General features: G+C 72.6%; 48 protein-coding genes and 1 pseudogene (1 of these 49 running past the window's edge). 19 read left to right on the top strand and 30 right to left on the bottom strand.

Annotated features, from left to right (window positions below; translation table 11 throughout):
* The 6 genes in view from QP089_RS39575 to QP089_RS39550 are tightly spaced (at most 13 nt apart) and all read right to left on the bottom strand, a layout consistent with a single transcriptional unit that may run on beyond the window.
* Positions 1-75, bottom strand: partial view of a hypothetical protein gene (locus tag QP089_RS39575; protein WP_285919150.1) — the beginning only. It extends 699 nt beyond the left edge of the window; 75 of the gene's 774 nt are visible here — the first part of the coding sequence; it begins with the start codon at positions 73-75; its stop codon lies beyond the left edge, outside the window.
* The gene (locus QP089_RS39570) at positions 72-1196 is read right to left on the bottom strand and encodes a glycosyltransferase family 4 protein (protein ID WP_285919149.1); all 1125 of its coding nucleotides are present in this window, start codon (positions 1194-1196) and stop codon (positions 72-74) included. The genes QP089_RS39575 and QP089_RS39570 overlap by 4 nt, the downstream gene beginning before the upstream one ends.
* Positions 1196-1549: a hypothetical protein gene (locus QP089_RS39565; RefSeq protein ID WP_285919147.1), complete on the bottom strand. Its 354-nt coding sequence runs from the start codon at positions 1547-1549 to the stop codon at positions 1196-1198. The genes QP089_RS39570 and QP089_RS39565 overlap by 1 nt, the downstream gene beginning before the upstream one ends.
* Positions 1546-2271 carry a hypothetical protein gene (locus tag QP089_RS39560; RefSeq protein ID WP_285919145.1) on the bottom strand — a complete coding sequence of 242 codons (726 nt, stop codon included), beginning with the start codon at positions 2269-2271 and terminating at the stop codon, positions 1546-1548. Before QP089_RS39560 ends, QP089_RS39565 begins: the two co-directional genes overlap by 4 nt.
* A 13-nt stretch (positions 2272-2284) precedes the next feature.
* The gene (locus tag QP089_RS39555; protein WP_285919144.1) at positions 2285-3448 is read right to left on the bottom strand and encodes a glycosyltransferase family 4 protein; all 1164 of its coding nucleotides are present in this window, start codon (positions 3446-3448) and stop codon (positions 2285-2287) included.
* Positions 3445-4416 (bottom strand): NAD-dependent epimerase/dehydratase family protein, encoded by a 972-nt coding sequence (locus QP089_RS39550; RefSeq protein ID WP_285919143.1) that lies wholly within the window; start codon positions 4414-4416, stop codon positions 3445-3447. The genes QP089_RS39555 and QP089_RS39550 overlap by 4 nt, the downstream gene beginning before the upstream one ends.
* 138 nt (positions 4417-4554) lie before the next feature.
* Here QP089_RS39550 and QP089_RS39545 point away from each other — a divergent pair, with 138 nt between their 5' ends.
* Together QP089_RS39545 and QP089_RS39540 are read left to right on the top strand one after the other, a co-directional pair.
* The gene (locus QP089_RS39545) at positions 4555-5115 is read left to right on the top strand and encodes an RNA polymerase sigma factor (protein WP_285919141.1); all 561 of its coding nucleotides are present in this window, start codon (positions 4555-4557) and stop codon (positions 5113-5115) included.
* Entirely contained in the window at positions 5112-6065 is a 954-nt protein-coding gene (locus tag QP089_RS39540; protein WP_285919139.1) for a CU044_5270 family protein, read from the top strand. Before QP089_RS39545 ends, QP089_RS39540 begins: the two co-directional genes overlap by 4 nt.
* A 92-nt stretch (positions 6066-6157) precedes the next feature.
* On the opposite strand, the gene QP089_RS39535 is transcribed toward QP089_RS39540, so the two are convergent.
* Both QP089_RS39535 and QP089_RS39530 read right to left on the bottom strand, forming a co-directional pair.
* Positions 6158-7801, bottom strand: coding sequence for an ABC-F family ATP-binding cassette domain-containing protein (locus tag QP089_RS39535; RefSeq protein ID WP_285919137.1), 1644 nt, complete (start codon positions 7799-7801; stop codon positions 6158-6160).
* 78 nt (positions 7802-7879) lie between these two features.
* The gene (locus QP089_RS39530; RefSeq protein ID WP_285919136.1) at positions 7880-9577 is read right to left on the bottom strand and encodes a proline--tRNA ligase; all 1698 of its coding nucleotides are present in this window, start codon (positions 9575-9577) and stop codon (positions 7880-7882) included.
* Between the two features lie 58 nt (positions 9578-9635).
* Between QP089_RS39530 and proS the strand changes: the two genes are divergently transcribed.
* A complete protein-coding gene (proS, locus tag QP089_RS39525; RefSeq protein ID WP_285919134.1) occupies positions 9636-11084 on the top strand; it encodes a proline--tRNA ligase in 1449 nt (482 codons plus the stop codon).
* 43 nt (positions 11085-11127) lie between these two features.
* Here proS and QP089_RS39520 read toward each other — a convergent pair whose 3' ends face one another.
* The 7 genes from QP089_RS39520 to QP089_RS39490 form a co-directional block, all read right to left on the bottom strand.
* Entirely contained in the window at positions 11128-11634 is a 507-nt protein-coding gene (locus QP089_RS39520) for a DUF6328 family protein (RefSeq protein ID WP_285919133.1), read from the bottom strand.
* 84 nt (positions 11635-11718) lie between these two features.
* Entirely contained in the window at positions 11719-13839 is a 2121-nt protein-coding gene (locus tag QP089_RS39515; protein WP_353070672.1) for a SpoIIE family protein phosphatase, read from the bottom strand.
* A 131-nt stretch (positions 13840-13970) separates the two neighbouring features.
* On the bottom strand, positions 13971-14864 hold the full coding sequence (locus QP089_RS39510) for an ANTAR domain-containing response regulator (RefSeq protein ID WP_285919131.1): 894 nt from the start codon (positions 14862-14864) through the stop codon (positions 13971-13973).
* A gap of 138 nt (positions 14865-15002) precedes the next feature.
* Positions 15003-15428: a CBS domain-containing protein gene (locus QP089_RS39505; RefSeq protein ID WP_285919129.1), complete on the bottom strand. Its 426-nt coding sequence runs from the start codon at positions 15426-15428 to the stop codon at positions 15003-15005.
* Positions 15429-15537: 109 nt separating this feature from the next.
* Positions 15538-15918 (bottom strand): SSI family serine proteinase inhibitor, encoded by a 381-nt coding sequence (locus tag QP089_RS39500; protein ID WP_285919127.1) that lies wholly within the window; start codon positions 15916-15918, stop codon positions 15538-15540.
* A 150-nt stretch (positions 15919-16068) separates the two neighbouring features.
* Positions 16069-16704 carry a sigma-70 family RNA polymerase sigma factor gene (locus QP089_RS39495; RefSeq protein WP_285919125.1) on the bottom strand — a complete coding sequence of 212 codons (636 nt, stop codon included), beginning with the start codon at positions 16702-16704 and terminating at the stop codon, positions 16069-16071.
* A 488-nt stretch (positions 16705-17192) separates the two neighbouring features.
* Positions 17193-17930, bottom strand: coding sequence for a TetR/AcrR family transcriptional regulator (locus QP089_RS39490; protein WP_285919123.1), 738 nt, complete (start codon positions 17928-17930; stop codon positions 17193-17195).
* 175 nt (positions 17931-18105) lie between these two features.
* On the opposite strand from QP089_RS39490, the gene QP089_RS39485 reads away from it, so the two are divergent.
* From QP089_RS39485 to QP089_RS39475, 3 genes are all read left to right on the top strand, one after another.
* Entirely contained in the window at positions 18106-20598 is a 2493-nt protein-coding gene (locus QP089_RS39485; protein WP_285919120.1) for a SpoIIE family protein phosphatase, read from the top strand.
* Positions 20599-20728: 130 nt separating this feature from the next.
* Positions 20729-21613: a hypothetical protein gene (locus QP089_RS39480; protein ID WP_285919119.1), complete on the top strand. Its 885-nt coding sequence runs from the start codon at positions 20729-20731 to the stop codon at positions 21611-21613.
* 1138 nt (positions 21614-22751) lie between these two features.
* Entirely contained in the window at positions 22752-23858 is a 1107-nt protein-coding gene (locus tag QP089_RS39475) for a hypothetical protein (protein ID WP_285919117.1), read from the top strand.
* Here QP089_RS39475 and QP089_RS39470 read toward each other — a convergent pair whose 3' ends face one another.
* Both QP089_RS39470 and QP089_RS39465 read right to left on the bottom strand, forming a co-directional pair.
* Entirely contained in the window at positions 23859-24737 is an 879-nt protein-coding gene (locus QP089_RS39470; protein WP_285919115.1) for a hypothetical protein, read from the bottom strand.
* A gap of 302 nt (positions 24738-25039) precedes the next feature.
* Complete coding sequence (locus QP089_RS39465) at positions 25040-25282, bottom strand: hypothetical protein (RefSeq protein WP_285919113.1); 243 nt, start codon at positions 25280-25282, stop codon at positions 25040-25042.
* Between the two features lie 1188 nt (positions 25283-26470).
* On the opposite strand from QP089_RS39465, the gene QP089_RS39460 reads away from it, so the two are divergent.
* Positions 26471-26743 carry a hypothetical protein gene (locus QP089_RS39460; RefSeq protein ID WP_285919111.1) on the top strand — a complete coding sequence of 91 codons (273 nt, stop codon included), beginning with the start codon at positions 26471-26473 and terminating at the stop codon, positions 26741-26743.
* On the opposite strand, the pseudogene QP089_RS48945 reads toward QP089_RS39460, so the two are convergent.
* From QP089_RS48945 to QP089_RS39440, 5 genes and pseudogenes are all read right to left on the bottom strand, one after another.
* Positions 26663-27208 (bottom strand): annotated as a pseudogene (locus QP089_RS48945) (sporulation protein); the annotation flags it as partial. The gene QP089_RS39460 and the pseudogene QP089_RS48945 sit on opposite strands and share 81 nt — an antisense overlap.
* A 669-nt stretch (positions 27209-27877) precedes the next feature.
* The gene (locus QP089_RS39455; RefSeq protein WP_285919110.1) at positions 27878-29272 is read right to left on the bottom strand and encodes a M16 family metallopeptidase; all 1395 of its coding nucleotides are present in this window, start codon (positions 29270-29272) and stop codon (positions 27878-27880) included.
* Positions 29269-30528, bottom strand: coding sequence for a M16 family metallopeptidase (locus QP089_RS39450; protein ID WP_285919108.1), 1260 nt, complete (start codon positions 30526-30528; stop codon positions 29269-29271). Before QP089_RS39450 ends, QP089_RS39455 begins: the two co-directional genes overlap by 4 nt.
* 233 nt (positions 30529-30761) lie before the next feature.
* Positions 30762-31115 (bottom strand): STAS domain-containing protein, encoded by a 354-nt coding sequence (locus QP089_RS39445; RefSeq protein ID WP_285919106.1) that lies wholly within the window; start codon positions 31113-31115, stop codon positions 30762-30764.
* Between the two features lie 113 nt (positions 31116-31228).
* The gene (locus QP089_RS39440; protein ID WP_285919104.1) at positions 31229-31765 is read right to left on the bottom strand and encodes an ATP-binding protein; all 537 of its coding nucleotides are present in this window, start codon (positions 31763-31765) and stop codon (positions 31229-31231) included.
* Positions 31766-32070: 305 nt separating this feature from the next.
* Between QP089_RS39440 and QP089_RS39435 the strand changes: the two genes are divergently transcribed.
* Both QP089_RS39435 and QP089_RS39430 read left to right on the top strand, forming a co-directional pair.
* Complete coding sequence (locus QP089_RS39435) at positions 32071-32937, top strand: Sco1979 family transcriptional regulator (protein WP_285919102.1); 867 nt, start codon at positions 32071-32073, stop codon at positions 32935-32937.
* Positions 32934-33188: a DUF397 domain-containing protein gene (locus QP089_RS39430; protein WP_375040175.1), complete on the top strand. Its 255-nt coding sequence runs from the start codon at positions 32934-32936 to the stop codon at positions 33186-33188. The genes QP089_RS39435 and QP089_RS39430 overlap by 4 nt, the downstream gene beginning before the upstream one ends.
* A 219-nt stretch (positions 33189-33407) precedes the next feature.
* Here QP089_RS39430 and QP089_RS39425 read toward each other — a convergent pair whose 3' ends face one another.
* On the bottom strand, positions 33408-35210 hold the full coding sequence (locus QP089_RS39425; protein ID WP_285919101.1) for a serine/threonine protein kinase: 1803 nt from the start codon (positions 35208-35210) through the stop codon (positions 33408-33410).
* A gap of 170 nt (positions 35211-35380) precedes the next feature.
* The gene (locus QP089_RS39420) at positions 35381-35566 is read right to left on the bottom strand and encodes a hypothetical protein (protein WP_285919100.1); all 186 of its coding nucleotides are present in this window, start codon (positions 35564-35566) and stop codon (positions 35381-35383) included.
* Positions 35567-35789: 223 nt separating this feature from the next.
* Here QP089_RS39420 and QP089_RS39415 point away from each other — a divergent pair, with 223 nt between their 5' ends.
* The 4 genes from QP089_RS39415 to QP089_RS39400 all read left to right on the top strand — a co-directional run bounded on the left by QP089_RS39415 (position 35790) and on the right by QP089_RS39400 (position 39110).
* Positions 35790-36530 (top strand): CPBP family intramembrane glutamic endopeptidase, encoded by a 741-nt coding sequence (locus tag QP089_RS39415; RefSeq protein WP_285919098.1) that lies wholly within the window; start codon positions 35790-35792, stop codon positions 36528-36530.
* A 44-nt stretch (positions 36531-36574) separates the two neighbouring features.
* Positions 36575-36913, top strand: a complete 339-nt coding sequence (locus tag QP089_RS39410; protein WP_285919288.1) for a PadR family transcriptional regulator — start codon at positions 36575-36577, stop codon at positions 36911-36913.
* Positions 36910-37635: a hypothetical protein gene (locus QP089_RS39405; protein WP_285919096.1), complete on the top strand. Its 726-nt coding sequence runs from the start codon at positions 36910-36912 to the stop codon at positions 37633-37635. Before QP089_RS39410 ends, QP089_RS39405 begins: the two co-directional genes overlap by 4 nt.
* A gap of 86 nt (positions 37636-37721) precedes the next feature.
* A complete protein-coding gene (locus QP089_RS39400) occupies positions 37722-39110 on the top strand; it encodes a S8 family serine peptidase (RefSeq protein WP_285919095.1) in 1389 nt (462 codons plus the stop codon).
* Positions 39111-39139: 29 nt separating this feature from the next.
* Here the strand turns inward: QP089_RS39400 and eccCa are convergent, their stop codons facing one another.
* On the bottom strand, positions 39140-43126 hold the full coding sequence (gene eccCa, locus QP089_RS39395) for a type VII secretion protein EccCa (protein ID WP_285919093.1): 3987 nt from the start codon (positions 43124-43126) through the stop codon (positions 39140-39142).
* A 158-nt stretch (positions 43127-43284) separates the two neighbouring features.
* On the opposite strand from eccCa, the gene eccD reads away from it, so the two are divergent.
* The 6 genes from eccD (at position 43285) to QP089_RS39365 (ending at position 48644) form a co-directional block, all read left to right on the top strand.
* Positions 43285-44676, top strand: coding sequence for a type VII secretion integral membrane protein EccD (gene eccD / locus QP089_RS39390; protein ID WP_285919091.1), 1392 nt, complete (start codon positions 43285-43287; stop codon positions 44674-44676).
* On the top strand, positions 44676-46037 hold the full coding sequence (gene eccB / locus QP089_RS39385) for a type VII secretion protein EccB (RefSeq protein WP_285919089.1): 1362 nt from the start codon (positions 44676-44678) through the stop codon (positions 46035-46037). Before eccD ends, eccB begins: the two co-directional genes overlap by 1 nt.
* A 182-nt stretch (positions 46038-46219) precedes the next feature.
* A complete protein-coding gene (locus QP089_RS39380; RefSeq protein ID WP_285919087.1) occupies positions 46220-46534 on the top strand; it encodes a WXG100 family type VII secretion target in 315 nt (104 codons plus the stop codon).
* Between the two features lie 38 nt (positions 46535-46572).
* Complete coding sequence (locus QP089_RS39375; protein WP_285914666.1) at positions 46573-46869, top strand: WXG100 family type VII secretion target; 297 nt, start codon at positions 46573-46575, stop codon at positions 46867-46869.
* Positions 46870-47585: 716 nt separating this feature from the next.
* Positions 47586-48050, top strand: coding sequence for a hypothetical protein (locus QP089_RS39370; protein WP_285919086.1), 465 nt, complete (start codon positions 47586-47588; stop codon positions 48048-48050).
* 237 nt (positions 48051-48287) lie between these two features.
* Complete coding sequence (locus QP089_RS39365) at positions 48288-48644, top strand: hypothetical protein (RefSeq protein WP_285919084.1); 357 nt, start codon at positions 48288-48290, stop codon at positions 48642-48644.
* A gap of 5 nt (positions 48645-48649) precedes the next feature.
* On the opposite strand, the gene QP089_RS39360 is transcribed toward QP089_RS39365, so the two are convergent.
* The 5 genes from QP089_RS39360 to QP089_RS39340 form a co-directional block, all read right to left on the bottom strand.
* A complete protein-coding gene (locus QP089_RS39360) occupies positions 48650-49600 on the bottom strand; it encodes a DUF6177 family protein (RefSeq protein WP_285919083.1) in 951 nt (316 codons plus the stop codon).
* Positions 49597-49899 (bottom strand): hypothetical protein, encoded by a 303-nt coding sequence (locus tag QP089_RS39355; RefSeq protein WP_285919082.1) that lies wholly within the window; start codon positions 49897-49899, stop codon positions 49597-49599. Before QP089_RS39355 ends, QP089_RS39360 begins: the two co-directional genes overlap by 4 nt.
* The gene (locus QP089_RS39350) at positions 49896-50708 is read right to left on the bottom strand and encodes a MinD/ParA family ATP-binding protein (protein ID WP_285919080.1); all 813 of its coding nucleotides are present in this window, start codon (positions 50706-50708) and stop codon (positions 49896-49898) included. The genes QP089_RS39355 and QP089_RS39350 overlap by 4 nt, the downstream gene beginning before the upstream one ends.
* A gap of 2048 nt (positions 50709-52756) precedes the next feature.
* Positions 52757-56227, bottom strand: a complete 3471-nt coding sequence (locus QP089_RS39345) for an AAA family ATPase (protein ID WP_285919078.1) — start codon at positions 56225-56227, stop codon at positions 52757-52759.
* A gap of 124 nt (positions 56228-56351) precedes the next feature.
* On the bottom strand, positions 56352-57545 hold the full coding sequence (locus QP089_RS39340; protein WP_285919076.1) for an MFS transporter: 1194 nt from the start codon (positions 57543-57545) through the stop codon (positions 56352-56354).
* Positions 57546-57671: the final 126 nt, after the last annotated feature.

The following is a 57671-nucleotide window of genomic DNA, read 5'->3' as shown; positions in this document are numbered from 1 at the left end:
GGCCAGGGTGTGCAGGAACGCGCGGAGCCGCGTCAGGTGCCCGAGCCCGCCGCCGCGCGCGTAGCAGGCGATCAACGTACCTCGTCGAGGACGGCGAGGTACCCGGCGGTCTCGGCGGCCGGGGTGAAGTCGCCGGCGATCCGCTCCGCACCCGCCGCGCCCAGCGCCGCCAGCTCCTCGTCGCTCGCGCGGGCCGCCCGGTCGATCGCGGCGCGGCAGGCGTGCGCGTCGCCGGCCGGGAAGGTGAAGCCGATCGCCTCGTCCGCCACGTCCGCGAGGCCGCCCGCGTCCGAGCAGATCAGCGGGACGCCGAGTGCCGCCGCCTCCAGCGCCACGTTCGGCATCCCGTCGTAGAACGACGGCAGCGCGGCCAGGTCGCAGCTCGCGTACACGGCGGGCAGGTCGTAGCGCTCCAGGAACGGCAGGAACGAGTGCGGCACCGAGTCCTTGCGCTCGGCGAGCCAGGCCGTCACGGTCTCCTCGACCTCGCCGACGAGCACCAGGTGGAACCGGTCGGCATGGCCGGAGGCGGCGAGCGCGTCCAGGAAGAACCCGACGCCCTTCTTGTTCTTGAGCTGGCCGATGATCCCGATCGTCCGGCCTCCCGGCTCCACGTTGTCCGCCCGCCAAGCGTGCCCGCGCTCGCGTTCGGACGGCAGGATCCGCCACTGCGCGGTGTCGACGCTGTTCGCCACGAACGTCACCGCCGCGTCCGGGGCCAGTGCCCGCACCAGCGGCGTGTGGTTGCGCGCCACGACACAGACCCGCGCCGACGCGCGCAGCGCGTCCGTCAGGACACCGCGCCGCCGCATCGAGAACACGCCGACGTCGATGTCGTTGCCGCGCAGCAGCGTGATCAGCGGCGCGTCCAGGAGCTGCGCCAGGACGGGTGCGGCCAGCATCGAGTACGTGCCGCCGAATGCGACGACGTGCGTGTACGCGCCGGTGAGGTCCTCGGCGGTCAGCGTCGTCCACAGCCGGCGCAGCGCGTGCTCGGGATCGTCGCCGAGCGGCGCGGTCAGCAACCGCCCGCCGTGCTCGCGCGTCACCGCCCAGGGCCGCTCGCGCCGCGTCAGGTGCGCGACGTCCACCTCGGCCCCGGCGCCGCGCAGCCCCCGGACGATCCGGTCGCACGAATTGGCCATCCCGCCCTGGCTCGGCGGATAGTGCTCCGTCACCCACAGGACACGCGTCATCAGCTGTCCACGAACCCCGTGTCGCCGTCGGACCCGAAGTCGCCTTCCCCGTACGAATAGTCGTCGCCCGGGTTGAAGGCGCCGCGGTCGTAGGAGTCGAACGACGAGTACCACTGGTTGTCGTAGTACGTCCGCGAACTGCTCTCGTAGTACCGGCGCCGGTAGCCGGTCGCGAAGGACGGGTCGTACGGGTCCGGCTGCCCGCCGGCCTGCGCGACGCAGCTCGGGCAGTACCCGCCCTGCACCGCGTGCTCGGCGCAGACGGGCCGTCCGCATCCCGGGCACGCCGCCACGGCGGCCCGCCCGCAGCGTCCGAGCAGGAAGAACCCGGTGGTCACGGTGCAGCGCGTCACTGCGCCCTCCTCACAGGCGTTCCGGGCGGGGTCCAGCGGAACGGCTCCGTCGACACGTGCAGGATCCGCTCGCGCAGCTCGTCCTCCTGCAACTCCCCGCGCAGCTTGGCGTTCGCGCGGATGGTGAACCGGCTCCCCTGCTTCACCTGCACCCGGACCCACTGCGGCGGCGGGGTGCCGGGCCGCTGCGGGACCGCCTGCTTGCCGAGCCGCCGCGTCACGCCGACCAGCTGCACCGTCTTCGTCTTGTGCTTGTGCTTGATCTTGCCGCGCGGGTTGCGCTTGCGGAACTTGCGGTGCCGGATCCGGTCGGTCACCGACAGCTCGACGACGCTGCCGTCCCGCAGCTCGGCGCGCATCCGCAGCCACGGATCGAAGACGAACCACTCCGTCATCGACAGGATCGGCCGCGTCACCGGCACCTGCCGCGGCGCCCCCATCTTCTCCGGGGTCTCGCCCCGCACGTCCAGCGCGACCGACAGCAGGCCCTCCGGCGGCATGTCCGCCGCCAGGACGCGCAGCAGCGGCACCAGCACCCGCGACGTGCGCGGGGTGATCCGCCACTTGCGCCGCTTCACCACCTCGGCGTGCCGCGCGAGGCTCTGGATGACCGGCTCCCACTGGTCGCGCGGCAGCGACACCGAGAAGCCCTGCTCCAGCACCAGCGCCCTGTGCAGCGGATGGAACCCCTCGATGGCCGCGCGTTGCTTGCGCCAGAACATGACGACACCCCACCTATCGGTCTGACGGCGCGATCGTACGGTAGACCTCGGCCAGCCGGGCGCGTGACCGCGTCCAGGTCAGGCTCTCCTCGATGTGCGCGCGGCCCCTCCGCCCCATCGCGGCGGCCTCGTCCGGGTACTCCAGCAGGATCCGGACGGCCCGCGCCAGCTCCGCCGGACGGTCCGCCGGGACGAGCCGCCCGTGCTCTCCGTCGGCCATCAGCTCGCGGACCGCGGGCAGGTCCGAGGCGACGACCGGCACCCCGGCCGCCATCGACTCGATCACCTTCAGCGGCGCGCACCCCTGGTCGAGGTTGCGGGCGCAGCCGGTCAGCGGCGCCACCGACACCTCGGCGTGCGCCAGCCACGCGGCGACCTCGTGGTGCGGCAGCGCGAACCGCCAGTCGAGCCGGTCGGCGACACCGAGGCGCTCCGCGAGCCGCCGCACCGGCTTCGCCCGCCGCTCCGGCACGGACGAGCAGATCACCAGCCGGAGCCCGTCGAGGTCGGTGAGCCGGGCGAACGCGCGGAGCAGCACGTCGAGGCCCTGCCACGGCTGGAGCGCCCCGACGTAGACGATGTACCTGGCGGGCGCGCCGTCCGGCCGAGCCGTGTCGCCCGGGACGTCGGCGCCGTTCGGGACGAGGTGGATCCGCTCCTCCGGCGCCCCGAGCCGCCGGACGGCCGCGCCGATCACGCGCGAGGGCACCACGACCGCGTCGCTGCGCTCCAGGCAGAAGCGCTCCAGCTCGCGGATCTTGCCGAGCGTCGCCGGCGACGCCCACGGCCAGGTGTGCGCCATCTCGATGGACGGCAGCCCGTTGACCTCGAAGACCACCGGGTACCGGCGGCCGTCCAGCGTGAGCGCCGGCAGCGCGCTCCACGGGTCGCGGACGTGCACGACCTCCAGGCCGTCCGCGTGCTCCTTCAGGACCGCCGCCGCCCACGCCGAGAACGCCTCGGCGCGGTCGATCAGGTTCGGGATCTGCTCCCCGAACCGGACGATCTCGCGGGCGCCCTCTTTCTGGTGGTCGGGCAGGTCGCCGCCGCCGATGGCGCCGAGCAGCCCGCCGCCGAACCGCTCGAAAAGCTCGTCCGCCATCTGCGCGATGTGCACCGCCGACCCTTTGCTGGAAGGGAAGCGGTCGAACGCGAAATAGGCGGCCCGGTGCTTCACGCGACCACCGCCCCGGCCTCCTGGCGGCGGAGCGCCCGATGCCAGGCGATCTGGTCGGCGAGTCCGGCGGCCAGGTCGACCCGGGCGGTCCAGCCGAGCAGCTCGCGGGCCCGCCCGGTGTCCGCCCACGTCAGCGCCGCGTCCCCGGCCACCGGCGCCTCCCGCCGGATCTCCGGCCGGACGCCCAGCACCTCCGCCAGCACCCCGATCGCCGCCCGCACCGTCACCGGTTCGGAATGGCCGACATTGAGGGCGACGCCCGGCGGCAGTTCTTCGACGGCCGCCGCGAGCGTCGCCGCCACCACGTCCCGCACATGCGTGAACGACCGCGATTTGCGGCCGTCGCCGAAAACCGGCAGCGGGCGCCCGTCCAGCGCCGCTTCCACGAAACGGTGAAATGCCATGTCGGGCCGCTGCCGGGGGCCGTAGACCGAGAAATACCTCAGCAGGACCGTGCGGAGCCCGTCCCGAGCCGCAGCGCGCGCCAGCCGCTCGACCTCCACCTTGCTGACCGCGTACGGGCTCGCCGGATCGAGCGGATCGTCCTCCCGGTTGGGACGATGCGGCGCGGACCCGTACACCGACGAACTGGACGCGACCACCACCCGCGGGCGCAGCCGCGCCGGACGGCGCGCGCACGCCGCGAGCAGCCGCGCCGTCGCCAGCACGTTGTCGCGTTCCGCGGCGGCGCGCCCGCCGCCCCACGAACTGCGCACTCCGGGCCGTCCGGCGAGGTGGATCACCACGTCGGCCGCGGCGACCGGGTCCAGGTCGTCCACCGCGAGGTCCGTCTCGACGGCCGTGACGCCCGGCCGCGCCGCGACCTCGTCCCAGGTCCGCCGCGCCAGCACCGGCGTCGGCGACCGCCGCGGCGCGTCGACGGCGAGCACCTCGTGCCCGGCGCCCGACAGCGCCCCGGTCACCTGGCTCCCGATGAACCCCGCCGCACCCGTCACCACCACCCGCACCCGGGCACCCTATCCATCCCGCCGCGTTCTTGGACAGATCCACCGGCGCCGTGACCAGCGATGATCAATCGGGGTGTAGCCGGAGCCGCGGTGCCGGACATCTCCGAGCGACACCGACCCGAGAGAAGGGAGCCCGGCGTGCCCGATCCAGACGTGCCGGACCCGGACGGCGGCTTCGCCCGGCTGTGGGAGGCGCACTACGCCGACGTGCTGCGCTACGCGGCCCGCCGGACCGACCACGAGACGGCACGCGACGTCGCCGCAGAGACGTTCCTGGTCGCCTGGCGGCGGCGCGGCGACATCCCGCCGGACCGGCCGTTCCCGTGGCTGCTGAACGTGGCCCGCCACGTGCTGTCCAACGAGCTGCGCGGCCACCGCCGGCGCAGCCGGCTGCGGGACCGGCTGCGCGGCACCGCCCGGCCCGACCAGGCCCGCGACGTGGCGGCCGCGCTGGCCGAGGGCGGCCGCGTCGCCGCCGCGCTGCGCCGGCTGTCCGACCGCGACCGGGAGGCCCTCCGGCTCGTCGGCTGGGAGGAGCTCGACGCGCGGGACGCGGCGACGGCCGCGGGGTGCTCGGTCAAGACGTTCTCCGTGCGCCTGCACCGCGCCCGCCGCCGGCTCGCCGCCGCCCTCGCCGAGATCGACGCCGCCGACCGTCCCGCCCCCGCCGCACCGCTGCAAAGGAGCCCCCAGCTGTGAACGACCTCCACGAAGTCCGCCGCATCATGGCCCCGGCCGACCCCTGCCCGCCCGGCGCCTTCGACGGCGCCGCCCACGACCCGGCCGGGCGCGCCGCCTATGCGCGGATCACCGCCTCGGCGGCCCGCCGTCCGGGGCCGTCCCGCCGCACGACGTTCCGCCTCGTCGCCGCCGGGGGCGTCGCCGGGGCGCTCGTCGCCGGCGCCGTCGTCGCCACGAGCGACGGCAAGCCGCACCACCTGGCGGCGACGGAGACGCAGCAGGTGCTGAACGTCGCCGCGACGTTCGCGCTGAAGCAGCCGTTCACCGCGCCGCGTCCCGGCCAGTGGGTCTACACCGAGACCCGCTACCGGCGCAGCGGCGTCCCCGCCCGCGGGCAGGTCGTCAAGCCGGGAGCGCCGCTGAGCACGACGCTCGACCGCATCTGGATCCGGGCGGACGGCAAGCGGATGGCCATGTACGACCACGGGAAGCTCGCCACGTCCGCCACGGGCGGAGGGACGCCGCCGATCGACTACGCCACCGTCTCCAAGCTGCCGGCCGACGCCGGCGGGATGCTGGCCTGGGCCCGCAAGGAGGGCACTCCGGGCGGCCGGAACGAGGGCGCGTTCCAGCTGCTCGGGTCGCTGCTGCTGAACAACGGCGCGCTGCCGCCCGCGCAGACCGCCGCCGCCTACCGCGCCATGGCCAAGATCCCCGGCGTCACCGTGGACCGGAGCGCCAAGGACGGGGCGGGGCACAAGGCGGTGTCGGTCTCGTTCGTCATCGAGGGCTGGGCGAAGGACGAGATCCTCCTGGACCCGTCCACCTACGCCTACCAGGGCCACCGCACCACCGTCGCCCGCGACCACACCATGCCGGACGGCGGCCGCTTCCTGAAGGGCGCCGTGGAGAGCTACTCCGTCCGCCTGGCCACCGGCGTCGTCGACCGCCCCGGCCGGCGTCCCTGACCCACCGCCGGCGCGCTCCCCGGGCCACCCGCCCGGGGAGCGCCCGCGTCCGCGGGTCGCGCAGATGGTCGTACGCCGATGGTCGTAGACGGTCAGCGAGGACGGGCGACCCGCGCCTCGTTCCAGACCGGCTCCGGGGTCTCGTAGACCGAGCCGTCCGCGCCGAACACCAGGAAGCGGTCGAAGGAGCGGGCGAACCAGCGGTCGTGCGTCACCGCGACGACCGTCCCCTCGTAGGACTCCAGGCCCTCCTGCAGCGCCTCCGCGCTGGCCAGGTCGAGGTTGTCGGTCGGCTCGTCCAGCAGCAGCAGCGTCGCGCCGCCGAGCTCCAGCAGCAGGATCTGCAACCGCGCCTGCTGGCCGCCCGACAGCGTCTCGAACGGCTGCTCGGCGCAGAACTGGAGCTCGTACCGCGCGAGCGCGTTCATCGCGTCGTTGCGCAGCCGGGCGTGCTCGGTCATGACGATCTCGCACGGTGTGCGCCCCGCCAGGTCGGGACGCGCGTGCGTCTGCGCGAAGAGCCCCGGCACCACCCGCGCGCCGAGGCGGGCGACCCCGGTGTGCTCCACCGGACGCACCGGGGTCGCGCCGCGCGGCAGCACCTCCGCCACCGCGGCGAGCAGCCGCAGGAAATGCGACTTCCCCGAGCCGTTCGAGCCGAGTACCGCGACCCGCTCGCCGAACCAGACCTCCGCGCCGAACGGCCGCATCAGCCCGGTCAGCTCCAGGTTCTCGCAGATCACCGCCCGCTTCCCGGTGCGGCCGCCGCGCAGCCGCATCTTCAGGCTCTGGTCGCGGGGCGGGGCCTCCGGCGGCCCCGCCTCCTCGAACTTGCGCAGCCGGGTCTGCGCCGCCCGGTACCGCGACGCGAAACCGTCGTTGACCGTGGCCTTCACCTTCAGGGTGTTGACGAGCTCCCTGAGCTTCGCGTGCTCCTCGTCCCACCGCCGCCGCAGCTCCTCCAGCCGCTCGTTGCGGTCGCGGCGGGCCGCCGCGTACGTCGAGAACCGGCCGCCGTGGATCCAGACCCGGCCCGCCTCGACCGTCACGATCCGGTCGGCGCAGCGGTCGAGCAGCTCGCGGTCGTGCGAGACCACCAGGACGGTCTTGGGCGTCTCCCGCAGCCGCTCCTCGAGCCACTGCTTGCCCGGCACGTCCAGGTAGTTGTCCGGCTCGTCCAGCAGCAGGACCTCGTCGGGGCCGCGCAGCAGCGCCTCCAGGGCGAGGCGTTTCTGCTCGCCGCCCGACAGCGTCCGCGTCTCCCGCCACCGGCACGCGTCGTAGGGGACGCCGAGCGCCGCGACGCAGCAGGCGTCCCAGAGCACCTCGATCTCGTAGCCGCCCGCGTCACCCCAGCCCGCGAGAGCAGTCGCGTATTTCAGCTGCGTCGGCTCGTCGTCGCGCTCCATCATCGCCAGCTCGGCGGCCTCCACCGCCGCGGCCGCCTCCCGCACCCGCGGCGGCGCCACCGACAGCAGCAGGTCGTGCACGGACGACTCGTCCCGCACGTTGCCGATGAACTGCCGCATCACGCCGAGCCCGCCGCTGTGCGCGACCGTCCCGCCCTGCGGCGTCAGGTCCCCGGCGACCAGCCGGAGCAGCGTCGTCTTCCCTGCCCCGTTCGGCCCGACGAGCGCCGCCGTGACACCGTCGCCGACCCGGAACGACACGTCGTCCAGCAGCACCCGTCCGTCGGGCAGCGCATGGCTGACATGCCCGACCTCCACGTGACCCACGCTGACCCCTCGCCCTTGAGAACCCGCCGCCGAGTCTCCGGAAGGCGCCGCGACCCGTCAAACCATTTTCCGCAGGCCTCAGGCGGGGGCCAGGAGCGATCGGACGTGCGCGGCGGCCGCGTCGAGCGGGATCTTCTCGGTTTCGCCGGTGGCGCGGACGGTGACCTCGGCGACGCCCTCGGCGAGGCCGCGGCGGCCGACCGTGACGCGGTACGGGATGCCGGTGAGCTCCACGTCGCGGAACTTCACCCCGGCGCGTTCGGCGCGGTCGTCGATCACGACCTCGACACCGGCCTCCAGGAGGCCGGCGTAGATGCTCTCTGCGGCGGACGCGACGTCCGCGTCGTCGGACTGGGCGATCACCACGGCCACCTGGAACGGCGCGACGGCGGGCGGCCAGACGATGCCGCGGTCGTCGTGGTGGGTCTCCACGATCGCGGCCATGGCGCGCTCGACGCCGATGCCGTAGCTGCCCATCACGATCGGGACGCGCTTGCCGTCGGGGTCGAGGACCTCGGCGCCGAGGGCGCGGGCGTAGCGGTCGCCGAGCTTGAAGATGTGCCCGATCTCGATCGCCCGGACGATCTCCAGCGGCTCGCCGCAGCGCGGGCACGGCTCGCCCGCGGTGACCTCGCGCAGGTCGGCCCAGGCGCCGACGGTGATGTCGCGGTCGACGTCGACGCCGCGCAGGTGCATGTCGTCGATGTTCGCGCCGGTGAACATGGCGCGGCGGCCGCGCAGCGCCTCGTCCGCGATCACCGGGAGCGCCACGCCGACCGCGCCGAGGCTGCCGGGCAGCGCGCCGAGCGCCGACTGGATCTCGCCGGGCTCGGCGGCGCGGATCTCGGCGGCGCCGGTCGCGTCCACGAGCTTCTGCTCGTTGAGCGCGTGGTCGCCGCGCAGCAGGACGAGGGTGAGCGTCCCGTCCAGGAGGTAGACGAGCGTCTTGATCTGCCGGTCGCCCGGCGCGTCGTAGGCGCGCAGGTCGTCGATGGTGCGGACGCCGGGCGTGGCGAACCGCTCGGGCGCGGGCAGGCCGGGCCCGTCGGACGCCGCCGGCAGCGCCGACGTGGCGCGCTCGATGTTCGCCGCGTACCCGCAGGCGGGCGAGTGGGCGACGAGGTCCTCGCCGACGTCGGCGGGGCACATGAACTCCGTGGACCCGGCGCCGCCCATGGTCCCGCTGGACGCCTCGCACGCCAGCGCCGGGAGCCCCAGCCGCGCGAAGATTCGCGTGTAGGCACCGTGGTAGGCGTCGAACGAGGCGTCCAGCCCGGCGCGGTCGACGTCGAAGCTGTAGGCGTCCTTCATGGTGAACTCGCGCGTGCGCATGAGGCCGCCCTTGGGGCGCGGCTCGTCCCGGAACTTCGTCTGGAACTGGTACCACTGCTGCGGAAGCTGCTTGTAGGAGTTCAGCTCGCGGGCGACGGTGGCGAAGATCTCCTCGTGGGTCATGCCGAGCGCGTGGTCGGCGCCGCGCCGGTCCTTCAGCCGGAACATCTCCTGGCCCATCAGCTCCCAGCGGCCCGACCGGCGCCACGGCTCGGCGGGGTGCAGCGCGGGCAGCAGCATCTCCTGCGCGCCGATCGCGTTCATCTCCTGCCGGACGATCTCGATGATCTTCGCCCGGACGCGGACGGCCAGCGGCAGCAGGCTGTAGTGCCCCGAGGTGAGCTGCCGGATGTAGCCCGCGCGCAGCAGCAGCCGGTGGCTCGGCGCGTCCGCCTCCGCGGGGTCGTCGCGGAGCGTGGGCGCGAACATCTGGGACCAGCGCATTACGCGAGGGTAGCGAAGCGGCCCTAGCCCATGCCGCCGGTCAGTACCCTTGTTCGCTGTGAGTCGAGAAGGTGTGACGCCGCAGAGCGAGGATTTCTCCGCCTGGTACAACGAGCTGGTCGTGCAGGCCCAGCTCGTCGACCGCGGACCGGTTCGCGGCACGATGGTCATCCGCCCGTACGGTTACCGGGTGTGGGAGCTGCTCCAGGCCGACCTGGACCGGCGCATCAAGGACGCGGGGCACGACAACGCCTGCTTCCCGATGTTCATCCCGGAGTCCTACCTCAAGCGCGAGGCCGAGCACGTCGAGGGCTTCTCCCCGGAGCTGGCGGTCGTGACGATCGCGGGCGGCAAGGAGCTGGAGGAGCCGCTGATCGTGCGGCCGACCTCCGAGACGGTCATCGGCGAGTACATGGCCAAGTGGATCGACTCGCACCGCGACCTGCCGCTGCTGCTGAACCAGTGGGCGAACGTGGTCCGCTGGGAGATGCGGCCCCGGATGTTCCTGCGCACCACCGAGTTCCTCTGGCAGGAGGGCCACACCGCGCACATCGACGAGGACGACGCGATGCGCGAGACGATGTGGGCGCTGGACGCCTACGCGGGCGTGGCGCGCGAGCTCGCGGCGATGCCGGTGGTGGCGGGGGAGAAGACGCCCGGCGAGCGGTTCGCCGGCGCCGTCCGCACGTACACGATCGAGGGCATGATGCGCGACGGCCGGGCCCTGCAGGCCGGCACCTCGCACTACCTCGGCACGAACTTCGCCAAGGCGTTCGAGATCCAGTACCAGGACGAGGCGGGCAAGCTGACCCTGGCGCACACCACGTCCTGGGGCATGAGCACCCGGATGATCGGCGGCATGATCATGACGCACGGGGACGACAAGGGCCTGGTGATGCCGCCGCGCCTCGCCCCCTACCAGGTCGTGATCGTCCCGATCGGGCGCAAGGAGCAGGGCGAGCAGGCCGCCGCCGAGGCCCGCCGGCTCGGCGCCGCGATCAGGTCGATGGGCATCCGCGTGCACGTCGACGACAACCGCCCGCAGCTGTCGCCCGGCTTCAAGTTCAACGAGTGGGAGATGCGCGGCGTCCCGGTCCGCATCGAGCTGGGCAAGCGCGACATCGAGGCCGGCGTCGCGACCGTCGTGCGGCGCCTGCCGACCGTCGAGGGGCAGGGCAAGGAGCAGATCCCGCTGGAGAAGGTGCCGGAGGTGCTGCCCGGCGTCCTCGCCGAGTTCCAGTCGTTCCTGCTGGCCCGGGCCGAGGCGTTCCGCGAGGAGCGCACCGCCGCCGTGGACGCCTGGGACGCGTTCACCGCGCAGGTCGCCTCCGGCTGGGCCCGCGCGTTCCACTGCGGCCGCACCGGGTGCGAGGACGAGATCAAGGCCGAGACCGCCGCGACGCCCCGCGTCATCCCGGCCGAGGCGCCCGAGGAGAGCGGCGTGTGCGTCAAGTGCGGGCAGCCGTCCGCCTACGGCAAGCGCGTGATCTTCGGCAAGGCGTACTGAGCCCGCGTCCGGGCCCGCCCGCCGCGCCGGGACGGCCGCGCGGTCAGGACTCCCCGTCCTGCTCCGCGCGGCCGTTCGCCGACAGCCGGCTCAGGTACGGCTGCACGAACCACGCCCACCCCGACAGCGCCAGGACGGCCACCGCCGCCCCGATCGCCGCCTTGTCCACCGCGAGCGTCTGCACGATCAGCGTGGTCGAGGCGGTGATCGACAGCGCCAGCGCGAACGCGCCGAGGATCCCGAACCGGTTCGCGCGCCGGATCAGCAGCGGCTTCTTGTTGAGCTGGAACAGGATCCGGTGCTGGAACACCGGCGCGATGAAGCAGATCGAGGCGACCGCCGCGCCGAACAGCGCCACGTAGAACAGCGCCTTGCCGATCTCGTCCACCATGGTCCATCCCTTGGAGAACGGGACGGTCAGCAGGAACGCGAACAGCACCTGCACACCGGTGGTCGCGACCCGGAAGCCCTGGAGCAGTTCCATCAGCTGCCGGTCGAGCCGCTCGTGCTCGGTCTCGTTGCGCGGTTTGGAGGAGGGGTCGACGCTCATGAACGCCTCCTCCCCGGCAAAACGCCTATCTGCACCGGGTGTGACGTTCCGTACGGCCCGTTCGCCCGGCCCGTTCCGCCCGGCTCAGTCGAGCGTGGGGGCCTCGACCCGGAACGCGAGCATCGACACGTCGTCGCGCAGGTCCCCGTCGCAGAACTCCAGCAGCGCCCGCTCCACCGTGCCGAGCATGTCCTCCGGGGTGCCGCCCGCCTGCGCGGCGAGCGCCTCCAGCAGCCGCTCCTGCCCGAACTCCTGGCGTGCGTGGTCGCACGCCTCCAGCACCCCGTCGGAGTGCAGGATCAGCGTGTCGCCGGCGCGCAGGTCGATGGTGTCCGCGCCGGCCTCGAAGTCCTCGAACAGGCCGAGCGGCACGCCGCCGCGCGACGCCGACCGGATCACCCCGTCCGCGCGGACGATGATCGCCGGCGGATGGCCGGCCGTGCCCAGCGACACCGTGACCCGGTCGTGGGCCAGCTCCACCCCCGCCATGATCGCGGTGACGAACCGGTCCTCGTCCAGCAGCGCCTCGTTCGCCATGCCGAGGATCTCGCCCGGCCGCGCCTTCCACCGCGCCGCCAGCCGCATGCAGTGCCGCGCCGTCGCCGTCACGGCCGCCGCGTCCTCGCCCTTGCCGCACACGTCGCCGAGGACCAGGCCCCAGCCGTCCCCGACGCGGAACACGTCGTAGAAGTCGCCGCCGACCTCCGCGCCGTGCGTCGCCGTCAGGTACCGCGCCGCCACCGTCGCCCCCGGGATCGTCGGCAGCGCCCGCGGCAGCAGGCTCGCCTGCAGCGAGTCGGCGACCTCGGCGCGGCGCCGGTAGAGCCGCGCCGCCCGGATCACCAGCGCCAGGTAGCGGCCGAGCCGCTGCACGACCCCGAGGTCCATCAGGTCGAACGGCCCGTAGTCGCCGCCGGAGGCGAGGGTGATCGAGCCGAGGCACCGGTCGCCGTCCTCCACCGGGACGCTCAGCAGCGACGTCGCGCCGATCTTCGCGCAGATCGGGACGCCGTCGGCCGCCATGCCCAGCTCGTCCAGGTTCTCCAGGTGCGGCCGCAGCGCGCTCTGCCGCGTGACGAACACGGTGTGCGGGAGCGTTCCGGCGGCCGGACGCATCTCCTGCAGCGTCCGCGCGGCCTCGACGGCGTACTCGTCGTCCGGCCCCATCACGACCTGGCGGTGCAGGACGGGCGGCGTCCCCGCCGCCGGGGACTCGCCCTGCCCCGCGCCGCCGTTCGGTCCGGTCAGGTCGATGAACGCCCAGTCGGCCAGCTCCGCGGCCAGCAGCCGGGCGCACCGCCGGACCGCGACCGTCTCGTTGAAGACCGGCTCGTCCAGCAGCAGCTCGCTGGCGGTGGCCAGCACGTCCATCCGGTGCACGATCGTGGCCACGGCCTCGTCGTCGATGCGGCCCTGGGGCTGCCCCTGCGGCGCGCGGGCCTGCGGCGGCGCCGCCGGCTCCGGCACGCGGGGCGCTCCCGCCTCCGGCCGCGCGGCCCGCTTGGCGCCGTCCCGCTGCGCCGCCGCGGCCCGTCCCGTCCCGCTCGCACCGGCCCCGCCCGCGCCGGCCCCGCTCGCACCGGCCTTGGCCGAGCCGGCCGGGCCCGCGCCGTCGGAGGAGGGCGCGCCGGCCGGGGGCTTGGCGGCGCCGGCCGCGACCACCACCATCGGGTCGGCCTCACCGCGGATCCACACCCGGGCCAGCGTCACGGTCGCGTCCACCGGACGCTCCCGGCCGAGGAACCGCACGGGCACCCGCCGCCGCCGTCCCGTCCGCACCACCGCCGCCAGCTGCGAACGGACCGCCGCCCGGGTCGCCAGGTCGCAGAAGGAGGTGAACTGCTTGCCCGAGACGTAGCCGGACGAGGTGCCGAGCAGCTCCGCCGCCTGGCGGTTCGCCCGCCGGACGCTGGTGTTGCGGTCCAGCAGGAACAGCGGCACGGGGGCGTCCTGGAAGACCGTCCGCAGCACCCGCCGCTCGTTCTCGGCCGCGGCCGACCCGCCCTGCTCGGAGCCCTGCTCGGAGCCGAGGGTGCGCAGCGCCGTCAGCGCGAGCTCGAGCTCCTCCAGGGCGGCGTCCAGGGTGACCCGCAGGTCGGCCTCGGGCATGCCCGCCGCCTGGCGCAGCGCGCCGATGCGCCCCTCGAGATCCGAGATCTCCCGCACCAGGGACTCGGGTTCGAGCTGATCGGGCTGGTCGTGCAACGGGTCTCCCTCTGTGTCCGCGAGGCACGGTGGAAAATCATCTGGTTCGTGGCTCTGCTCATTCGAAGCGCGGTCTCGACGACTGCATCTCGCAGCCTATGCCGGTCACCTCCGTGCGCCTAGCGCGGGATCTAGGGAAGCCCCTGGTCACCGACGATTCGCTGCGCCAGTGCGGTCAGTTTCACATGCCGCGTCTGGGAGATGCGGCGCATCTCCGCGAACGCCTCGTCGGCGTCGCAGCCGAGGGCGTGCATGAGGATGCCCTTCGCCTGGTCGACGACGGCGCGCGCCTCCACCGCCTCCCGCAGCTGGACGGCGGTCCGGTGCACGTCGTCGTACTGCTGCGCGTTCGACATCGTTGCGGTTCCCTGTGCCATCAGCAGCGAGACCAGCGCGAGCCGGCCGTGCCCGAGTGCCTTGGGCGTCACACCGTACAGCGTCAGCGTCACGAGCACCGGCGGGTTCAGATGAGGGGAGGTGACGAAGCACCGCACGCCGCGGCGCAGCATGTCCGACACCGCCTCCGGCCAGCGGGTCTCGACCAGGATGTCGTCGCAGCTCAGCGCGCGGCGGTCCATGACCACGTCGAAGATCGGGCCGCGTCCCCGCGACAGCTGCCGGTCGGTGACCTCGGCGAGGTCGGGATGGCTGGCGGCCGCGGCCAGCGGCTCGGGCCGCTCGGCGTCCGGCGACCGGAGCTCGTCCGGCACCTCGTCGCCCGGCCCGTCCGGATCGAGCCCGTCGGCGAGCCGGCGGGAGGTGCCCTGCTGGCGCGGGACGCGCGGGACGTCCGGCGGCCGCGGGGCCTGGTCGGGCGAGGTGCCGAGCGCCGCGACGGCGTCGGCCAGGGTCGCCGGCGGCAGCGCCCAGCGGACGCACGCGGCGCCGGCGCAGCCGGGCACGGCGCGCGACGCCAGCTCGGTCACCCGGTGGAGGGTGCCGACGTCCGAGGATTCCCCGACCACCCCGAGCCGGGCGATCTCCACGGCGAGCTGGTCGGTGAGCACCGATTCGGTTGGAGCCACGCTTATGACGTTATCCTGCGCCACGTCATGCCGGGCACCACTGCCTGCCATCGGGCCCTTCCTTCCGCCGCGGGGCCCGCTCGGGACCCGTTCCGCGCCCGCTCCGGGGCCGTTCCGCGCCCGTCCGCCGGGGGGCGGTCAGTTGTTCGGCGGGGCCTTGCTGATCTCGGGGAGCGGGCCGCCCGACTGCCCGTCCGCCACCGCGAGGTCGCCGATGGACACGATGCCCACCGGCCGCCGGCCGCCGTCCACCACCGGAAGCCGCCGGACCGCCCGTTCGACCATCAGCCGCGCCACCGTCTCGGTGTCGTCGTCGGGGTGCACGGTGCAGATATCCGCGGTGCAGACGTCGCCGAGCGGCGTCAGCGACGTATCGCGGCTCTCCGCGACCGCCCGCACCACGATGTCCCGATCGGTGACCATCCCGCACAACTGCCCGGCATAGGTGACCAGGACGTCGCCGATCCCCTCGTCCCGCATCACCCGCGCCGCCTCGTACAGCGTCGCGTCCAACGGCAACACCTGCGGGGCCGGGGTCATGATGTCGCTGACCCTTCGTGGCATCGCGCGCACATCCTCTCGAATAACCGGCGGCTCGCGTGGCCCGTGTGCGCGCCCTACCCACGGTCGGCGCGCCTATGCGGACGGTCTTGGTGGCCTGGTGCGGCGCGGGTCAGAACGCGAACACGGTGCCGGTGTGAGAGTGCATCACGCAGTCGTTGGCGTACTGGGCGTGGAACGAGACAGGGTTGCCGTGCCAGCGGCCCTCGGCCGCCGCGACGACGGGCGCGTAGACCTGGGTGCACATCCGCCCGTCCGGGGCGTGCGTGAACTTCCCGCCCGACCCTTCCAGTTCTGAGCACGCGCGCGCGGGGTCGGGGTGCCGCCCGCCGGGCGGGTCGCAGTACAGCGTCACCGCACGCGTGCCTGACGTGTCGTGCCCTGGGTGCGTCAGCGTCAGCCGCAGGGAAGTCTTGGCTTCCCCGTCATGTGCGTGGACGGTCGGCGAGAGCGCGAGCACGGCGCCCGCGATCACGGCGATGATGTTCGACATGGCTACTCCCGATGGCCGGAGGGACCATCGCTCAATGTATCCATGCGACTACGAACCGTACAGGGGAACGGCCGATCCCGCGGTCACGGGGTAACCGCGGGATCGGGTCGGAGGGTGAAAGGGCCGGGGGGCGCGGCGCGCCGGGCCGGGTCAGGCCGCGAGGATGTGGGCGGCCCGCTTGTGGTCCGCGAGGGCCTCGCGCAGCTGCTTGCGGCCGCGGTGCAGGCGGGACATCACCGTGCCGATGGGGGTGCCCATCATCTCGGCGATCTCCTTGTAGGGGTAGCCCTCGACGTCGGCGAGGTACACCGCGTCCCGGAAGTCCTTCGGCAGCGCGCGCAGCGCGTCGACCACGTCGGAGTCGGGGATGCGGTCCAGCGCCTCGGACTCGGCGGACCGGAAGCCGGACGAGTGCGCCTCGGCCTGCGCGATCTGCCACTCCTCCAGCTCCTCGGAGCCGGCCCGCTGGGGCTCGCGCTGCTTCTTGCGGTAGGTGTTGATGAAGTTGTTGGTGAGGATCCGGTGCAGCCACGCCTTGAGGTTCGTGCCCTCCTGGAACTGGTGGAAGTTCACGAAGGCCTTGGCCAGCGTCTCCTGGACGAGGTCCTCGGCGTCGGCGCTGTTGCGGGTCATCCGCACGGCGCTGGCGTACAGCGGGTCGGCCAGCGGGAGGACGTCGCGCTCGTAGCGCCCCTCGGTGCCGCCGGCCCGGACGGCGTTCTCGACGCGCAGGTCGTCGTTGTCGATGCGAGCGGTCTCGCGGACGGGCATGGTGACAGCGGTCATCATCGCTCCCCGTGGTCGTGACCCCGTGAAGGGCCGGTTGCTGGCGCGTGCTCGGCGGCACGCGCGTACCGGGCGGAATGACCGCCCCCCGTTCAGGTGGTACGCGCCACCTCTCCCGACGGGTTCGGCCGGCGTTGGCACGCTCCAGCGAGCTGGTCTCGCGGGTTCGCGCTGGTCTCCCGGGGGGAGATCGTCGGCTGGTCGGGGGTTCGGCGCCGCGTCGGCGCGGGCCTCGAGGCGGGTGCGCGGACCGGCGGTGCCAGGGCGACCCCGGTGGCCGGGACGTCGCGGGTCGTGCTCGATCAGGCGCATCCACGCTCTGGTGGCTTCCCGATAGATAAGACGCGAAAAGGGGGCCCGAAGGTTGCGTGGCGTCCGTCACATACCGTGGCGAGTCGGCCGAACCGGGGCGCAAGTGGCGCTATATGGCCCGATCGGCGCGTCTCGTCAGGACGGGAGGATGCCTCCTCGGGACGGGAGACGCCCCGTCAGGACGGGAGATGGCCGGCCAGCACCGTCCGGACGAGCTGGCCCGCGAACTCCTCGGGCTCGGCGGGGAGCCGGGCGCCGGCCGCGACCGTCTCCGGGCCCGCGAGCCGGATCAGGAACGCGTGCTGCTGGCAGCCGCCGAGCAGCGCGGCGGCGATGGACGGCAGCGGCGCCCCCTCCGGCAGCCGCCCGGCCCGCTGCTCGGCCTCCAGGTAGCCGATCAGCGCGGCGTGGCCGAGGACCGGCCCGGCCGCCGGGCCGCCGGGAGGCCCCGAGGGCGGCCCGCCGGGGGAGCCGGGCGGGCGCGCCGGGTCCGCGCCGCGGCCGGATGCGGCCGCGGCCTGCCGCTGCTCGCGGACGGGCCCGTCCCCGCGCAGCCAGGCGATCAGCTCGGGGTCCGCCAGCACCGGCCCGATCATCGGCAGCAGTTCGCCGTAGAAGCGCACCATCTCGGCGGCCAGCCGGGTCAGGTTGCCCTCGACCGTCCCCTTGCCGGCGGACCCGGCGAGGGCCGCCATGGCCGTCCGCGCGGTGCCGGTGACCTCGCCCAGCGCCGCCGCGAACAGGGCGGTCTTGTTGGCGAAGTGGTTGTAGAGGCTGCCCTCGGAGACGCCCGCGCCGCGCGCGATCTCCTTGGTCGTCGCGGCGGTGATCCCGCGCTCCCGGATCACCGCGACCGCCGCCGCGAGGATCCGCTCGCGCATCGGCTCCCCGCCGGCCCCTCTGCTCGCCGCCACCGGCGCCCCCTTCCCGTTCCGAGCTGGACGGTAGCAGTCCCAGCATACTGAGTGAGTGCTCACCCGTGCCGACTTCGCGAGAACACCGGCGAACGTCCCTCACCCGAGGTAGCGTCCCCCTCACCGCGGGTTGCCGGATGCAGCGCAGCATCGTCGCCCAGGGGAGGGGATCCGCGTGACCATCGCCGGAGAACAGCAGCAGCCGCCGGGCGGGGCCGTCACCGCCCCCGCCGGCCACCGCCCCGGATCCGGGCCGCCCCGGTTCCTCGACCAGCCCCTGCTGGGCATCGTCAGCATGGCGGCCTTCACGCTCAACGAGCACGGCCGCATCAACCACTGGAACCACGCCGCCACCGACCTGTTCGGCGCCGGCCCGCTCCAGGCCGCCGGCCGGTCGCCCGCCTCCCTCCTGCGGCTCCCGCAGGAGCACCGCGGCGCCTTCCAGCCGGAGGCGTTCGGGCACGTCTGGTGCGGCGCCTGCATGGTGCCGCGCGCCGACGACGGCGAGCCCGCCGAGGTCGGCTGGTGGGTGTACCCCATCGGCCCCGACGGCGCCGGAGCGGACGGCGCCCAGGGCGCCGGCCGCATCCGCCTGCTCGCCCTCGCCGCCGACCTGCGCCGGCTGCGCGAGGACGGCCCCGGCCTGGCGATGGACGACGTCCTCGTCGCCGCGCCCGACGGCGCCGCGCGGCGCGCCGCCGGAGCCCGGATGCTGCGCGTCGAACCCGTCCTGGGCCCGTCCGGGGGCGGCCCGGGGCACGGCGACGGGCCGCTCGTGCGCCGCCTCGCCGAACTGCTGCCCGCCGCCGGAGCGGCCGCCACCGAGGCCGTCGTCGCCCGCGTGCTCGACCTCGGCCGGCCCGCCGTCTCGCTCAGCATGACCCTGCGGCTGCCGGTCGTCCCGCACATCGGCGACATGCCCCGGGCCCTGCGCATCCGACCCCGCGCCGCCCTCCCCGACGGCGCCGACGGCGACCATGCCGGCCGGGAGACCGGCACGCCCGGCGCCGACGAGAACGAGACGCTGACCTTCCTCAGCGAGGCCGGCCAGCAGATCGGCGGCTCCCTCGACCACCTCCAGGCCGCCCGCACCCTCGCCGAGGTCATCGTCCCGCGCGTCGCCGACTTCGCCGCCGTCGAACTGCTCGAAGGCGTCGCCGCCGACTCCGCCCAGCCCGCCGTCGACCTCGACGAGTCCGCCGTGATGCGGCGCGTCGCCGTCGCCCACAACGACGAACCCGGCCGCTGGGACCGCATCGTCCCGGAGAACGAGTCGCTGCGGGTGGCGTCCGGCACCCCGTTCGTCCAGGCCATGCGGACCGGCCGCCCCGTGCACATCCCGCGGGTGGACGCCGCGCTCACCGCCCGGCTGTCCGCCGCGCTCGGCGGCCGCGACCTGCGCCCCCTGCTCACCGGCCGCGACCTGCTCGTCGTCCCGCTGATCGCGCGCGGCCGGGTGCTCGGCACGTTCAAGCTGCTGCGCAAGCCCGACCGCCCCGGCTTCGGCGACCTCGACCTCGCCATGGTCGACGAGCTGGCCCGCCGCGCCGCGCTGTGCGTCGACAACGGGCGGCTCTACCGGCGCGAGGTCCAGGTCGCCCAGGAACTGCAGCGCAGCATGCTGCCCGCCGACCCGCCCGAGGTGCCCGGCGCCCGCGTCCACTACCGGTACCGGCCCGCCGGGCAGGCCGCGCAGGTCGGCGGCGACTGGTTCGACGCGTTCCCGCTGCCCGGCCGCCGGCTCGGCATCGTCGTCGGCGACGTGATGGGGCACGGCCTCACCTCCGCCGCGATCATGGGCCAGATGCGCACCGCCGTGCGCACCCTCGCCGTCGAGGACATGCGCCCCGACCTGCTGCTGCGCCAGCTCGACGCGCTCGCCCGCCGGCTCGGCGAGGGGTACGTCGCCACCTGCCTGTACGCGGTGTACGACCCCGTCGCCCGGCGCTGCCGCTTCGCCAACGCCGGGCACGTCCCGCCCGTCCTGGTGTCCGAGGCCGGCGCCAGCCGCGTGCTGCCCGTCCCCGCCGGGCTGCCGATCGGCGTCGGCGGCGAGCCGTTCGAGACCATGGAGATCCCGGTCCAGGACGGCTCCCGGCTCGTGCTGTGCACCGACGGCCTGCTCGAACGCCGCGACCGCGACATCGACGAGGGCCTGGAGGAACTGCGCGGCCGCCTCGCCGGCCCCGCCCGTCCCCTCGAGGACACCTGCGACGACCTGCTCGACGCGCTCGCCACCACCGCCCCCGCCGACGACATCGCCATCGTCGCCGTCGGCCTCGACGGCATCCCCAAGGACGACGTCGCCGTCTGGGAACTGGAACCCGAGCCGAGCATGGTCCCCCGCGCCCGCGCCCAGGTCGCCTTCCAGCTCGCCGAATGGCGCCTGGACGCGGTCGGCGACACCGTCCAGCTGCTGGTCAGCGAGCTCGTCACCAACGCCCTGCTGCACGGCGCCGGGTCCATCGTGCTGCGGCTCATCCGGGGCGACGCGCTGCTCTGCGAGGTCTACGACGACGGCCAGGACATGCCGCACCTCCGCCACGCCGACGCCACCGCCGAGTCCGGGCGCGGGCTCCAGCTCGTCAGCCACCTCGCCGCCCGCTGGGGCACCCACCGCACCGACGGCGGGAAGGTGGTGTGGTTCGAGCACCGGCTGCCGCGGTGAACGCCGAGGTCGTCGGCCCGCCTCTCGCGCGTGGGAGGTAACTGTCCCCTCGGCGACAGATAGTTTCCAACGTCCCCTTCCGCTCACCTGGATAGTGTCGAAGCGCATCAACGGCCCATCGGGGGACGATGTGGGCGAGAACCTGACACTGCCGGTCCCGGAGACCCTCTACGCCACCTACGCCGTCGCGCTGGCCGCGCCGATCGCCGACCCCGGCCGGCTCGCGCACGACGAGATCGCCAAGCGGACCGAACCGCCGCTGCGCGAGCTCGTCCTCGGCATGCTCGACAGCCCCATGGTCACCCTCGACCAGCGGCCCGCCGCCGAGTTCCCGCCGCTGCCCGCCGACCTGCTCGCCGCCTACGGCGCCTCGCCCGCCGTCCTGGCCGCCCTCGACGCCGCCTCCCACCTGCTCGCCGTCCGCGCCGCCTACCGCCCCGGCCACCCGCCCGCGCACGAATGGGCCGCCCGCGCCATCGCCGGTGCCGTCGCCGCCGCCCGCACCGCCCCCGTCATCGACGTCTTCACCCCGCAGATCCTCGCCCACGAGCAGCTCACCCGGTCGCTGCCCGATCCGGACGGCGCCGTCCGGCTCACCGACTGGATGCTCCTGCCGCACACCTCCGGGCCGCACGGCTTCTGGTTCACCACCAAGGGCCTCGCCCGGTTCGGGCTTCCCGAACTGCGGACCGAGAACGTCCCGCCCGCCCTCGTCGTCCCCTGGGGCCGCCTCCTCAACGGCCTCGCCCGCCGCGTCCTCGACCTCTGGCACGAACGGCTCCCCGCCGGCGAGCAGCCCCTCGTCGTCGACCTCCCCGAGATGGTCTCCATCGGCCTCCAGGACATCGCCGCAGCCCAGGGCACCGACGAGCCGATGCGCCGCGAGGTCACCGTCCGGCTCCGGCTCGACACCCCCGACGACCCCGTCCTCACCGTCCTGCCCGCCGACGACGGACCCGACCGGCTGGAATCGCTCTGCGCCGCCCTCTTCGGCGCCCAGGACGGCCGCCGTTGACCGCCGTCCCGCTTGCCGTGCCCCGCGTCCAGAGCGCAGGATCGACACCGTGAGATTCGGCCCACGCGACCGTCCCGGCTCCGAGGACCCCGACGCCCCCGCGCCCCCGCCCCATCCGGGTGACGTCCACGTCGCGGGCAGGAGCAGATCCCGCCCCGAAGAGCCCGCCGACTGGGTCCCCGTCCCGCCGCCCGCCCCCGACCCGCCTAACCCTCCGGGCACACCTCCCTCACCCCCGCCGAATCCCGAACCCCCGGCGACCTGGACGCCCCGCCCCCAACCACCCCCGCCCACCCAATGGACGCCGCACCCCCCAACGACTCCGGAGAGCGCCCCGCGCCAAGCGCAGCCGTCATCGGAGGCGTACACATCGTCCCCTGACCAGGGACCGGGCCCGTCACAGTGGACACCCGCCCCCAAGGACGAGCCGCCGCAGTCCACGCCCGCCCCCTGGACCCCCCACGACCAACCACAGCCGTCGGCCTGGTACCCAGAGGCGGCGCCTCCGGCCACCCCGGCAGATCCTTCAGGCACGCGGGAGTGGACGTCCCACGACCAAGGCGCGCCCCCGCAGCCGCCAACGGACCCGGCAGAACCCACAGAACCCGCGCCCCCGTGGCAGCCGCAGCCGTCGACCCCGCACGCGCCGTCCTCTGACGAGGAGCCGAGCCCGTCGTCCCAGTGGACACCGCACTCTCCGGAGCCGCCAGAGGCAACGCCCGCGCCGTGGAGGCACCACGAGCAAGCGCAGTCGTCGGATCCGTCGCGGGATGCGGCGCCTTCGGCCGGTTCGGCGGATCATTCAGGCGCGCGGGAGTGGGCGTCCCACGACCAAGGCGCACCTCCGCAGCCGCCAACGGATCCGGCAGAACCCACAGAGGCCGCGTGGACGCCCCGCGACGAGCCGCAGCCGTCGGCCCCGTACGCGCCGTCCTCCGACGAGGGCCCTTCGCCGCAGTGGACGCCGCACGATCAGGCGGTTCCTCCGCAGTCGGCTGGGTCCTCGGCCGAGGAGCCGGAGGCAGCGGAGGGCGGGGCCGCGCCGTGGACGTCGCGTGATCCGGTGGAGGGCTCGGGGGAGTCCTACTCGCCGTACAGGGCGGCGGAGGTTCCCTCGTCGGAAGGGATGTCCCGGTGGGTGCCGCATGTCCCGGTGCCCCGGTCGGGTGAGGAGTCGCCGCAGTGGGCTCCTCACGGGACGGGCGTGCCGGTGCCCGAGGAGGAGGCCTCCGGCGCGTCGGCGGAGGACGAGCCGGAGCGGTGGGTCGTCCGGAAGCCTGGCGGCCTGGGGACGGGTGCGCCCGAAGGCAGCGAGCCCGAGGAGCCGCGGAGCACCGGACGGCATCAGCGGCCCGGCGGCGAAGCGGACGAGCCGTTCCTGCCGGGAAAGGGGCTGTCCGCCGAACCGCCGCCGTCACTGACGAAGCCGGACACGACACGGCCCGAACCGGCGCAGCCGCGCGGCGGCGGACTGGCCGCGCAGCCGGCTCCCGCCGCGCCGGGCCCCATGGACGATCCCGGACGGCGCCGCGCGCTGGCCGACGGATTCATGATCGAGTTCGTGGGCAGCACGACCTGGCGGGCGATGATCGCGGTCCTGGAGGGGGCGTTCCCCGGGCTGGGCATGGCGGCGACGCTCTCGCGGCGCACCGACGAGCTCCGCGGCATGGTGGACGGCCTCGACCGCACCGCCTCGTCCAAGCTCGGCCTGCCCACCTGGCTCGACGACGCCGGCATGGTCTTCGACCTCAGCACGCACCTCAGCGCCCGGAACGCCGCGCGGACGCGGGTGCGGCCTGGGCGGCCACGGGCGTCCAGGCCGTACGCGGGGGCGTTCGTCATCGACACCCTCGACCCGCTGCGCTACCACCGCGCGGTCGGCGGCCCCCGGGAGCCCCGCGACCTGCCGGAGGACGCGCCGCCGGCGGCATCCGGCGAGGACGACGACAGCGGCGTCGTCATCGTCGCGAACCTGACCTCGGCGGGCGTCCGCGTCCTGGATTCGCTGGCCCTCTGGCGCTATGCGGGACGTGTCGTCACGGGCGCCCTGCACGAGCCGTCGCGCCCGCGGACCCGGGCCCGCGCCCGGCGGGCGCTGCGCGCGCTGCGGCGCGCCGTGGTCATCGACCCCGATCTGGGCGTCGGCCTGTGCCTGCAGGTCGACGCCGGGCACGCGCCCCGCTGCCTGCTGGCGTTCGCCGTCGACCGGACGGACGGCGCCGCGCCCCGCTTCGTCCGGCCCTGATCACGCGTCCGAACGGAGCCAGGACAGGTCGGCCCGCCGGTCGTCCGGCAGCTCGCGGAGGCGCGCCGCGAGCTGCCACGGCTCGGCGGGCGCGTCGTCCGGCAGGATGCCGCAGAGCAATGCGTTCGACGTGCGCACCACGGAGAACGGGCCGAACCGCGCGATTCCGCCGCCGCGCAGGTGCGCCAGCTCGCCGAGCAGCGCGCTCAACGGCCCGGGGCCGTGCGCGTCGACCAGGCTGCGGACCTGCGCCAGCAGGTCCTCGGCCAGCGTGTCGGGACGCCGGCCGGACAGGTAGTAGACCGTTCCGAGGTAGGAGCCGTCCGCCGCCTGCGGTGACCGCTGGTCGCGGACCCGCACCTGCAGTCCGCACTCGGCGGCGCACCTCTCGTAGGCGTCGGCGAGCAGCGCCTCGGCCTCCCCCTCCTCGCTGAGCAGGACGCCGGGGACGATGCCCTCCTCGCGGTCGACGCGCTCGAGCATCTCGCGGTGCAGCTCCCGCACGTCCTGCTCGACCGTGTCGAGCGAGCGGGCCAGCGCGTGCTGGGCCTCCCGGTCGAGGCCGAGCCCGGCCAGCTCCCCGGCGAGGTCGGCGGTCTCCTTCTCCAGCCGGTCGATCCGTCCGGAGAACGCCTCCAGCCGGTCGATGACCTCGGCGGACGCGCCATCTGGGGCGGGCCGCGGGATCGGGACCCCGGACCGCTCGGCCGCGGCTTCGACCTCGGACTTCAGCGCGTCGTGCCGCTCGGCGAGCTCGGCCAGCCGGGCGCGCAGGTCGCGCACGTCCGCCTGCGCCTGCGGAAGCCGCTTGTCGGAGGCCAGGTAGAGCTCGCGTCCGGCGATCGCAAGGCAGAGCAGGACCAGGATCACGGTGGTCATGTGACTCCTCGGGAGGCGGGCTGCCCTTTCGACCCTAACCATCCGGAGCCGCCTTGGCCGAGACCGCGCCAGATCTCGTCCGAAACGCCCCCCATATCCGCCGGCCGCCGAGACCGTCCTCCCTCCACCGGACGCCGGGACCGTCCTCCCCGGACCGTCCAACACCCCTCAGGTCGGCACGCTCGCACCTGGCCGCCCCTCCGGCCTGCCGACGCACCATCTCGGCTCCGCGACGACGATCGGCATATGCCGCGGGTCTCCGGTGACCGGGTTCCGCCGGAGGCGTCGGTCCCTTGCGACGGTCAGCCGAAGAGACCACCCAGGAGGCCGCCGAGGACCTCTGCGGCGACGTCCCCGGCGATGTCTCCCGCAATATCTCCCGCGATGTTGCCGGCGACGTCTCCGGCGAAGCCGCCGGCCGCGTCACCGATGGCGTCGAAGGCCAGGCCTCCGGCGACGCCCGCCGCGAGCGCGCCGCCGACCATCCCGGCCGTGCCGAGTCCCGGGCCGTGGTGGTAGCTGTGGTGACCATGGTGGCCGTGCATCGCCGGCGGATAGGGCGCGGGGCCTGGGGGAGCAGGCGGCGGCCCAGCGGGCGCGTACGGCACCGGCCCGGCAGGCGCGGGCGGTGGCGGACCACCGGGAGCGGGCGGCGGTCCTCCATACGCGGGAGGCGGACCGCCGTGAGCAGGTGATGGCCCTCCATGTGCGAGGGGTGGGCCACCAGGCGCGGGCGGAGGAGTCGAGGGCCCGCCATATTCGGGGACGGCGGGCGGCGGGTAGGAGGCATGGCCCCCAGGCGCTCTGCCCGGCCCCGCAGAGTAGTGCGCGGCGGGCGCGTGGCCCCCTGCGTGCGGCGGAAAGCCACCGGGAGCATGACCAGGTGCACCGGGCGGCGGGAACGCACCGGGCGCAGAGCCGCCACCCGGTTGACCGCCCGGATAGGCGCCCGGAGACTGGCCAGGTGCGCCGGGCGGCGATGAAAAAGCCCCAGGCGCGGAGCCGCCACCCGGTTGACCCCCCGGAAAGCCGCCGGGAAGTCGGCCAGGTCCGCCGGCCGACGGTGGAAAGGCACCGTGAGCAGAGTGATCACTCGGTTGAGCGCCCGGGTAAACGCCGGGAGGCTGTCCGGCCGCGCCGGGCGGCGGCGGAAAGGCGCCGTGAGCAGAGTGGTCACCCGGTTGGGCGGGCGGGAAACCGGGGGCATTGCCCACGGGCGGAGGCGGCGGGAATCCACCGGCCGGCGCGTTGGCGCCACCACCCGGGCCCGCAGGATAGGACGAGCCCGGACCCTCGGGAGATCCGTGGGGCGGGAAGCCGGGAGCGGCGGGAGGTGGGTAGCCGCCGGGCGAATAGCCGGGCGCCGGGCCGGCTGCCGGCGAGGCGAGGCCCTGACCGCCGCCGGCGCCTGACGGGCCGCCGGGCGCGGGCGGGAAGCCCTCTCCCGGTCGACCGGACGGGTAGGCGGGCGCGGGACCGCCCGGGTACGGCGCCCCGCCCGGTGCAGGCGACGGGGGCGGGAACGGGGAACCGGCGGCCGCATGGCCGGGACTCTGCATGGGGGCGGGAGCTTCGCCCGGTGCGGGCGCGGGCGGTGGGAACTGCGCGTTGCCCGGCCTGCCGTACTCGCCGCCCGGCACCGCCCCACCCGGGTTCGGCTGCGCGGGCGAGGGAGGCGGCGGTGGAAAGGCGTCTTGGCCACCGTACGGAGAGCCTCCGGGCGGCGGACTCGAGTGGGCGGCGCGGGGAAGCGCGACGGCCTCCTCGAGCCACTTGCCGATCTTGGCGGTCCAGTCCGTCTCGGCGGCTTCGGCGTGCCCGACCGTGAACACGCCGAAGGCCTCGTCCGACGGGGCGGTGCGGCCCTCGGCGCGCAGCACGAAGGTCACCTCGCGCGGGCTGGCGACGAAGGTCAGACCGACCTGGTCGAGCCGGCCCTGCTGGGCGGCCGGCGGCGCGAGGTGGATCTCCTGGTGGAATGGCAGGTGCCTGATGACGCCGCGTAGCTTCGACTCCTCGAACGTGACGTTCCTGATCTGGAAGCCGAGCCGCGCGATGGCCGCGAGCACCCATTGCTGGGATTCCAGCGGCTCCACCGAGATGGGGTCGACGTCACCGGGGTCGGGCTGCCCGGCCACGTCCACCTCGGTGCACAGCCCGATGGTGAACCCGGGCAGTTCCCGTCCGAGGACGGTGGTGAACGGCAGTTCGTACGGCAGCGGGATGGAGAACGACAGGTCGCGCTGCCGCGCGGGGTCCAGGGTGAAGCGGCGGGTCAGCGCGCCCCGGTACACCTCCGGCCCGGCCGTCTCGCCGTGGCCGTCGCGCATGCGCGGCATCAGCGCCAGCGTGACATGCCGTACCTCAAGGGGACGGTCCCCGCCGCGCAAATGCACCTTGCCCGCCACGACGCCGCCCGGCTTGCAGTTGGGCTCGGCGAGGATCGTGTCGACGGACGGGCCGCCTGCCATCTGCCCGTAGGACACAGGCCGTTCCCTTCTCCCGACGCGCGAGGCGTACCCCCGCGAATGTCAGACGAAATCCACCATGCCATCGGTTCGCCCAAGCCGCCCTCCCCGGCGTACCGACATCCCAAAATCCGCCGACACCCCACGCCACCCAGCGCTCCCCGACCGGCCACCCATCCCGACCACCCACCAATCCCCAGCGCGCCGAGCTCCTCGGCGCGCTAAGTTCCCCGGCCGACCAGCGTCCCCGACCGGCCACCCTTCCCCGGTCGGCCAGTGTTCCCCGCCTGGCGAGCGTGCCCCGACCGGCCGCTCATCCCAGCCGCCCTTCCCAAGGTGCCAGTGGTCCCTGGTCGGCCAGGGTTCCCGATCGGCTGCGCTTCCCTGGTCGGCCGGCGTTCTCCGGCTGGCGAGCGCTCATCCTGGCTGGCCACCCTGCCCCAGCGTGTCAGCATTTCTCGGACAGCGTTCCCGACCGGCCGCCCTCCCCAGGCTGGCCAGCGTTCCGTGACCGGCCAGTGTTCCGTTGTGTGCCGGTGTACCGGGGTTTACCGGCGGTTGCGGTATCCAGCGTTCCTTGGCCCCCCGTCGGTTCGCGGCGTGGCCCTTCTGCGGAGTTCCGCCGCGCGGTCTGCCGTCGCCGTTCGGTGAGACGGCGGGGGGTGGGTGGGGTCATTCCTCCTTTGCGGTGACGGTGACCGGGGCGTAGCCGAGCTTCTCCAGCGGTTCGCGGATCTGCGCGGCGTCGCCTACGGCGATGATGGTGAGCGCCTCGGGGTCGATGTGCTTGCTGTAGGCGCGGGCCACGCCGTCGGGGGTGGAGGCTCGGACGGCCGCCAGGTAGCTGCTGGGGTAGTCGGCGCCCAGCCCGTTGGCGGACGCGTCGGCGAGTTCGGCGGCGACGGCGCGGGCCGTCTCGTACTCGGCGGGTGCCCGGTCGGCCAGCGCCCGGACGGACGAACCGTGCTCCTCGGCGTCGATGCCCCGGGAGATGACGCCGCGCAGCTCGGTGAGGGCGTCCGCGACCGCGTCGCCGGTGACCTCGGTGTGCACGGCGCCCTGGGCGATGAACACCCCGCAGTGCCGCATGCGCAGCAGCCCTGCGCGGACGCCGTAGGTGTAGCCCTTCTCCTCGCGCAGCACCGCGTTGAGCCGCGAGGTGAGGCCGCCGCCCAGCACGTGGGAGGCGACCATCAGGGACGGCCAGTCGTGGTGGGAGCGGTCGGGCACGCCGTGGGCGAGGCTGATGTAGGTCTGCACGGAGCCGGGACGGTCCACCACGACGATCCTGGCGGCGGACTCGGGCAGCACCCGGTCGGCGGTCGGCAGCGGCCCTCCGCCACCGGTCCAGCCCTCCAGCGCCGCGTTGAGGGCCGCGTCGGCGTCCGTGCCGGTCAGGTCTCCGGCGACGACCGCGGTGGCCTCCGCGGGCACCACCGAGCCGTAGAAGGCGCGGACGTCGGAGCCCTGAAGCGCGCCGACCGTGCCGCGGGTGCCGCCGGTCGGCCGGGACGCGCGGGCCTCGGCGGGGAACATCACCGCGCGCAGCTCCCGCATGGCGCGCGTTCCGGGGTCGGCGTCCTCCTGCGCGATCTCCTCCAGCCGCTCGCGGACGAGGCGCCGCACGTCCGCGTCGTCCAGCGCGGGGCCGCGCAGGACGGAGGAGAACAGCTCCAGGGCGGGGCCGAGCCGGGTCACCGGCACGTCCAGCGCGATCCGCAGCGCGGTCAGGTCGGCCGAGGCGTAGAGGCTGCCCCCCAGCCGTTCGAACGCGGCGGTGAGCGCGGTGCCGCCGCCGGGCTCGGTGCCCTCCAGCAGCGTGTGCGCGGTGAGCGTGGCGACGCCGTCCAGGCCCTCGGGCTCGCGGCCGGCGCCGGCGTGCAGCACGAGCCTGACCGCCGCGAGGCGCCGCCCGGGCAGGTCGACGCGCAGGGTGCCGGGCCCGGCGGGGACCCGGCCCGCGACGCCGGCCGGGAACTGCCACGGCGGGACCGGCCCGGGGACCGGGCGGGGCTGCAGGGCCAGGCCCGCGGTACCGGGAGGCAGGTCGGGGCTGGGACCGGTCACGACGGCGTACCTCCGTAGGTCAGGGCGGTGCGGCCGCCCGGGGCGAGCCAGCGGCCCGCCATCTCCTTGATCGCGTCCGCGGTGACGGCCGCGGCGCGCCCGGGGGCGGTGAAGACCCGGGCGGGGTCGTCGAACTGGGTGGCGTTCTGGGAGAGCGCGTTGGCCAGCCCGGTGACCGTCTCGGTCTGCTCCAGGAAGCCCCGCTCCGCCTGCGCCGTGGCGCGGGCGGTCTCATCGGCGTCGGGGCCGTCCGCGGCGAACCTGGCCAGCTCCTCGTCCAGCACGTCGGCGATCTTGTCCGGTTCCGGCCCGATGGCGTCCACGATGGCCAGCGACTGCCCGGAGGCCAGCCGGGTCACCCCGGCCCACACCTCCGTGGCGATCTGGTCGCGGCGGACCATCCGGTCGTAGAGCCGCGAGCCGGAGCCGCCGCCGAGGATCTCCACCGCGAGCTCGGCCGCCTCGATGTCGTCGCCGCCGTCGGCGGGCAGCGTGAACATCGCGAAGTAGGCGGGGGAGGGGACGTCCTCGTCGAGGGTCTCGCCGCGCACGCCGCTGATCGGCCCGAGGTCGCCGGGCCGCGAGGGCGGCTTGCGCGGGCCGGCGGGGATGCCGCCGAAGTAGCGCTCGACCGCGTCGATCGTCTTCTCCGGGTCGACGTCCCCGACGACGGACAGGACCGCGTTGCCGGGCGCGTACCAGGTCCCGAAGAAGTCGGCGCAGTCTTCGAGGGTGGTCGCGTCCAGGTCCTCCATGGAGCCGATGGGGGTGTGGGCGTAGGGGTGCCCTTCGGGGAAGGTGAGCGCGCACAGCCGCTCGAAGGCGGTGCCGTACGGCTGGTTGTCGTAGCGCTGGCGGCGCTCGTTCTTCACCACGTCGCGCTGGTTGTCGAGGTTGGCCTGGGTGAGCGCGGCGGGCAGCGTGCCCATCCGGTCGGCCTCCAGCCACAGGGCCAGTTCCAGATGGCTGACGGGGACCGTCTCGTAGTAGTTGGTGCGCTCGAAGGACGTGCTCGCGTTGAACGCGGCGCCGGCGCTCTCCAGCAGCGCGGCGTGCTCGCCTTCGGCGACGTTGGCCGAGCCCTGGAACATCAGGTGCTCGAAGAGGTGGGCGAGGCCGGTGCGGCCGGCCCGCTCGTGGCGCGAGCCGACGCCGTACCAGATGTTCACGGCTGCCAGCGGTACGACATGGTCCTCGCAGACCACCACGCGCAGGCCATTGCCGAGCGTGTGCTCATGCAGCGGCTGTTCTGCCACGGAGCGCTCCCGTCCGTTCGATGATCGGCTGGCGGTCAGCACCGCGCGCGTCGGGTGGGCGGTGCCCAGGCGGCGGGCTTGATCTCTGACTCACCGTACCGGTTGCGACCGACGCGGCGCCGTCACGGCGAACTGTGGATAACTCCGCGATGGACCGGTCCCAAACCGGGAGGAAATCCGACATCTGACGGGCGGGACGAGGGTCTGCGAGCCGGGGGGGCCGGGAGGGGCGGTCAGGACGCGGCGGCCTCGTGGGCCGCGATCGCGTCCTCCAGTGACCGGTGCAGCACGAAGATCTTCGTGAGCTGGGTGACGTGGAAGACGCGCCGGACCCGGTCGTTCACCCCCATGAACGACATCGAGCCGTCGCGGGCCCGGAGCCGGTGGTAGATGCCGACCAGAACGCCGAGGCCGGTGGAGTCCAGGAACGTGACCTCGCCCAGGTCGATGACCAGGTGCACCCCGCCGTTCTCGATGATGCCGAGCAGTTCCTCGCGCAGTCGGGGGCTGGTGAAGACGTCGATCTCGCCACTGATCTTGACGACGGTGAGGCCCTTCTCGACGCGGTGCTCGACGGCGAAATCCACCGGTGCTCCCTCTCTGCCGCTCATCGTGGGACAGTCCCCTATACCCAGTGTGGCGGGACGTTATCCCTCACGGTGTCGTCCTTTACGGCTCGGTCCCGCATACCAGGGGGTTCTCAGGGTGAGCGGAACAGCGCCCACACGACCTTTCCCTGGGCCAGCGTGCGCCATCCCCATCTGACACTGAACGATTCGACCAGATGCAGTCCGCGGCCGGTCTCGGCTATGTAGTCGGGCTCCTTGCGGCGAGGAGCGGACGGGCTGGAGTCCATGATCCCGCAGAGCAGCCAGGGCTTCCGGTGCACAAGCCGCAGCCGTATGGCTGAGGGGGCCGAACCCAGCGGATCGGCCGGGTCGTCGTACACGCCCTCGCGGTGCACGTCGTCGCCCGGCCGTCCGCAGGCCGCCCTGCCGCTGTGCCGCAGCGCGTTGGTGACGAGTTCGGATACCACCAGGCCGACGTCGTCGGCCAGCTCCGGCAGGCCCCATTCGCCCAGCCGGGACAGCGCGAAGTGCCGGGCCTCGGTGACCGACTCCGGGTCGGGCCGGACGATGAACGACACCGTCGTCCCGGCGAGCTCCGTCAGCGCGGTCACGGCCGCGTCCAGGCGCGGGGGCAGGTCGGACGACTCCGGTATGGGCGTCGAGTGCACGGCATGGTCCCGCGGGACCGCCGGCCCCGTGAGAGGGCCGAGCTCCCACCGCGTGTCGTCGTGCGCATGGCGTGACGTCATTCCCCGGACCCCGCAGAGTGATCTCGTTGTGCAGCCGTGGCTCGGAAGTCTCGTGCGTTATCCTGCGCATCGTAGCGTGCGAATGCAAGGCCCAATGCACGTGCATCCGCATCGGAAGGGTGTGGGGCGGCGTGGATGCACGCGGGTGATCGGAGGTAACCGCAGGACACGGAGGCCAGTGGCACACTAGGTTCGCTGTCCGCCGAATAGCCGGGAGGTTGGGCGTGACTCCAGAGACGCCGGGAAGCGGGTCGACGGTTCGTCGGATCCTGCTCGGGTCCCAATTGCGCCGTCTGCGCGAGCAGAAGGGCGTGACCCGTCAGGACGCCGGCTACGTCATCCGCGCGTCGGAGTCGAAGATCAGCCGCCTGGAGCTCGGGCGCGTCAGCTTCAAAGAACGCGACGTGGACGACCTGCTCACGCTGTACGGCGTCGCCGACAAGGCCGAGCGCGATGCGCTGATACAGCTGGCGAGGGAGGCCAACACCCCCGGTTGGTGGCACCGGTACAACGACGTTCTGCCCGGCTGGTTCCAGACCTATGTGGGCCTGGAGGAGTCGGCGGCGTTGATCCGCACGTACGAGCTGCAGTTCGTCCCGGGACTGCTGCAGTCGGAGGGGTATGCGCGTGCGGTCATACGCCTGGGCAACGCCGGAGCCGCCGAACACGAGATCGACCAGCGCGTGGAACTGCGCCTGCAACGGCAGGAACGGCTCACCGGCCCGGACGCACCCCGTCTGTGGGCGGTCATCGACGAGGGGGCGCTGCGGCGCCCCATCGGCGGGCCGGAGGTGATGCGGGGCCAGTTCGAGCATCTCATCGAGATGTCGAAGCTGCCCAACGTCACCATCCAGATCATGCCGTTCAGGTTCGGCGGCCACGCCGCCGAGGGAGGGGCGTTCACGATCCTGCGCTTTCCCGAGCAGGACCTGCCGGACGTGGTTTACGTCGAGAACCTCACCGGCGCCATGTACCTGGACAAGCGCGACGACGTCGACACCTATCTGCAGGCGATGGAACGCCTGTGCGTCGACAGTGCGACCCCGGAGCGCACCGTCGAGCTTCTTGGTGATTTTCTCAGAGAGACATGATGCTCCAGACCGACTACGACAACGGGATGCCCGCCACCAAGCTCCAGGGGGCGCGGTGGCTGAAGTCCCGGCGAAGCAACTCCCAGGGGAACTGTGTAGAGATCGCCGAGCTGCCCGGTGGGCAGGTCGCGATGCGCAACTCCCGCCACCCCGAGGGTCCGGCCCTCATCTACACCCGCCCGGAGATCGAGGCGCTCATCCTCGGTGCCAAGGACGGCGACTTCGACCACCTCATCGCCTCCCGTAACTGACACTCCTGGAAAACCGCCAAACCCACGCCGCCGGCTCACAGGGACCGCGCGGCACGTCGAACCGCGGCGGGTCGGCTACCGGTCCACCGAACGTCGACCCGTCCGCCAATGCGAAACACGACCGGTACAGAGGCCACCCAGGCGCGAGGGTGGCCTTCGTTCTGCCGGACGATTTTCCGCAGGACTCCCGCAGGACGTCCGGAGGATTCCCGCAGGACGTCAGCCGCAGTTCCCGTAGGGCGCGGTTGCGCCGTTGCCTCCGAACCGGACGCACACGCCGGGCGCCTTCACGTACACCGGGCCCGCGTACCACGCGTAGGAGCCGCTGTCGCCCTTACGGGCGCCGCCCTGTGCCTGGAGCCACACCGAGACCGAGGAGCTCTTACCGACGTTCCTGGTCTTCATGGTGACGGCACAGTTCTGCTTGGTGCTGCTGCTGTAGAGGAGGTAGGCGGTACCACCGGAGCCCGCAATCGACCGCTGCACGTTGTAGCCGCTGCCGCACGCCTGCTGCGGCGTGTACTTGTTGGGCGGCTCGTTGACGGTCGTCGTCCCGCCACCGCCGCCGGTGCCCTTGGTGGGCGCCGGAACACCCGGCTGCTGCTGCTTGCCGCCCTGCTTCTTGTTCGGATGGGCAGGATCCTGCCCCGGCTGCTTGCCCTTGGTGGGCGGCTGCTTGCTCTTGGTAGGACTGTTCGCCGAACCCGCGGCACCGCCCGCGCCGGGCGATCCCTCCTGCCCGGCCTGCCCGTTGTCGGACGCCGCCGCCGGCTGGTCATGGTGCCCGCCACCCGACCTCGTGGCGGCCCATACCGCGCCGCCGCCCACAACGACGGCCGCCACTGCAGCGGCAGCGGCGATCGGTATGAGACGTCCACGCTTACCGCCGCCCGGTGCCTGCCCATAGGGCGGCGCAGGAGGGCCTTGTAGGAGGGGCGGAGGCGCGTAGCGAGGATCGGTCGGCTGCGGCGTCATCTCGCTGTACGGCGGCGGCTGAGGCGCCGTCGTGCTGCGCCGGCCGGACGGGTCGGTGACGTGGTCGGGCGGCAGGACCGCTCCGGCCATCGCCGAGGGAGAGGCGTTCGGGTCCGTCGACCCCGCGAACGGCGACGCCGCGTGCTCCACGGGAACCCCGGGGAAGGCCGGCAGGGGCGGGACGGGCACGGCGGCGCCGGAGGTGCCGCTGGCCGCCCCGACGAGCCGCTCCTGCGCCTCCCGCGCGGTGGGACGCTGCGACGGCTCCTTGGCCAGGCACGCAAGGACCAGGTCGCGCATCGGCCCCGACAGATCGCCCAAGTCCGGCTCACCGGTGATGATCCGGTGCATGACGGTCGCCATCTCGTCGTTGCCGAAGGCGGGCCGTCCCGTGGCGGCGAAAACCATGGTCGTGCCCCAGGCGAACATGTCGGACGCTGGTCCGACCTGGCCGCCGGTGAAGTGCTCGGGCGCCATGTAGGCGGGCGTACCGACGTTCTGGGTCTCACCGGCGGCGCCCAGTGCGCGGGCCACGCCGAAGTCGATGACACGGGGACCGTCAGGCCCCATCATCACGTTGTGCGGCTTGAAATCGCGGTGCACGATGCCGGCCTGATGGATCGCGGTGAGCGCCGTCAGCGTGCTGATGGCCAGGCGCTCTAGCGCGCCGCCGGTACGGGGCCCCTCGTGCCGCACCACGCTGTGCAGGGACAGGCCGGGGACGTACTCGCTGACGATGTACGGCTGGTCGCCCGCGACGTCTGCGTCCAGCACCTGCGCGGTGCAGAACCTGGCCACCCGCTTGGCGACCTCCAACTCGCGGACGAACCGCGCCCGCGCGGACTCGTCCCCGGTGAGCCCGCCGTGCAGCAGCTTGATCGCGACGTGGTCGGAGGCGCGGGCCGTGCCGTCGGAACCGGCCGGCCGACCGAGGAAGACCGCGCCCTGCCCGCCCTCGCCCAGGCGGCCCAGGATCTGGTATCCACCCAGCTCGGTCGGGTCGCCCGACCGCAGCGGATGGGCGTCGGGCATCGTCCTGTCCGTCACACCACTCGCTCCCCGTCGCTTCCGTCTCGTTTCGCAAGACTATGGCCACAAGATGGTATGCGGTTCGCGGAACGGTTGATCTAGCACGTCACCGCGGTACGCCGAAGCCCTCGCGCGGGTGCGCGAGGGCTTCGGTCGCGGCGGCCGGATGTGGCCGGTGCGCGCTGGAGTCAGGCCGGGTCCGGCGTCCGCCGCTCGGGCGGCGGCTGCTCGTCCCGGCCGGGGGAGCGGCCCGGTGGGCCCTCCGGGGCGTGGTGTCGTTCCAGGCGCGCGGCGACCGCCAGCGCGCGCAGGGACGTCGACTTGACGTGTTTGTGGCCGCTGCCGGCGCGTGGCCGCAGGATGCTGCTGGGCATGGGGTGCCTCCAGGGATCGTCGTGGACGGTGCCGTACGTGGTACCCCGGCGACCGGGGTTCGCACGTTAGTTGCAACCGCAAGATCCTTCCGGCTATTCCGAGTGATCGTTCCGTTTAGCGACGGATGTCGGACTGGCACCACTCAGAGCTACCTAGGTTGCTTCGCTAACTAGCTTGCTCTACCGTCTAGATCGTCATGCTGGACGAATCGAAGGTGGTCCGGTGCGGATCTCGCCCGACTTCTCGCCGCTGGGGCTGGTCCTGGCGGTGCCGCTGATCGGTTACGTGCTGGCCGAAGGCCTGTGGGGAAAGCGCTCCTACGACCGCATGCGGCAGCGGCGCGACCAGGACCCGTACGCACTGATCGGCATGTTCCGCCGGTGGATCTCGGGTTCGTGGTGGGCCGCCGCTCTGGCGGTGCTGACGCTGCTGGTCTCGCCCGGCGTTCACCTCTCGGACATCGGGGTCCGCGCACCGGAAGAGCCGTCCGTCGCCATAGGCGCAGTGGGCGCGATGGTCGTGGCCCTGCCGCTGCTTGCGTGGCTCTTCTACCGGAGCGCGCGTGCCGGCAGAAGCCCGGCGAAGAACAGCCAGATCAAAGAGATGCTCCCTAGGACGTCCACCGAACGCCGGTACGCGCTCGCCATGGCCGTTACCGCGGGTGTCACGGAGGAACTCGTATACCGGGGCTTCCTCATCGCCCTGGGCGTGGACGTCCTCGGGCTGAGCGTGACGATGGCGGGCGCGCTGGCATTGGCGCTCTTCACCATCGGGCACGTGTACCAGGGATGGGCCGGCATGGTCCTCGTCGCCGCGGTCGGCTATTCGCTGACCTACCTCTACCTATCGAGCGGCAGTCTTCTCTTGCCCGTGTGCCTGCACATCTTCATCGACGTGCTCAGCATGGTGGTCGTCCCCTGGGCCACCGCGAGGACGCGTAATACCGATGTCGTCCCTGTCTGAAGCTGGTTTGTGCCCCTGTCCCTATGGCTGTGAGGATGGCCGCCATGGTCGCCGACCGACGCGCTAGCTGGCTCAAGGGCGTCCTCGATCTGCTGGTGCTCGCCAGCCTGACGGGCGGCGAGAGCTACGGATACGAGATCGCCAAGACGCTCGACAAGGCGGGCCTTGGCCAGATCAAGGGAGGCACCCTCTATCCGGTGCTCAACCGCCTGGAAGAGGCCGGCCTCGTAGCCGCCGAGTACCGGGTCGCCGAACGGGGCCCTGGTCGCCGCTACTACAGCCTCACGGACGAGGGGCGTTCGATGCTCGCCGAACAGGGGGCGCTCTGGCTGGCGTTCGACGGGTCCGTACGGGACTTGCTCGCCCAAGGAGGGATCCGATGACCACTCCCTACTTCGAAGACCTTGCGGAGCGGTTGCGCGGCAGCGGCGTCCCCGCGGACGAGGTGTCGGGAACGGTCGACGACCTTGCCGCCTACATAGCCGAGTCGGGGACCGCCCCAGAAGAGGAATTCGGTCCCGTAGAGGAGTTCGCCGAGCGGTTGGTCCCCTCGGAGGACGGCGGCTCGCAACCGGACGCGTCCGCGCAGACGTGGCGCTGGACCGCCGACGCCTTCCAGGACCGGAAGATGCTCAACCGGTTCGGCGACGAGGGCTGGGAGGTCGAACGGGTCGACTCCGTCGGCGGTTTCGTCTGCCGCCGTGACGGCGAGCGTCCGCAGCGCTGGGAGTACCGGCGCGAGACCGTCCTGCCGGGCCGCCGCAAGGCCGTCGAGGAGCGCATGGCACTGGACGGCTGGGAACCGTGCGGCACCTGGATGCAGTTCGAGTACTTCAAGCGCGCCAAGGCGGCGAGCCTGGGACCGGACGCGGAGTTGCAGGCGGCACCCGAGATGCCGACCAAGCGGTTCTTCTGGAGCAAGCGCTTCTACACGTTCGTGGCCTGCTACGCGCTGTTCGTCATCGCGGTCTGCGTCGGCTGGCTGGCCTTCGCGCCGGCGGACTCGCGCACCGGTTTCCTGGTGGGTTTCCTTCTGGGCGCGGTCATCGCGGCGGTTCTGATGACCCTGCGCCTGTGGCGCGAGCACAGGAGCTCCGGTTCTTGACAGCTCTCCCACACGTGTGATGCCAACCCGGTAAGGATTCCTCTACAGTCGTTCGCCGAGCCACCCATGCCCCCGGGGAGAAGGCGATGCGTGCGATCGGAGTCGTTGCGGCCGGTGTGTTCTTAGCGACCTCTGTTCCGGCCGTACCGGCGTCAGCGGTCACCGTACCGGCGTCATCGCATCGCATCACGGCACCTACGCCGAAGCCCTCCGCATCAGGGAAGCCCTCGGCGAAGCCCACGCAGAGGCCGTCTGCCAAGCCTTCAGCTAAGCCGTCCCCCAAGCCGTCCAGTTCCGCGCCGCGGCCGGCCCCGCCTGCGCCGGTCACGTGCGACCTGCCACGCGGTTACCGCGGGACGATTGCGGAACCGTGGGCGCAGAAGCGGCTCGCCTTCCAGCGCGTGTGGGGCCTCACCCAAGGACAGGGCGTAAAGGTGGCCGTCATAGACAGCGGGGTGGACGTCGGCCATCCGATGCTGGACGGTCGTGTCGCCGACTACACCGACCTCACGGGAACGGGCAGACGGGACTGTGCCGGGCACGGGACAGGCGTCGCCGCGCTGATCGCCGGTCGCGACATGAATCCTGCGGGGATCCCGCTCACCGGCGTCGCGCCCGCAGCCCGGCTCGTCGTCGTCAAGCAGCAGAACGCCGACCGCGACGAGCACGGCGGCGAGCGGCTCCCCGGCGCGATCCGTAAGGCGGCCGACGTCGGCGCACGAGTCATCAACGTCTCTATAGCGGCCGCCCCGTCCGACGCGCTGCAACAGGCCGTCCGCTACGCGCAGGCCTATGATGCGGTCATCGTCGCTGCCGCGGGCAACGCGACCAAGGACGACGGGGACGACGGCCCCGCGTACCCGGCGAGCTATCCGGGTGTCATCTCCGTGGCGTCACTGGGTGAGGACGGCCACCGCATCGAGTCGTCCGGCCTGCAGTCCCGAGTGGACGTCGGTGCGCCCGGCAAGGACCTGACGATCCCGTGGCCGGGCGGCGGCTACAACCCGCAGGCAGAGGGGACCAGTTTCGCCGCCGCCTATGTGTCGGGAGTCGCCGCACTGGTACGGGCCGGCCATCCAAGGTTGCGTCAGGACCAGGTTGTTCGGCGCATCCTGACGACCGCGGACGGGAACGTCGGTGATGGCACAGGGCGCGGCATGGTGAACCCGATGCAGGCCGTCACCGCGATAGTGCCGGACGAGGACACCAATGGAGCGGCTGCCGCACAGCCGTCGCTGCACCCGGCGAAGCTGGCCGCGCCATCGCATCCCGACGACCGCACCATGGACGTGGCCATCGGCGTTGCAGCAGGCGCAGTGGGGCTCGCTGCCATGGCGGCCTTGTCCGGAATCGTCGTCCCTATGGGAAGGCGTCGTGGCTGGCGTCCCGGCAAGGTCGTCCTAGGGGGAGAGGAAGAGGCTGAGGAGCCGATCGTCACCGGCACCGAGGGCGGCACCATCGGCGCTCACCATTGAGCGGTGCCACTCAGCCCTTGCACGTCCCGTCAGGCGCCTTCCAGCGCGGCCGTCTGCACAAGGCGCACCCCGTTCCGCCTGTCGGTGAGGGTGCCGCGCCCCACCGGCAGTGGCGTCGGACGTACCTCCCCGAAGAGCGCCCCCTCCTCCTTACTGCCGGACATGATGAGCGCCGGTGCGGCCAGGTCCTTCAACTGCTGGATGACCGGGTCGTACAGGGCGCGCCCCATCCCGCCCATGGTCCGTGACAGGACGAGGTGCAAACCGATGTCCCGGGCCTGGGGAAGAAGGTCCAGCAGCGGCAAAAGCGGGTTGTTGGCCGTGGCGACGAGGTCGTAGTCGTCCACGACGACGAACACGTCGGAGCCCTTCCACCAGGACCGCTTACGCAACTGCTCCGGGCTGAGGTCCGCCGGCGGTAGACGGTCGTTGAGGGCGTCCACCAGATCGGTCACCAGATCTGCGGCGGCGGACGCCGACGCGGCGTAGCCGACGCGGTGCACGGTGTCGGCCGTGTCGAGCAGCGCGCGTCGGTAGTCGATGAAGATCAGCTTCGCCTCGTCCGGGCCGTGCCCCGCGACGACGCCCTCCGTGATCAGCCGCAGCAGGTTCGACTTGCCGCACTCGGTGTCGCCGACGACCACGAAATGCGGGTCGGCGGCGAAGTCCAGCAGGACGGGCGCCAGAGCGTCCTCGTCGATCCCGATGGGAACCCGCCATTTCGGCGTCTCAGCGCCCCCCAGAGCCTCCCGCAGGGCCGACGGCGGCAGCAGGTCGGGCAGCAGCCGCACCGGCGGCGCCTGCGGCCCCTGCCAGGCTCCGGCGACCGCCTCGACCATCTTGGCCACCCCGTCCCCGAGGTCGTCGGCGGTGCCCCGCCCGTCCAGCCGCGGCAGCGCGGCCAGGAAGTGCAGGCGGTCGCGGGTGAGGCCGCGGCCCGGGCGCCCCTCGGGGACGTTCTCCGCGAGCCGGCGGTCGATCTCCGATTCGTAGGAGTCGCCGAGCCGCAGTTCCAGGCGCGTGCCGAACACGTCGCGGATCCCCATCCGGAACTCCGACCACTTGCCCGCCGTCGCCACCACGTGCACGCCGAAGCCCAGCCCACGCGCGGCCATGTCGGTGATGACCTCTTCGAGGTGCTCGTACTCCTGCCTTAGCGTCATCCACCCGTCCACGACCAGGAACACGTCTCCGAACCCGTCTCCCGGTATCTGACCGGCCGCGCGTAGCCGCCGGTACGTCGCGATGGTGTCGATGCCGCGTTCGGCGAACTCGCGCTCTCGCCGTTCAAGGAGCGTGGAGACCTCGGCGACCGTCCTGCGGACGCGGTCGGCGTTCAGCCGGTTGCTCACACCGCCCACATGCGGCAGCCCCGAAAGGCCGCCGAGCGTACCGCCGCCGAAGTCCAGGCAGTAGAACTGCACCTCCCCCGGTGTGTGCAGCAGCGAGAGCGACGTGATGAGCGAGCGCAGGATCGTCGACTTGCCCGTCTGCGGCGCGCCCGCGATGCCGACATGGCCGGCCGCCGCCGACAGATCGACCCAGAAGGGGACGCGTTGCTGGTCGAAGGGCTTGTCGATGATTCCCACGACCGCGGCGAGGCGGCCACGGCCCTCCCACCCCGCGGCGGTGAGTCCCTGCGCGCGCGTAGGCGCCAATGGAGGAAGCAACTGATCGATCGTCGGAGGGACGTCCAGTGGCGGCAGCCAGATGCGGTGCGCCGCAGGACCGCGCCCCTCCAACTGGTCGATGACCGCCTTGAAGAGGGTCTCTCCCGATTCCTGACCGCTCGCCGACTCCTCGGGTGCGGACGGCTGAGCCTGCGGCGGAACATAGGCCGTGCTGTACGGAAGGATCTGCCGAGGCGCCCCGCTTCCGGTCACGGCGGCCTGTGCCTGCACCTCCTCCTCGACCGGCCCCGACACGTACGCCGCCTTGAACCGGATCATGTCGCTGACATCGACCTTGAGGTAGCCGTTGCCGGGCTGGGACGGCAGCTCGTACGCGTCCGGAACACCCAGCACCACGCGCGACTCCATCGCGGAGAAGGTGCGGAGCCCGATCCGGTACGACAGGTGGGAATCGAGCCCGCGCAGCTTGCCCTCCTCCAGCCGCTGCGAGGCGAGGAGCAGGTGCACGCCCAGCGAACGCCCCAGACGGCCGATCATCACGAACAGCTCCGCAAACTCTGGCTTGGCGGCCAGCAGCTCGGAGAACTCGTCCAGCACCACGAACAGCGTCGGCAACGGAGCCAGCTGGGCGCCCTGCTCACGCGCGCGCTCGTAGTCGCGTACCGAGGCGTAGTTCCCCGCCGACCTCAGCAGCTCCTGCCGCCGGATCATCTCCCCTTGCAGCGCGTCGTACATGCGGTCGACGAGCGGCAACTCCTCTTCCAGGTTCGTGATGACGGCCGACACGTGCTGCAGGCGCTCCAGCCCCAAAAACGTCGCGCCGCCCTTGAAGTCGACCAAGACGAAGTTGAGCGTCTCCGAGGAGTGGGTGACCGCCAGGGCCAGGACGAGCGTCCGCAACAGCTCGGACTTGCCCGAACCCGTCGCACCGATCAGCAGCCCGTGCGGACCCATGCCGCCCTGTGCGGACTCCTTGATGTCGATCTCCACCGTACGGCCGTCGGAGTCCACGCCTATCGGAACGCGGAGCCGGTTGCGCTGCGCCCTCGGCTGCCAGGTGGAGCGCAGGTCGATGTCGTAGGGCCCGCGCAGTCCGAGCAACGACGTCAGCGTGAGATTGCCGGCCAGGGCGTTCTGCTCCGGATCGTCCGCGGCGCCCGCCCGCAACGGCGCCAGACGCAGCGCGAGCCCCTCCGCTTGCACGGGCGTGAACCAGTCGGCCTTGCCCAGCGGACTGGACACGTCCTTGCCGGTGTGGTCGCGCTCCAGCATCCGCATGCCGTCATCGGTGACGTGCAGGCGCAGCATGGTCGCGTCCGATGTCGGCGTCACCGAGCCGCTCAGGTCGATGACGCACACCCCCTTGATGCCGTCCGCACCTATCTGCGAGTCGGCCGGGACGATGCCGTCGTCCACGACCACTACGTGGAACGGAAGGTCTTGTGTGTCGATGCCTGGAGAGAAGCGGGGGCGGTCCTTCAGGTCGTCCTCGAGCAAAGGCTCCAACTCCGCTAGCGAGTGCCCCGTGAGGCGCACCGGCCCTGCGGCGTCGTGCTCCGTTGGGTGAAGGCAATGCGGCAGCCACTTGGCCCACTGCCACTGCCTCATGCGGTCGGGGGACGCGCAGATGGTGAGGCGCACATCGTCCGGCGTATGGAAGGTGGCGAGCTGGGCTATCAGGGCGCGCGCCATGGCCCGCACCGCCATCGGGTCCCCGGTCGCCGCTATCCGGGCGAACGCCGACAACGAGACCGCCACCGGCAGATCGGGCACCGTCGCGTGGGCGCGCATGAACCGCCGCAGCGCGCCGGCGCACATCGGTTCCAGATCCTCGATCGGCTTCGTCTCCGGGGCGACGAGGTCCAGTGCGAGCCTCTGCCGTCCCCGCCCGATCCGCACCTGGCCGAAGTCGCCGTCCGAGGGACGCCGCTCCCACAACCGGCGGCTCAGCGCCAGCGACCACAGTGTGCGGGGGCTAGGGCCGCTCCACTCCAGCGCTTCACGTTGCTGTGCGGCCGCCTTCCGCACGCGCGCGCGCATCTGGTCCAGGTAGCGGTAGTAGTCGCGGCGCGCTCCGTTCAGCCGCTGCTTGCGCTCGCCCGCGCCCTGTCCCATATGCCCGAAGCCCATGCCGACCATCGACAGGACGAACAAACCGGACGCCACCCACATGATGGGGTTGCCGCCTCCGGCGCCCCCCGCACCGCCCATGAACATCAGCCCCATGGCGGCGCCGCTGGCCGCCATGGGCAGGTACATCAGCGCGTTCGCGAACCCCTGGCTGATGGTCTCCGGGATCTCCGGCGGCGGCTCCAGCATGAGCTCGCCCTCCGGCAGCCGCGGCGGCGGCCGTCTTTCCGGCCGCCGCACCACAACGATTCCCACGGCCGTGTCCCTTCGCATCGCCATGACCCGGAGTCAATTTTGGGTCATCCTAGTGATCCCGGGACGGTCCGCGCGCTGATCGAAAGCCATTCCTCGGGTGGCGGGAAACGGTCCCGGCTGATAGTGAATGTGCGGTCATCGCTACGATCGGAGGTCGCGTGAATACCTCGACGGGCGCCGACCTGTGCCGCGTGGTCGTCGTCGCCCCGCACCGCAGGCTGGACCTCTCGCTGCCCGGAGACATTCCCCTTTCCCACATGCTCCCGACGTTGTTGCAGGTCGCGGGCCACAATTTGGCGGACGCCGGGCTCGCGCACTCCGGTTGGGTGCTGCAACGGCTGGACGAGGCGCCGCTCGACGAGTCCCGGTCGCTGTCCGCCCTCGGCGTCCGCGACGGGGAGATCCTCTACTTCCGGCCCGAGCTGGACCAGTTCCCCGAGGTCGCCTTCGACGACGTGGCCGACGTCGTCGCGACCGGCGTCAACGAGCACGCCGACCGCTGGCGTCCCGAGACCACCCGGCGCTTCGGCCTCCTCGCCGGCGCGGCCGCCCTCGGCCTGGGCGCGGTGGGCATGGCCCTGGCGGGGCCGCCCTGGGGGCTGCTGACGGCCGCCTCCGCGGGCGTGGCGGTCGTCCTCGTGCTCGCGGGGATCGCGCTGTCGCGCGCGCTCGGCGATTCCGGTGCCGGAGCCGTCCTGGGCTATAGCGCGCTGCCTTACGCGTTCCTGGGCGGCCTCCTGGCCCCGGCTAGGCCCGTTCCCCTGCTGGACCTGGGAACGCCCCATCTCGCGGCCGCCTTCGCAGCGGTCACCCTTGCGGCCGTCGTCTCCGCCTTCGCCATCCACGACGGCCTGCCGACCTTCCTCGGCATCGCGTTCGTCGCCCTGCTCGGCCTGGTCTCCGCCGCGCTCGTCCAGGGCTTCGGGCTGTCGCCGTCCGGAATGGCCGCATTCGACGCGTCCCTGTGCCTCGCAGTGACCGCCCTTATCCCGTCCCTGGCGTTCCGCCTCGCACGCCTCCCGCTACCTCCCGTCCCGGAGACCGCCGAGGAACTGCGTAGCGCCCAGACCTTCGACGGCCCGACGCTCCTACGCCGCACACGCGAAGCCGACCGTTTCGCCACGGGCCTGGTGGCCGCCGTAGGGCTGGCGGGCCTCGGCGCACAGCTCTCCCTGCTGACCACGCACGGATGGCTGCCCGTGACGATGAGCCTCTGCCTGTCTCTGGTGCTCCTCCTGCGCGCGCGTGTCTTCCACGGCCGCTCGCAACGCCTCTGGATGCTTCTCTCCGGCCTCGCCGGTCTCGCCATCCTCGCGTTGCATCAGGCCGCCACGGCCACACCCGCCATGACGCTGCTGACGGTGGTCCTCCCCGCCGTGCTGGCCGTCACCGCCATGACCGCAATGGCCCTCAGGCTCCCCGCACGCAAGCCCTCGCCGTTCTGGGGCCGCGCCGGCGACATCGTTGACATCGTGCTCATCGTCAGCTTCCTGCCGCTCTCGATGGGGCTGCTGAACCTGTACTCCTGGCTGCGCGGGCTGGCCGGCTGATGCAGACCCGCAAGGACCTCTACCAGGCGCACCGCCTGATGACCCAGCGCGTGTCCCTCGCGCTCCTCCAGGGCCGTCCGAGCGCCGCAGAGTCCCCGCTGCGCCGCACCGGCGTCGGGACGCTCTGCGGCGTCATGGTGGCCGTCCTGGTCGCCGCCGGCTTCGGCATCACCGGCCTCATCTTCAAGGGCGGCGCCCGCAACCTGGAACGTCCCGGCGTCCTCATCATCGAGAAGGAGACCGGCGCCACCTACGTCTACAGCCGGCGGGACCGCAAACTCGTCCCGTTCCTCAACTACGCCTCCGCCCGCCTGGCCATGCCGACAGCCGAGATCCAGCGCAAGCTGGTCTCGTCCAAATCCCTGGCGAAGTACCCCCGTGACCCTGTCACGGGCATCCAGGGAGCTCCCGAATCGCTCCCCGCACCGGGCAAGCCTGACCACGCCTCATGGTCGCTATGCGCTCGGACCACTTCCCTCCTTGGCGGCTCCACAGTCTCCCTTGTAGGCGGACGCGACATAGGGGGCCGTCCGCTCACCGACGCTGAGGGCGTTGTCGTGCGGGGCGGCTCACAGGACTGGCTCATCTGGCACAACAGCCGGATGCGCATCACTCCTAAGGCCGCCCGCGGCCTCAGTGCGGAGCAGCCCGTCGCAGTGGACGAACGCTGGCTGAACGGACTGCCCCAGGGGCCCGACTACGCGGCCCCCTCCATCCCCGAGCAGGGACACGACTTCCCCGGCCCCGGCAACACCCCGGCTCCCGCAGGCCAGGTCTTCCGCGTGGCCGCCATCGCCGGCACCCCGGAACGGTGGTACGTCCAGCTCCCCGACGGCCTCGCCAGTATCTCCGCGACGCAGGCCCGTCTCCTGCTCGACTCCCTGGCAGCGGGGCCGCCCCGCGAAATCACACCGGCGGAGGCCGCGGCCAAGCCGTCGCGGACGAACCTCTACAACCGCTCCCTGCCGGATTCGCCGCCCCACGTCGTTCCGTACGAGCCCCAGCAACCCCTGTGCACCGTCTACCGGAAGGCGTCCGCCCTCTCGACGGACGCCCGCTTCACCATCGGCGGCAGCCTGCCCACCCCGTCCGGCCAGACCACGGGCGGCCTCGACCAGGTCGTCCTCCCCGGCGGCGGGACGTTCGCGGGCACCCTCTCCGGCCCCGGCCAGCCGCTCCAGACGTTCTCCCTGCTCACCGACCAGGGTCTCCGCTACCCGATACCCACGGCCGACGACATCGCGAAACTCGGCTACAGCACAAAGGACGCCACCCCAATTCCGGCGAATCTATTGCAACTGTTCAAAGAGGGACCGACCCTTACGGCCTCCGCCGCTCAGCGGCCGGTTCCGGCCAGATAACGGTGGAACCGAACGGTGACTTGACCGCTTGGCCTGTTCAGTCCCAGATGTCCCATCGCCCATAGTTATCCACAGGTGACATACCTGATGGACAGCGGGAATCACCGGTCTCTACGCTTCATCTTGCTCGCAGTCACGGGGCGTGTCGTCTACCCCCACCGCCGACGTGAAGGAGAACCGCAATGACCAACCAGTCATCGGTCAACCGGCAGCACATGCAGCAGGCCGCCGGCAACGTCCAGGACGCCCACGGCCAGATCGGCCAGATCAAGAACCAGCTCAACACCCACCACGCCGAACTCCAAAGCGCCTGGAAGGGCGAGTCCTCCGCCGCCTTCACCCAGGTCTACAACCTCTTCGAGACCGAGTTCGCCAAGGCCCTCAAAGACCTGAACCTCATCCACGAAAAGCTCGTGGACACCCGCGCCAAGTACCAGACCGCCGAACAGAACAAGACCGCCCGCGTCAACACCCTCAAAGGCCTGGTCAACGGCTGACCACCACTCCCCACACCCCCACACCTGGAGGACAGGCGATGAGCACCGACTACACCTACGTCAACTTCGGCGGCATGCAAAACGCCCAGGCCAACTTCACCAGCGCCCTCAAGAGCTACCAGGCCACCCTGGACACCCTCGACAGCCAGGTCCGCGCCCACCTGGCCGAATGGGACGGCGACGCCCGCCACGCCTACGAACAGAAATCCCGCGAATGGAAACTGGCCGCCCAGCGCATGGCCACCGCCGTCTCCAGCATGAGCAAGGTCATCGGCGAATCCCACGACATCCACCTCGGCGCCGAACGCCAGAACACCGCCATGTGGAGCAGCTGACCCCTCCGCCAACGCCGCCTGCCTCCCAAGCCCCCCGCTCGCTCCCACCTCACGGCATCGCGGCCCCGGTCACTTCCTCTCCATGCGGTCGCAACGACCTCGCTCCGGTCACCGCCGGTTGACCTGACCGGAAACGAAGCTTGGCGGCGACTGCACCGGAAGCCAGCGACGTCGAGGTACCCCGCCCGCAGCTTTGCAGGTCACCGCGGTGACTAGAGATGCCTATCCAGCTGCAGAACGCTCTGACGACCCTGAAAGCGGGGATCGACGGGGGCGGCCAGGGGACCTTCGCGCAGGAGAGGACCGAAGGCGGAGGCCGCGCACCGGGCCACAGATACGGCCACGCACACCAAGCCCCCACACGTGGGTCCATGGCAGGACCCCCAGCACCGAGCAAGCCGAAGGACAGTCGGCCGGCAGGCGTACCACCCGGCACCCGAACAAGGACGCTGGGCACACGCCGACCCGGGGCACTGCGACTGCGCCACGATCACGGGCTCCACAACCAAGCCCACCTGAAGGGCTCGGCGGTCTGACGGAGGCGACCGGCACCTTCGCCACGGCCGCGGGAATCCATGAGCTTCGACCTGCCGACGGCAGGTGAAGGAGGCGAGAAGTTCGGAGCAGCGCCGTCTGGCGCGGGGACGGTCGGGGCGGCGGTCTGACGCCGGCGTGCTCCGTTTGTATCTGGGGACGGAGTGGCTGTAGAAGGGCCCTTGGAAACTTCGGACCCGCGGATACTCGGGCCGTTTCGGCTGGTCGCGCGGGTGGCTGAGCGGGACGCCGGGCTGGTCTTCACGGCGGAGGCGCGTTCCGGTGAGCAGGTGTTCGTTGCGGTAATGAGTGCTGCGGCCGCGTCGGATCCGGAGGTATGGAGCCGGTTCGAAAGCCTGGCCGCGGAAGCGATCGCGGCGGAGCCACGGGGCCTGCTGGCACGGGCTGCGCTTCCGGACGTCGAGACGGGTGTGCGGGTGCTGGAAGAGGCGGCCCTTACGTCGGGCGGAGGCGCCGGGCCTAGCTTTGTCCCGCATTGGGGGGACGAACTGCGGACTCGGCCGGCGCCCCTCCTGCAGTCGCTTCCACCGGCGACCGTACGCAGGCGAGTGGTGATTGCGGTCGCGGTGAGCGTCTGGCGCCTGATCATGGGACTCGTCGTTTGGGAGGTGTTCTCGAGCGGCTGAAGGAATGGCGGAGCGCCAAGTAATTGAACCGGGTTCTGAGCAAGAGCCCGCCACCGTTTGCACCGCCGCCATTCCCTACGCCGTCTCCGGCTTCGCCGACTCCCGATCCTCACGGCCAGCACCAAATGGGAAACCCGGGCTGGTAGCAGGCCCGACCTAAGGTGAGGGTGAGAAGACGTACCACATGAAGTTGCAAGGGTTCCCCTTCGAGTTCGACGCGCCGGGTACGTGGGGTGCATGCGCAGCGACAAGGAGCCCTTCGACAGCCGATGGATCTGCATGGACGACGGCGGAGAGTTCGGAGATACCGGATCCGGCGCCGGCGGCATGGTGGCGGTGAAGCGGTGCTCCGGAAGCTGCGACGAGAAACGGCTGGAGAAGACACTCGTCGTGGATCCGGCGGTTTGGCACCGCACGGACTCGTCCACGATGTACGCCGATGTCAACGGTGAAGACGACGGCGGGCAACGGGTCGCCCGCGTAGCCATGATACATGTCCACGATGGGACGGGTGTAGTGGTGCAGTTGACCGGACCTCCGGATCAGAAGGCGACGATGCAGAAACTCATCAATGAGATCCGGCGGCGGACATGAAGGGCTCAAGGAGTGCGGCGGAGGTGGGTTAGGAGGTCTTGGTGGCGTTGCCAGTATTCGGGGGAGTAGCCGTCGCCCAGGTGGAACCAGGTGAGGGGGGCGTCTGGGGGGCCTAGGCGTTTGCGGGAGAAGCCTGGCGGGCCGGTGTAGGCGCCGGCGGAGGCCAGGCCGATGGGGGCCGAGGCGCCCGTCCAGCGTGGTTCGGTGGTCAGGTCGGGGCGGCCGGGGATCAGTTGGGCGAGGAGAGCGGTTATCGGGTGGTCCGCCGAGAGGAGGTCGATGAAGGACGGGAGTTGGCTGATCGGAGGGTCTTCGTCCTCGGTGTAGCCGATGGTGAGGGTCGTCATCTCGGCTGTGCCGGAGGCCGGGGGGACGAGGGGTGAGAAGTCCGAGGTGGCCATTGCCGGGCGAGTGCTCGCGCCGATGGTGATGAGGCGGGACGACGTGCTGTTCTTTGCGTACGTCGTGAGGTGTTCAGGGTTCCAGAGGTTCTGCACGGGCTCGGTCGGGCCCCAGCCTTTCGGGGGTTCGCCGGTCAGGAGGCGCATGAGTTTTTCCGTGTGTGCGCCCAGTGGAGCCGTTGGGTTGTGGCGAGCCTGGAAGGTGAGGACGAGCTGGCTGCCGATGGGAGCGGTTGGGGGTGTTCTGTACGTGGGGGCGTAGTCGCGGGCATCCGGGACAGGGACGAAGGCGGTGCCGTTCCATTGCATGGGACGGCCGGTGAGTCCTTCGTAGTAGCCGTCGTCGTCGTGGACGAGCCAATGGGTTCGCGACACGCGGAGGGGGATGGTCAGCCGGCTGGTAGCGGGCGTGACGAGCTGGAGAGTGCGGTTCGTCTGTTCGCACTCGGAGAGGGCCCGGGAGAGGGCCGGAGTTAGGGGGACGATAGGGCGGTCATTCAGTACGACCATGGCCTGGGCGGTGAGGATGTCGGCGCCGCCGGTGGTTTGCGTCATTGGGCCGTCCATATCGTGCCGTTGAGCGTTTCGGCGCAGCGGTGGGCCAGGTCGTTGGCCTCGGGCGAGTCGGTGGCGGCGTGGATTTCCGTCCACCAGACGGGGGTGGTCGACTCGATTCCCAGGAGGCGTTCCGTTTCGCCGGGGACGGATATCAGAGTCGGTTCCTGGATGCGCAGGAGGAGACGGTCTTCGGAGTCGAAGACGTAGTTCCCCGCTGTGTGGAGGGGAGGGAGTGCCAAGGCTCGGAGGTCGAGTTCCGGTTTCCGGGCGGTGAGGACTATCAGTTCGCGGCTCATGGTGCGCTCAAGGAACGGGTGAAGACGTCCGCCGCGATTCTGGTCGCGGCGGCGTGGGTGGGCATGCTGACGCGTTCGGGGGCGATGGCGATGCCGGCCGCCAGGTGGCGGTCGAAGGGGAGGAGGGTGACGGGGAGCGTGCCGCTGCTGAGCAGGTGAGCGGCGCGGTCGAGGTCGGCGTCCGGGTTCGGGGTGTGCGAGACCAGGGCGATGACCGTGCGCTGGAGGAGCGGGCCGTAGCCGTTCAGCGCCATCCAGTTGAGGGCGGCGCGGGCGCTGAGGGCGCCGTCGGGGGTGCCGGGGGTGACGAAGACCTGGGCGTGGGCGCCGTGCAGGATCCCGCGTTGCAGCTCGGAGACGAGGCCTCCGCCGCAGTCGATGACGGTGGTGGAGAAATAGCGTCCGAGGCGTCCCGTACCGTGCTGGAAGGTGGTGTGGTCGAGATCGTCCGCGACGGCGCCCTTCGGGGCGGCGGGCAGGACGAAGAGGCCTTCGGGAGTGCGGCCGAGGTGGGCGGCGGTCTCCTCCCAGCTGTGCGGACGGGCGGCGGCGAGGTCGCGGAGCGAGCTGGGGGCGTTGACGCCGAGGCGCAGGGCGAGGGAGCCGAGCCCGGGGTCGGCGTCGATCGCGAGGACGCGGTCCGGGCGGTACTGCCGGAGGATCCCCGCGATGAGCGCGGTGATCGTCGACTTGCCGGCGCCACCGCGGATGCTCGTCACCGCGATCCGGCGGCCGGACGGCACGGGGACGCCGATCTGCGCCGCGAGCTGCTCCAATTCGCGGACCCGGCCGGCGGCCGACGCCCCCATCGCACGGCGAACGCCGCGTCCGAGGCGGCGGGCCATCGGATCGCCGTGCGGGTTGCGCCGGACGAGGTCCTGAGGAGCCGGGACGCTTCCCGGCGGTGGGGCGGAGCGCCCGGCGTTCGCGGACGGTCGGCTCGATGGCGAGGTGTTGTGCGCAGACGTCCCGGACGGCGGGGCGGGGGCACTGCTCGCTGCGGGCCGGGATGCGGGAGCGATCGTCCATCCTGGCGTCGCGGGAGGTGTCGAGGGTGCCGTCTCCGCGGGGCCGCCGGAGGTGATCGCCCTACCTGGTGTTGTGGGAGGTGCGTGGGGTTCCGTTTCCGCGGTGGCACCGGAGGCGATTGCCCATCCCGGTGCTGCGGGAGGTCTCGGGGGTTGCATTTCCGCGGCGGTGTCGGAGGCGGTCGCCCATGCCGGCAGGTTCGCGGCGGGCTCGGTGTTCCCCGCCTGCGCGCCGGGAGCGGGCCGCCAAGGCCGTGGAGGAGTCGGCGCATGGGGTGCCGACGGCCCTGCAGACGGCTCAGCAACCGGCGTACCGGCGGTATCGGCGGCCCTCGTACCGGCGGTGCCCGCGCTGGGCGTGCCGGGGGGTCTGGGTGGTGGTGTCTCGTGGAGTGGCGGAATCGTCCATCCGGGAGTAGTGGGGGCTACTGGGGGTTCGGTGTTGGCGGGTGCGCTCGGAGCGGTCGCTTCTACGGCAGTCGTGGGGGGTGTGGGCGGTTCGGCGGTCGTGATTTCGGAATTTGTAGAAGGCGCGGCGTTTGGTGTTCTGCTCGGGGGTTCGGGTCGGGAGGGAGGTGTGGGCCCGTGAGTGGGTGGGCCTGAGGCCGGCTCGGACGGCCTGGGCAGCGACGATTGGGGGAGCGGGGGGAGCGTCCACCCTGGCGTTGCAGGTGGCGCGGGTTCGGTGTTCGTGCGGGCCGTAGGGGCGGTCGCTGTTTCACTCGTCCCTGAGGGCCTGCGGAGTTCAGTGCCCGTCGGTGCGGTCGGTGAGGCTGCGCCTTCGGGGTGGGTGGGGGGCTCGGTGTTCGGGGGTGGTTCGGGTTGGGAGGGAGGTGGTGTTTTGTGAGGGAGTGACTGCGCGGTCGGGGTGGAGGGTGGCAGGTCGGGTGGCGGGGGGATTGCCCATCCTGGGGTGGGAGGTGTTGCTGCGGCCTCAGTGACTTCGGATGGGGTGGGAGTGCTCGGTTCTCCGGTTGTTGTTGGCGGTGTGGCTTCTGTAGGTGTGCTTGCGGTCGGCGGTGCGGGCTCTGGTGGTGTGCTTGGTGCGGTCGGTTCCTCGGCGCTGAGGGGCGCGGCGGGGGTGGTTGTTCGGCCGGGGGAGGCGGCTGGGGTGGGAAGGCTGTTGGCGGGTGGGGTGGGTGTGGTCTTCTCTGCGGTCGTATGGAGTGCGCGCGGCTCCGGTTCGGTGGGGAGGTCCGTTGTGTTGGACGTTGGTGGGGCGTCGGTGCTGGACGTCGTTTCGGGGGCGGTCGGGGAAGGCACGGGTGCCCGGTCCGTCTGGTCGGCTTGGGGTGGTGGGGTGGCGGTTGGCGGGGGTGTTGGTTTCTGGGCGGTCGCCTCAGGGGTGGGCTCGGCTGGTTCGTCGGGCATGGCCGAGGCTGGTTCGGGACGTGTGGTTGCGTGCGGCGGTGTTTCAGGTGCGGGGGCGCCGCCCTGCGATGTGGGGATCGTGGCTCGGGCGAAAGGGGCTGTTGGCGTGCGGGTGCCGGCGGGCGGTGTGGGGTGGCGGGCTGGTCCGGGGCCTTGAGGGGAGGCGCCGGCGGTGAGGGGTGCGCGCGCCGAGGCGGAGGCGGCGGGCGCCGGGGGTGTCCGAGATCGGTCTGCGAGTGCCGGGGACGGGTCGGGTGGGGGCGGGGCCGGGCGCGGGTCCGGGGGGACCAGGCCGGTTTTCAGTGCGCCGAGGTCGCGCAGCACCGCGTGCTGCCAGTCTCGATCGGACACCGAGCCCCTTCCAGCTCCGCATTGATTGGGCGAGACGAGTCTAGACAGGCACAGGCGGGAGATTCCGACCAATTGTGTGTTGCGGCGTCAGAGGAGGTGTCGACGGGTCACAGGTACAGGCCCGTGGCCTGGCTCGGCGCGGGGGCAGGGGTGCGGAGGTCGCCGGCGCGCAGGGTGATGATCTCGGTTTCGGACGGCGCGCCGGACGCGGTGAGGCGCTCGGACTGGGCGGCGACGGCGGCGTCCAGCAGGTTGCGCATGAGGCGGCCGTTGCCGAAGGACGGGCCGCGCGGGGTGTCGCGGAGGACGGCGCGGAGCCGCGCGGCGACGTCCGGGGCGAGGGTGAGGCCCTCGGCGGCGGCGAGGTGTCCGAAGATGGCGACGAGTTCGTCGTCGGTGTAGTCGGGGAAGGTGATGCGCTTGGGGAACCGGGAGGCCAGGCCGGAGTTCGCGGCGAGGAAGGCGTCCATTTCGCGTTCGTAGCCGGCGGCGATGACGACGAGGTCGCCGCGGTATTCCTCCATGAGCTGGACGAGGGTGGCGACGGCCTCCTGACCGTAGGCGTCGCCGGCGAGGGAGTAGGCCTCGTCGACGAACAGCACGCCGCCGAGGGCCTGCTCGACGGCGGCGCGGACGCGGGGCGCGGTCTGGCCGAGGTAGGGCCCGATGAGGTCGGCGCGGGACACCTCGACGAGGTGGCCGGACGACAGCAGCCCGAGGTGGCCGTAGACGGACGCGACGAGCCGGGCGACGGTGGTCTTGGCGGTGCCCGGGTTGCCGGAGAAGATCATGTGCCGGGTCGGGACGCCGACCTGCTTGCCGGCGGCGCGGCGCAGCTCGGCGCCGCGGGCCTCGGCGGCGAGGCGGTGCACCTCCTCCTTGACGGACCGCAGGCCGATGAGGGCGTCGAGTTCGGCGAGGGGGTCGGTGGCGGGCAGGACGCGTCCGGCGCCGCTGAGGCCGTCGGGGATGTCGTCGGGCAGCAGCGCGGCGAGGTCGTCGGGGGTGGCGCGGCGCAGGGCGGTGACGCGGCGGGCCTGCAGGGCGGTGGCGCGTTCGCACAGGTTGCGCATGACGCGGGCGTTGCCGAACGAGCGGCCGCGCGGGGCGCGGCGCAGCAGTTCGGCGATCTTGTCGAGGGCGGCCGGGGCGGGCGACAGCCCGGCCGCGGACGCCTGGCCGGTGAAGATCTCGATGAGCTCGGCGTCGGTGAAGTCGGGGAACCGGACGGTGGTGGGGAAGCGGGAGGCGAGACCGGGGTCGGAGGCGATGAAGCGCTGCATCTCGCGCTCGTAGCCGGCGACGATCACGACGAGGTCGTCGCGGTGGTCCTCCATCACCTTGAGCAGCTCGGCGATGGCCTCCTGCCCGTAGTCGTCGGACATGGTGGTCTCGGTGAGCGCGTAGGCCTCGTCGATGAACAGCACGCCGCCGACGGCGCCCTGCGCAACGCCGCGGGTCTTCACCGCGGTCTCGCCGACGTAGCGTCCGACGAGGGTGGAGCGCGACGCCTCGACGAGGTGGCCGGACGACAGGACGCCGAGGTCCTTGAAGATGCGGGCGAGCAGGCGGGCGACGACGGTCTTGCCGGTGCCGGGGTCGCCGGTGAAGACCATGTGCCGGGCCGGTGCGGCGGGCGAGGGCAGCCCGGCCTCGCGGCGCAGCTTGGCGGCCTTGGCGCCCGCGACCAGCAGCTCGATCTCCGCCTTGACGGTGCGCAGGCCGGTGAGGGCGGCGAGTTCGGCCATCGGGTCGGACGGGGTGCCGGCGGTGTTGAAGGCGGCGGGGACGTCGGCGCGCTTGACGACGAGCTCCTCGCCGGGCGGGGTGCTGGCGCGGACGTTCTCGACGACGATGTCGGCGAGGCGCTGGGCGAGCCGGGCGTTGCGCAGGTTCCGGATGGGCGGCGTCCGGACGAGCAGCTGCCCGGCGGCGGTCAGGGCGCGCTTGTGGGCGCGGGCGCCGCGCTGCTGGAGGGCCCGGTTGAACAGCTCGGCGTACCCGTCGGCGTCGAAGGGACGGGTCCGGACGACCTGGATCCGCAGCGCGAGCCCGGGGTTGAGTTCGCGGATCCGCTCGTCGCCGCCGGGTTCGCAGAGGACGACGATGTGCAGGTCGTCGTGGACGTCGAGGGCGCGGTGCAGGTCTTCGAGGACGGCTTCGCCGCTGCGGCCGTCGCGGGCCATGTCGTCCAGGCCGTCGATGACGACGAGGCGGTTCCCGGCGGCGTCGCGGACCTCGCTGTAGAGCTGCGCGGTGGCGGAGGAGACCTCCTTGCCGGCGAAGTAGTCGTCGGCGAGCCACAGCGGCGGTTCGACGATCTGGTGCTCCTGCAGCAGCCGGGCGATCTCCTGGGCGGCGTCGCGCTTGCCGGTGCCGTCGGGGCCGACGAGCATCAGCCGGACGGGCCCGCCGTTCTCGGCGATCTCCTGGAGCGCGGCGACGACGTCGGGCTGGCCGACGAGGCCGGAGCCGGCCTCGGCGCGGCGGGCGCGGCGGGGCCGGGACGGGGCGCTGCCGACGCCGGCGGCGAGCGGGTTGACCATGCGGCGGCGCGGGGCGAACAGCCGGCGGACGTCGGCGCCGAACTCGCCGACGGGGATCCATTCGGGGTCGGGGATGCGCGGCTCGTTGGGCAGGCCCTGGACGCAGCCGGTGAAGCGCATCGCCATGTCGAGCCAGCCGCGGCAGGCGTCGATGGCGCCGGCGCCGAGGGCGCGTCCGAGCCATCCCCATTCGTTGAGGTACCAGGGGTTGGGTTCGAAGACGTCGCGGTCGCGGGCGAAGCGTTCGAGGAGTTCGCCGTACCGGTCTTCGGTCAGGACGACGGACAGTTCGGCGGGGACCTGCTTCAGCCCGCCCTGGAGCAGGAGGTGGACGAGCAGGTCGTCGGCGGTCTCGTCGTGCGGGGCGACCTCGCGCAGGTGCTCGTGGACGGGCAGCAGCCCGGAGCAGACCCATTCGAGGTAGCCGATGGGCCCGGCGAGTTCGGGCAGGGCGGCGACGATGTCGTCGCTCGCGTGGGCGAGCCACAGGGCGCGCTGTTCGGGGAGGGGCGTCTGGATCCGCAGCGCGGGCGGCGGGTCGTCGTACAGCTTGGCGAGGGCCTGGCGGCGCTGCTCGATCGGCTCCAGCCCGGCGAAGACGTCGAGGGACTCGCGGGCGAGCGTGAGGGCGAGCTCCTGGTCGCCGCAGTCCTCCAGCCATTCGAGGGGCTGGAACGAGCCGCGGCTGACGCCCCAGCCGCCGGCGTCGCGCAGGGGGTCGCGGGGTTCGTTGTGGTAGCGGTTGAAGAACTGGTACTGGAGCCGGGAGTGGGTGCCGGCGTTGACGGCGCCGGCGCCGAGCAGGAAGTCGAGGGTGAGCAGCAGTTCCGCGACGACCAGCGGGGCGGGCGCGGTGAGCAGGGAGTGGTCGTCGGTGGTGTGGTCCTTGCAGCGGGGGTCGGTGGCGAGGGCGTCGATGCGGGCGCGGATCTCGTCGTAGAGGCCGTCCGGGACGCGCCAGGGTCCGTACGCGTACACGTCGAGCACGGGCTCGTCGGAGACGAGAAGTTCCAGATGTTCCGGCAGCCGCACCGCGTTCCCCCTACAAGCACACGAAACCCGATCGAACAGCCTAGAGCGTCGGGCAGGTTCGCGTGGCGGGCCGGGAAGAAGGCGAAGGCCCGCCTCGCCTCGCCCGGCCCGACACAAGGGGCCGTCAGGTGCGGGACGCGGCGGAGAGCCGGTGCGCCAGCTCGGACGCGGCGAGGCCCGCGACGATGACGGCGGCGGCGACCCAGGCGAGGGACGGGGCGTCCGCGGCCCGCAGCCAGAGCGCGCCGGCGCCGCCCGCGATGGAAACGGCGAGGTAGATGGCGGAGGCGTTGAGGGAGACGACGAGGGCGGACGCGTCCGGGGCGACCGCGATGAGCCGGTGCTGCATCGGCACCATGACGCCCCACGCCGTGAACCCGTAGACGGCGACGGTGACCGCGGCGCCCGCCAGGGTCGTCCCGGCGACGGGCAGCAGGGCGAGGTCGGCGGCCAGCACGATGGCGACGCCCGCGATGACGCGGCGCGGCCCGAACCGGTCGGCCCACGCGCCGGTGATGAGGTTGCCGGCGGTGCCCGCGCATCCGGACACGAACAGCAGCAGTGCCAGGGACCGTCCGCCGCCTCCGGTGGCCTGCTCGAAGATCACGCTGACGTAGTTCTGCAGCAGGTAGATGCCGGTGAACAGGATCGCGGTGGTGACGAGGAGGGCGTTGACGCGGCGGTCGGCGAGCGGGGCGAGGCGGGCCCGCAGGCCGACGGCGGGCGGCGCGGGGACGTCCGGGAGCAGCGCGGCGACCCCGATGGCGGCGACGGCGGCGAGCGCGGCCACGAACCACATCGTCCCGCGCCAGGACATCACGGTGCCGAGCAGCGTCCCGATCGGGACGCCGAGGGCCGTGGAGGTGACCAGCCCGACGGTGACGTAGGAGAGCGCGCGGGCGCGGTACGCGGGACCGGCGAGCGCGGCGGCGGTGGCGCCGGCGATCGGGGTGAACATCGCGGCGCCGCCGGCGGCGAGGACGCGGCTGGCCAGCACCCATCCGTAGCCGGGCGCGAGGGCGGTGGCGGCGTTCCCGGCGACGAGGACGGCGAGCGCGGTGAGCAGGACGCGGCGGCGCGGCCAGGCTCCGGTGAGGGCGGCGGTGACGGGGGACAGGACGGCGTAGGCGATCGAGAAGACGGTGACGAGCTGTCCCGCGGCGGCGACGCCGACGTGCAGGTCGCGGGCGATGTCGGGCAGCACGCCCGCGACGACGAACGCGTCGGTGCCGACGGCGAAGGTGCCGGCGGCGAGGACGAGGGTGCGGGCGGGGACCCCGTCGGCGGGCGGGCTCTCCGGCGGCGCGGTGACGGCCATGCGGTCCTACCTTTTTCCTTGGGTCTGAACTGGTCGTTCGTAAGATCGGTGGGCCCGGGGGCTCTGGGTATGGCTGCCATGTAGTCGCCGTCCGATGGCTGAGGAGACTTGGCCGCCCAGAGCCCC

The sequence above is a fragment of the Actinomadura opuntiae genome, assembly GCF_030283205.1.
GTDB lineage: Bacteria > Actinomycetota > Actinomycetes > Streptosporangiales > Streptosporangiaceae > Spirillospora.
The sequence above is the reverse complement of the archived record's forward strand: the minus strand, read 5'-3'. Positions and strand labels throughout refer to the sequence as shown.

Bases quoted from the DNA above. Each gene is read 5' to 3' on its own strand.
- QP089_RS39570 (WP_285919149.1), bottom strand. From the start codon at position 1,196: ATGACGCGTGTCCTGTGGGTGACGGAGCACTATCCGCCGAGCCAGGGC.
- QP089_RS39560 (WP_285919145.1), bottom strand. From the start codon at position 2,271: ATGTTCTGGCGCAAGCAACGCGCGGCCATCGAGGGGTTCCATCCGCTG.
- QP089_RS39530 (WP_285919136.1), bottom strand. From the start codon at position 9,577: ATGCGCTGGTCCCAGATGTTCGCGCCCACGCTCCGCGACGACCCCGCG.
- QP089_RS39520 (WP_285919133.1), bottom strand. From the start codon at position 11,634: ATGAGCGTCGACCCCTCCTCCAAACCGCGCAACGAGACCGAGCACGAG.
- QP089_RS39505 (WP_285919129.1), bottom strand. From the start codon at position 15,428: ATGCCACGAAGGGTCAGCGACATCATGACCCCGGCCCCGCAGGTGTTG.
- QP089_RS39500 (WP_285919127.1), bottom strand. From the start codon at position 15,918: ATGTCGAACATCATCGCCGTGATCGCGGGCGCCGTGCTCGCGCTCTCG.
- QP089_RS39495 (WP_285919125.1), bottom strand. From the start codon at position 16,704: ATGACCGCTGTCACCATGCCCGTCCGCGAGACCGCTCGCATCGACAAC.
- QP089_RS39470 (WP_285919115.1), bottom strand. From the start codon at position 24,737: ATGACCACCGTGATCCTGGTCCTGCTCTGCCTTGCGATCGCCGGACGC.
- QP089_RS39465 (WP_285919113.1), bottom strand. From the start codon at position 25,282: ATGCACGGCCACCATGGTCACCACAGCTACCACCACGGCCCGGGACTC.
- QP089_RS39430 (WP_375040175.1), top strand. From the start codon at position 32,934: ATGATGCTCCAGACCGACTACGACAACGGGATGCCCGCCACCAAGCTC.
- QP089_RS39420 (WP_285919100.1), bottom strand. From the start codon at position 35,566: ATGCCCAGCAGCATCCTGCGGCCACGCGCCGGCAGCGGCCACAAACAC.
- QP089_RS39410 (WP_285919288.1), top strand. From the start codon at position 36,575: ATGGTCGCCGACCGACGCGCTAGCTGGCTCAAGGGCGTCCTCGATCTG.
- QP089_RS39405 (WP_285919096.1), top strand. From the start codon at position 36,910: ATGACCACTCCCTACTTCGAAGACCTTGCGGAGCGGTTGCGCGGCAGC.
- QP089_RS39400 (WP_285919095.1), top strand. From the start codon at position 37,722: ATGCGTGCGATCGGAGTCGTTGCGGCCGGTGTGTTCTTAGCGACCTCT.
- eccB (WP_285919089.1), top strand. From the start codon at position 44,676: ATGCAGACCCGCAAGGACCTCTACCAGGCGCACCGCCTGATGACCCAG.
- QP089_RS39380 (WP_285919087.1), top strand. From the start codon at position 46,220: ATGACCAACCAGTCATCGGTCAACCGGCAGCACATGCAGCAGGCCGCC.
- QP089_RS39375 (WP_285914666.1), top strand. From the start codon at position 46,573: ATGAGCACCGACTACACCTACGTCAACTTCGGCGGCATGCAAAACGCC.
- QP089_RS39365 (WP_285919084.1), top strand. From the start codon at position 48,288: ATGCGCAGCGACAAGGAGCCCTTCGACAGCCGATGGATCTGCATGGAC.
- QP089_RS39360 (WP_285919083.1), bottom strand. From the start codon at position 49,600: ATGACGCAAACCACCGGCGGCGCCGACATCCTCACCGCCCAGGCCATG.
- QP089_RS39355 (WP_285919082.1), bottom strand. From the start codon at position 49,899: ATGAGCCGCGAACTGATAGTCCTCACCGCCCGGAAACCGGAACTCGAC.
- QP089_RS39350 (WP_285919080.1), bottom strand. From the start codon at position 50,708: ATGGGGGCGTCGGCCGCCGGCCGGGTCCGCGAATTGGAGCAGCTCGCG.
- QP089_RS39340 (WP_285919076.1), bottom strand. From the start codon at position 57,545: ATGGCCGTCACCGCGCCGCCGGAGAGCCCGCCCGCCGACGGGGTCCCC.